Source organism: Niveispirillum sp. GW835-FHT14G11, from assembly GCF_058793615.1.
This window is the reverse complement of record NZ_JBXAFZ010000001.1, coordinates 221,166-278,836: the sequence shown is the minus strand read 5'-3', so window position 1 is coordinate 278,836 and position 57,671 is coordinate 221,166. Positions and strand designations below refer to the sequence as shown.

Annotated in this window: 38 protein-coding genes (2 of these 38 cut by a window edge); 17 read left to right on the top strand and 21 right to left on the bottom strand. The window is 66.0% G+C overall.

Translation table 11 applies throughout. From position 1 onward, the window contains the following. From AC1Q7F_RS01325 to secA, 3 genes are all read right to left on the bottom strand, one after another. Positions 1–72, bottom strand: partial view of a MarC family protein gene (locus tag AC1Q7F_RS01325; protein WP_492503010.1) — the 5' portion only. 564 nt of this gene lie to the left of the window's left edge; 72 of the gene's 636 nt are visible here — the first part of the coding sequence; its start codon is at positions 70–72; the stop codon falls past the left edge of the window. 172 nt (positions 73–244) lie between these two features. Continuing rightward, positions 245–946 carry a hypothetical protein gene (locus tag AC1Q7F_RS01320; RefSeq protein ID WP_492503008.1) on the bottom strand — a complete coding sequence of 234 codons (702 nt, stop codon included), beginning with the start codon at positions 944–946 and terminating at the stop codon, positions 245–247. 419 nt (positions 947–1,365) lie between these two features. Next, on the bottom strand, positions 1,366–4,113 hold the full coding sequence (secA, locus tag AC1Q7F_RS01315) for a preprotein translocase subunit SecA (protein WP_492503006.1): 2,748 nt from the start codon (positions 4,111–4,113) through the stop codon (positions 1,366–1,368). A 352-nt stretch (positions 4,114–4,465) separates the two neighbouring features. On the opposite strand from secA, the gene AC1Q7F_RS01310 reads away from it, so the two are divergent. Both AC1Q7F_RS01310 and AC1Q7F_RS01305 read left to right on the top strand, forming a co-directional pair. Then, positions 4,466–5,392 (top strand): peptidylprolyl isomerase, encoded by a 927-nt coding sequence (locus tag AC1Q7F_RS01310; RefSeq protein ID WP_492503004.1) that lies wholly within the window; start codon positions 4,466–4,468, stop codon positions 5,390–5,392. 222 nt (positions 5,393–5,614) lie between these two features. After that, positions 5,615–7,999 carry a Calx-beta domain-containing protein gene (locus AC1Q7F_RS01305; protein ID WP_492503002.1) on the top strand — a complete coding sequence of 795 codons (2,385 nt, stop codon included), beginning with the start codon at positions 5,615–5,617 and terminating at the stop codon, positions 7,997–7,999. Between the two features lie 15 nt (positions 8,000–8,014). On the opposite strand, the gene AC1Q7F_RS01300 is transcribed toward AC1Q7F_RS01305, so the two are convergent. Further along, complete coding sequence (locus tag AC1Q7F_RS01300; protein ID WP_492503000.1) at positions 8,015–9,439, bottom strand: hypothetical protein; 1,425 nt, start codon at positions 9,437–9,439, stop codon at positions 8,015–8,017. A 182-nt stretch (positions 9,440–9,621) separates the two neighbouring features. Here AC1Q7F_RS01300 and AC1Q7F_RS01295 point away from each other — a divergent pair, with 182 nt between their 5' ends. The 5 genes from AC1Q7F_RS01295 (at position 9,622) to AC1Q7F_RS01275 (ending at position 22,903) form a co-directional block, all read left to right on the top strand. Further along, the gene (locus AC1Q7F_RS01295) at positions 9,622–14,520 is read left to right on the top strand and encodes an alpha-2-macroglobulin family protein (protein WP_492502998.1); all 4,899 of its coding nucleotides are present in this window, start codon (positions 9,622–9,624) and stop codon (positions 14,518–14,520) included. 138 nt (positions 14,521–14,658) lie between these two features. Continuing rightward, positions 14,659–15,192, top strand: coding sequence for an inorganic diphosphatase (ppa, locus tag AC1Q7F_RS01290; protein WP_416571305.1), 534 nt, complete (start codon positions 14,659–14,661; stop codon positions 15,190–15,192). A gap of 162 nt (positions 15,193–15,354) precedes the next feature. Then, a complete protein-coding gene (locus tag AC1Q7F_RS01285) occupies positions 15,355–18,549 on the top strand; it encodes a calcium-binding protein (RefSeq protein WP_492502996.1) in 3,195 nt (1,064 codons plus the stop codon). Between the two features lie 76 nt (positions 18,550–18,625). Continuing rightward, on the top strand, positions 18,626–18,967 hold the full coding sequence (locus tag AC1Q7F_RS01280; RefSeq protein ID WP_492502994.1) for a DUF4870 family protein: 342 nt from the start codon (positions 18,626–18,628) through the stop codon (positions 18,965–18,967). Between the two features lie 345 nt (positions 18,968–19,312). Further along, positions 19,313–22,903 (top strand): beta strand repeat-containing protein, encoded by a 3,591-nt coding sequence (locus AC1Q7F_RS01275; protein WP_492502992.1) that lies wholly within the window; start codon positions 19,313–19,315, stop codon positions 22,901–22,903. A gap of 27 nt (positions 22,904–22,930) precedes the next feature. Here AC1Q7F_RS01275 and AC1Q7F_RS01270 read toward each other — a convergent pair whose 3' ends face one another. Further along, on the bottom strand, positions 22,931–23,953 hold the full coding sequence (locus tag AC1Q7F_RS01270; RefSeq protein WP_492502990.1) for a hypothetical protein: 1,023 nt from the start codon (positions 23,951–23,953) through the stop codon (positions 22,931–22,933). A 226-nt stretch (positions 23,954–24,179) separates the two neighbouring features. Between AC1Q7F_RS01270 and AC1Q7F_RS01265 the strand changes: the two genes are divergently transcribed. After that, positions 24,180–26,897 carry a bifunctional acetate--CoA ligase family protein/GNAT family N-acetyltransferase gene (locus AC1Q7F_RS01265; RefSeq protein WP_492503886.1) on the top strand — a complete coding sequence of 906 codons (2,718 nt, stop codon included), beginning with the start codon at positions 24,180–24,182 and terminating at the stop codon, positions 26,895–26,897. Here the strand turns inward: AC1Q7F_RS01265 and murI are convergent, their stop codons facing one another. After that, a complete protein-coding gene (murI, locus tag AC1Q7F_RS01260) occupies positions 26,898–27,734 on the bottom strand; it encodes a glutamate racemase (protein ID WP_492502988.1) in 837 nt (278 codons plus the stop codon). It lies immediately after the preceding gene. Between the two features lie 144 nt (positions 27,735–27,878). Between murI and AC1Q7F_RS01255 the strand changes: the two genes are divergently transcribed. Next, positions 27,879–28,424 (top strand): hypothetical protein, encoded by a 546-nt coding sequence (locus AC1Q7F_RS01255; RefSeq protein WP_492502986.1) that lies wholly within the window; start codon positions 27,879–27,881, stop codon positions 28,422–28,424. A 60-nt stretch (positions 28,425–28,484) separates the two neighbouring features. Further along, positions 28,485–29,456, top strand: a complete 972-nt coding sequence (locus AC1Q7F_RS01250) for an ABC transporter substrate-binding protein (protein WP_492502984.1) — start codon at positions 28,485–28,487, stop codon at positions 29,454–29,456. A gap of 314 nt (positions 29,457–29,770) precedes the next feature. Here the strand turns inward: AC1Q7F_RS01250 and ahcY are convergent, their stop codons facing one another. Continuing rightward, on the bottom strand, positions 29,771–31,066 hold the full coding sequence (gene ahcY / locus AC1Q7F_RS01245; protein ID WP_492502982.1) for an adenosylhomocysteinase: 1,296 nt from the start codon (positions 31,064–31,066) through the stop codon (positions 29,771–29,773). A 291-nt stretch (positions 31,067–31,357) separates the two neighbouring features. On the opposite strand from ahcY, the gene AC1Q7F_RS01240 reads away from it, so the two are divergent. After that, a complete protein-coding gene (locus AC1Q7F_RS01240) occupies positions 31,358–31,519 on the top strand; it encodes a hypothetical protein (protein ID WP_492502980.1) in 162 nt (53 codons plus the stop codon). A gap of 9 nt (positions 31,520–31,528) precedes the next feature. Here the strand turns inward: AC1Q7F_RS01240 and AC1Q7F_RS01235 are convergent, their stop codons facing one another. The 5 genes from AC1Q7F_RS01235 to AC1Q7F_RS01215 form a co-directional block, all read right to left on the bottom strand. Further along, positions 31,529–34,399: an ATP-dependent DNA helicase gene (locus tag AC1Q7F_RS01235; protein ID WP_492502978.1), complete on the bottom strand. Its 2,871-nt coding sequence runs from the start codon at positions 34,397–34,399 to the stop codon at positions 31,529–31,531. 63 nt (positions 34,400–34,462) lie between these two features. Then, positions 34,463–35,302: an SGNH/GDSL hydrolase family protein gene (locus tag AC1Q7F_RS01230; RefSeq protein WP_492502976.1), complete on the bottom strand. Its 840-nt coding sequence runs from the start codon at positions 35,300–35,302 to the stop codon at positions 34,463–34,465. 91 nt (positions 35,303–35,393) lie between these two features. Continuing rightward, positions 35,394–37,082 (bottom strand): methyl-accepting chemotaxis protein, encoded by a 1,689-nt coding sequence (locus tag AC1Q7F_RS01225; RefSeq protein ID WP_492502974.1) that lies wholly within the window; start codon positions 37,080–37,082, stop codon positions 35,394–35,396. 347 nt (positions 37,083–37,429) lie between these two features. Next, on the bottom strand, positions 37,430–38,545 hold the full coding sequence (locus AC1Q7F_RS01220) for an FIST signal transduction protein (protein ID WP_492502972.1): 1,116 nt from the start codon (positions 38,543–38,545) through the stop codon (positions 37,430–37,432). Then, positions 38,542–39,171: an arylesterase gene (locus tag AC1Q7F_RS01215; protein ID WP_492502970.1), complete on the bottom strand. Its 630-nt coding sequence runs from the start codon at positions 39,169–39,171 to the stop codon at positions 38,542–38,544. Before AC1Q7F_RS01215 ends, AC1Q7F_RS01220 begins: the two co-directional genes overlap by 4 nt. 73 nt (positions 39,172–39,244) lie before the next feature. Here AC1Q7F_RS01215 and AC1Q7F_RS01210 point away from each other — a divergent pair, with 73 nt between their 5' ends. The 3 genes from AC1Q7F_RS01210 to AC1Q7F_RS01200 all read left to right on the top strand — a co-directional run bounded on the left by AC1Q7F_RS01210 (position 39,245) and on the right by AC1Q7F_RS01200 (position 43,124). Next, on the top strand, positions 39,245–39,973 hold the full coding sequence (locus AC1Q7F_RS01210; protein WP_492502968.1) for an ABC transporter ATP-binding protein: 729 nt from the start codon (positions 39,245–39,247) through the stop codon (positions 39,971–39,973). Further along, positions 39,973–42,576, top strand: a complete 2,604-nt coding sequence (locus tag AC1Q7F_RS01205) for an ABC transporter permease (RefSeq protein ID WP_492502966.1) — start codon at positions 39,973–39,975, stop codon at positions 42,574–42,576. The genes AC1Q7F_RS01210 and AC1Q7F_RS01205 overlap by 1 nt, the downstream gene beginning before the upstream one ends. 95 nt (positions 42,577–42,671) lie before the next feature. After that, positions 42,672–43,124 carry a PilZ domain-containing protein gene (locus AC1Q7F_RS01200; RefSeq protein ID WP_492502964.1) on the top strand — a complete coding sequence of 151 codons (453 nt, stop codon included), beginning with the start codon at positions 42,672–42,674 and terminating at the stop codon, positions 43,122–43,124. 88 nt (positions 43,125–43,212) lie between these two features. Here AC1Q7F_RS01200 and AC1Q7F_RS01195 read toward each other — a convergent pair whose 3' ends face one another. The 6 genes from AC1Q7F_RS01195 to AC1Q7F_RS01170 all read right to left on the bottom strand — a co-directional run bounded on the left by AC1Q7F_RS01195 (position 43,213) and on the right by AC1Q7F_RS01170 (position 49,453). Beyond that, complete coding sequence (locus AC1Q7F_RS01195; RefSeq protein WP_492502962.1) at positions 43,213–43,782, bottom strand: DJ-1/PfpI family protein; 570 nt, start codon at positions 43,780–43,782, stop codon at positions 43,213–43,215. 406 nt (positions 43,783–44,188) lie between these two features. After that, the gene (locus AC1Q7F_RS01190; protein ID WP_492502960.1) at positions 44,189–44,713 is read right to left on the bottom strand and encodes a GNAT family N-acetyltransferase; all 525 of its coding nucleotides are present in this window, start codon (positions 44,711–44,713) and stop codon (positions 44,189–44,191) included. Positions 44,714–44,838: 125 nt separating this feature from the next. Continuing rightward, positions 44,839–46,494 carry a long-chain-fatty-acid--CoA ligase gene (locus AC1Q7F_RS01185; protein ID WP_492502958.1) on the bottom strand — a complete coding sequence of 552 codons (1,656 nt, stop codon included), beginning with the start codon at positions 46,492–46,494 and terminating at the stop codon, positions 44,839–44,841. Between the two features lie 289 nt (positions 46,495–46,783). Beyond that, a complete protein-coding gene (gene motA, locus AC1Q7F_RS01180) occupies positions 46,784–47,644 on the bottom strand; it encodes a flagellar motor stator protein MotA (protein WP_492502956.1) in 861 nt (286 codons plus the stop codon). A gap of 101 nt (positions 47,645–47,745) precedes the next feature. Next, on the bottom strand, positions 47,746–48,867 hold the full coding sequence (gene aroB / locus AC1Q7F_RS01175) for a 3-dehydroquinate synthase (RefSeq protein WP_492502954.1): 1,122 nt from the start codon (positions 48,865–48,867) through the stop codon (positions 47,746–47,748). Between the two features lie 28 nt (positions 48,868–48,895). After that, complete coding sequence (locus AC1Q7F_RS01170; RefSeq protein ID WP_492502952.1) at positions 48,896–49,453, bottom strand: shikimate kinase; 558 nt, start codon at positions 49,451–49,453, stop codon at positions 48,896–48,898. A 236-nt stretch (positions 49,454–49,689) separates the two neighbouring features. On the opposite strand from AC1Q7F_RS01170, the gene AC1Q7F_RS01165 reads away from it, so the two are divergent. The 3 genes from AC1Q7F_RS01165 to xerD are packed head-to-tail and all read left to right on the top strand — an operon-like array spanning position 49,690 to position 52,602. Continuing rightward, on the top strand, positions 49,690–49,827 hold the full coding sequence (locus tag AC1Q7F_RS01165) for a hypothetical protein (protein ID WP_416571282.1): 138 nt from the start codon (positions 49,690–49,692) through the stop codon (positions 49,825–49,827). After that, positions 49,811–51,589: a hypothetical protein gene (locus AC1Q7F_RS01160; protein WP_492502950.1), complete on the top strand. Its 1,779-nt coding sequence runs from the start codon at positions 49,811–49,813 to the stop codon at positions 51,587–51,589. Before AC1Q7F_RS01165 ends, AC1Q7F_RS01160 begins: the two co-directional genes overlap by 17 nt. Positions 51,590–51,594: 5 nt before the next feature. After that, positions 51,595–52,602 (top strand): site-specific tyrosine recombinase XerD, encoded by a 1,008-nt coding sequence (gene xerD, locus AC1Q7F_RS01155; protein ID WP_492503885.1) that lies wholly within the window; start codon positions 51,595–51,597, stop codon positions 52,600–52,602. On the opposite strand, the gene AC1Q7F_RS01150 is transcribed toward xerD, so the two are convergent. The 3 genes in view from AC1Q7F_RS01150 to AC1Q7F_RS01140 are tightly spaced (at most 4 nt apart) and all read right to left on the bottom strand, a layout consistent with a single transcriptional unit that may run on beyond the window. Continuing rightward, positions 52,603–54,681 (bottom strand): hypothetical protein, encoded by a 2,079-nt coding sequence (locus tag AC1Q7F_RS01150; RefSeq protein ID WP_492502948.1) that lies wholly within the window; start codon positions 54,679–54,681, stop codon positions 52,603–52,605. Further along, positions 54,678–57,407, bottom strand: coding sequence for a DUF4159 domain-containing protein (locus tag AC1Q7F_RS01145; protein WP_492502946.1), 2,730 nt, complete (start codon positions 57,405–57,407; stop codon positions 54,678–54,680). The genes AC1Q7F_RS01150 and AC1Q7F_RS01145 overlap by 4 nt, the downstream gene beginning before the upstream one ends. Positions 57,408–57,411: 4 nt before the next feature. Continuing rightward, a protein-coding gene (locus AC1Q7F_RS01140) for a DUF58 domain-containing protein (protein ID WP_492502944.1) crosses the window boundary here: on the bottom strand, positions 57,412–57,671 show its 3' portion. The gene runs 637 nt beyond the window's last position; the window shows 260 of its 897 coding nt (coding positions 638–897); its start codon lies off the right edge, out of view; the stop codon is at positions 57,412–57,414.

Sequence of the window (57,671 nt, the reverse complement as noted above, 5' to 3'; positions counted from 1 at the left end):
GATGGCCGCAAAGGGTGTCAGGATGGCGAACAGCGCGATGAGGAACCGCGAATACTCGGACCAGGCTTCCATGGAGATGTCCGGCAGGGCACGTGTGTCAGGGAGCGGAACCATAGCATGGAAGCGGGGGCCGATTGGAAGGGACCTACCGGGCGATGGTGCGGCATCGGCCGGTCTGCGGCCGGGACGCGATACCGGACGATGGTGCGGCATCGGCCGGTCTGCGGCCGGGACGCGATATATGTCAGGAATGCCGAAGTTTGCGGGAGAGCCGGCCCAGCAGTTCACGCGGCGTCGCAGCGCGTTCTTTGCCCATACGGGGTGCCCGCTTCTGGGTATGGCGCCCCTTTTCAAAGACCACGATGCTGTCATAGAGGTGGATGGACAGGGTCGAGCGGGTGAATTCGTCGGGCTCAATGGCGCCGCGGGCGTGATCGGCATTCAGGGAATCGATCAGACCCTTGGTCCGTTCGATAAAACTGCCTTCCTGCCGATACCCTCCCTCGAACTCCGGCCAATAGGCGGTGTGCATATCCTCCACCATATAGACCCCGTTCTTGGATACCTGCGGATAGAGATATCGAAAGGTGTCGTTGACGTGGGACATGACGTGACTACCATCGTCCAGCACCACGTCCGGCACCCCGAACTCGGCCAGAACATCCTTCAGGAACCCCTCATCCTGCTGCGGACCGATGCGGATGGCGATCTGGTCATCCGCGTAGTCCCGGCATTCGGGATTGATGTCGATACCGATGATCGTGGCATGGGGACCAAAGAACCGCTTCCACATCTGCAGCGAACCACCGCTGCCGCAGCCGATTTCAATGAAGGTGACGGTTTTGTTGATCCAGGGACTGAAGTGACGTTCATAGGCTGGAAAGTAATGTTTCCACTTATGAATGATCCGGCCGGTATTATTGTAGAAATCCGTGTGAAGATTCATGATTTCATCTCCCCATCATGGACGCTGGACCCGTCGCCTGTGCGATGGCCCGGTGCGTGACCCGTGATCTTTGCCGGTGCTGTAGTTGCAGGTACCCCCGCCCAACAGTCGGAACGGCCACAGCGCGACAACGCCTTCACACCCGGAAGCATGCACGGCTTCATATGTTGCGAAGGACGGCTTTCTGTCAATTTATCTAACGGTTAATACTTTCGGTTAGCAACTATATGGTTTATTTTAATCGATAACAACTCGTAGTTTTTCACGAATATTAATGTCATGCGGAAAGTATATTGATCCATTTATCGGTAAACTATACCAAGCCAGCGCGGGCATCACAAACGCAAAGGCCCGTCATCGTCCCCCGAAGGGGTAATGACGGGCCTTTACAGTCGCGGATAAAAAGGGACCGGTACGCGTCAGCCGGCCGCTCCATGGCAATGCTTGAACTTCTTACCACTGCCGCAAGGACAGGGCGCGTTGCGGGGCGTGTTCACCCAGGCCTCACCATCGGTCAGATCCGTCTCCTGCGCCACGGGCAAGGCAGCGGCCCCCATGCCGAAATGCGGCAGGCTGGCACGGCGCATGCCATCGGGCAGCGGGGCATCAGCCGGGGGCGTGCCACCGGCGAACGCCGGGTCGAAACGTGTCTCCTCCCCGAAGGTCGGCATGGGCAGGGGCTCCGGCTCCGTCACGCGGACCTGGATCAGCATCAGCATCTGGGTCACCTGCTCGCGCAGATTATCCAGCAGGCCGGAAAACAGCTCGAACGCTTCCTTTTTATATTCGTTCAGCGGGTCGCGCTGCGCATAGGCGCGCAAGTTGATGCCCTGACGCAGATGGTCGAGCGAGAGCAGATGGTCCTTCCAGACCTGGTCCAGGATCTGGAGCAGCAGGCTCTTCTCGATATTGCGCAAGAGGCCGGCACCATAGGCGGCTTCCTTCTCCGCCATCTTGTCCTCGGCATACTTCAGCAGCCGCTCGGTGATCTCCTCGTCGGCGATGCCCTCTTCCTTGGCCCAGTCGCGGACCGGCAGGTCGGCACCCAGCAGGCGTAGGCATTCCTCGTGCAGTAGATTGACGTTCCACTGCTCGGCATAGGCGTTTTCCGGGATGGCACGGCGCACCATGTCGGTGATCACCTCATGGCGCATGGAGCCGACCATCTCCTGGACGTCCTCGGCCTCCATGATCTCCTTACGCTGCTCATAAATGACCTTGCGCTGGTCATTCATGACATTGTCGTACTTCAGCAGGTTCTTGCGGATTTCGAAGTTATGGGCTTCGACGCGCTGCTGGGCCTTTTCCAGGGCCTTGTTGATCCAGGGATGGATGATGGCCTCACCCTCCTGCAGGCCCAGCTTCTGGAGCATGCCGTCCAGGCGCTGGCTGCCGAAGATGCGCATCAGGTCGTCATCCAGCGACAGGAAGAACTTGGACGCACCCGGATCGCCCTGACGGCCTGAACGGCCGCGCAACTGGTTGTCGATACGCCGGCTCTCATGGCGCTCGGTACCCACGACATACAGGCCGCCGGCCTTGATCACGATCTCCTTGGCGACGGCGATTTCGGCCTTGATCTCGGCGATGCGGCGTTGGCGCTCCTCACCCTCCGGCACGTCCGCCAGTTCGAACTCGACCCGCATGTCGAAATTGCCGCCCAGCTGGATATCGGTACCGCGGCCGGCCATGTTGGTGGCGATCGTTACGGCACCGGGACGACCCGCCTGCGAAACGATATAGGCTTCCTGTTCATGATAACGGGCGTTCAACACCTTGTGCGGAATGCCCTTCTTCTTCATGAGGGTCGAGAGCGTCTCCGACTTCTCGATCGATACGGTACCGACCAGAACCGGCTGCTGCCGTTCACGGCATTCCTCGACCAGCTTGACGATGGCCTCGTACTTCTCCGCGGCCGACCGATAGACCTCGTCATCATTGTCGATACGGGCGACGGGCAGGTTGGTGGGAATGTCCACCACCTCCAGGCCATAGATCTCGGCAAATTCCGACGCTTCGGTCATGGCCGTGCCGGTCATGCCCGCCAGCTTGGGATAGAGGCGGAAATAGTTCTGGAAGGTGATGCTGGCCAGCGTCTGGTTCTCGCGCTGGATCGCGACACCTTCCTTGGCCTCCAGCGCCTGATGCAAGCCCTCGGAGTAGCGCCGTCCCTCCATCATGCGGCCCGTGAACTCGTCGATGATGATGACCTTGTCATCCTTGACGATGTAATCCACGTCGCGGGTGAAAAGCTGGTGGGCCTTCAGCGCCTGGTTCATGTGGTGGACCAGGGAGATGTTCTGGATGTCGTACAGATCGCCGGTCTTCAGCAGTTCCATCTTTGTCAGGATCTGCGCCACCTTCTCCGTGCCCGATTCGGTCATGGAGACGGCCTTGGCCTTCTCGTCCTTCTCGAAATCGCCCTCGCCGATCTGGTCCATCACCTTGTTAATGGCGATGTACAGTTCAGACCCGTCGGTGGAGGGGCCGGAGATGATCAGCGGCGTGCGCGCCTCATCCACCAGGATGCTGTCCACCTCATCGACGATGGCGTAATTGAAGGGCCGCTGCACCATATCGGTCAGGCGGTACTTCATATTGTCGCGCAGATAATCGAAGCCGAACTCGTTGTTGGTGCCATAGGTGATGTCGCAGGCATAGGCGGCGCGACGCTCATCATCATCCAGGCCATGGACGATGACGCCCGTGGTCAGTCCCAGAAAGCCGTAGAGCTTGCCCATATGCGTGGCATCGCGGCTGGCCAGATAGTCGTTCACCGTGACGACATGCACGCCCTTGCCCTGCAGCGCATTCAGATAGACCGCAAGGGTACCGACCAGGGTCTTGCCCTCGCCCGTGCGCATTTCGGCGATCTTGCCGGAATGCAGCACCATGCCGCCGATCATCTGCACGTCGAAATGGCGCATGCCCATGACGCGCCTGGATGCCTCGCGCACCGTAGCGAAGGCGTCGGGCAGGATATCCGCCAGCGTCTCGCCCTTTTCCAGCCGGTCGCGCAGCCAGTCGGTGCGCATCTGCAACTCGGCATCCGACAGGCCGGCCAGCTTCGGCTCCAGCGCGTTGATGGCTTCCACCTGCTTGCGCAGACCCTTGACCACCCGCTCATTGGCGCTGCCGAACAGCTTGCGGGCGATGGAACCGAACATAGAGGCACTCCGACTAGGAACAGGCGCGATTGAGGACACCGGGCACGACGAATCCCCGGTAACGGCCGGGCCGGCCGCCGGGAAGGTTTTCGCACCGAAACAGGCTCCGCCCATTCCAGCGCCCGTCACAGATAAGACCGCGCATCGCTTCGGTCAATGCGGCATGCCACCCCGGGGCGGGTTTTCCCGGGCGTTGCAGCCATGAAATGGCCATGAACGGGCCCTTTTCATTGACCTTATGGCCATATCCAAGGCCCCTTGCCTGTCTATGGCCTGTCATGCTTTATGCCGATGCGGTCCGGAGGGGATGTTCCCGCCGGCCAACCGGATTGTTTGCAGGGAACCTCCACAGATGTCGTTCAAGACCATGCGTGCCGCCCTGGTTGCCGCCGCCCTCGGGTCGGTCGCCGCCGCAGCATTGACCCCGGCCATGGCACAGGACGCGGCCAAGCCGGCCGCGGCCCCGGCCGCCAAGCCCGCCGCCGGCACGCTGGCTGACGATCCGGTCGTCGCCCGCGCCAATGGCAAGGAATTCAAGCGCTCCGACGTGCTGGCGCTGTTGCAGCAGCTGGATCCGCAGGTCCAGCAGATGCCCTTGCAGATGATCTTCCCGCAGCTGGTCGAACAGCTGGTCCAGGCCCAGCTGGTGACCGAGGCCGGTTACAAGGCCAAGCTGCAGGACAGTGCGGAGGTCAAGCGCCGCCTGAAGCAGGCGGAAGAGCAGTTTGTCCAGCAGGCCTGGCTGAAGGCCGAGATCGACAAGAAGCTGACCGCCGACAAGCTGAAGGCCGCCTATGACAAGTGGATCAAGGAGAACCCGCCGCAGGACGAGGTGAAGGCCAGCCACATCCTGGTGAAGACCAAGGAAGAGGCCGATGCCATCATCAAGCAGCTGAAGGGCGGGGCCGACTTCGCCAAGCTGGCGGCCGAGAAGGGCACCGACGGCACGAAGGAGACGGGTGGCGACCTGGGCTATTTCGTGAAGGACCAGATGGTGAAGCCCTTCGCCGACGCCGCCTTCGCCATGAAGGTGGGTGAGGTCAGTGCTGCCCCGGTGCAGACCGATTTCGGTTTCCACGTCATCAAGGTCGCCGACAAGCGCAAGCAGACCCCGCCGACCTTCGACCAGGCCACCCCGCAGCTGCGCCAGATGGTGGCCCAGGAGATCGCCGAGGAAGTGGTGAAGGGCCTGGAAAAGACCGCCAAGGTCGAGAAGTTCAACATCGACGGCTCGCCGATGGTGGCTGCCCCGGCAGCACCGGCGCCGCAGAAGAAGTGATCATGCCGGTGGGTTGGCCACGGGCCCGCCCGCCGTCTGGACTGGAAACCCCGTCGCATCGCGGCGGGGTTTTTTGTCGTGCCGTCCCCACCGATCACCGGCCCCCGGATGGTCTAAGTGTTCGCGAAAAAGCCGATCTGTTTTCATGTTGTATTTTATGTGAGAGCGACATTGCGTTAATAGGTTGTGGGCAAACGAACAGATTGTCATGCGGGGCAAATGATGGCTGATGATTATCTAGCGACCACGCTGACCACGGGAAAGTTGACGATCGGCGGCCAATCGTCGGGTCGTATTGAACAAGTCGGGGACGCGGACTGGTTCGCCGTGGACCTCACGGCGGGCACTGCCTACAAATTCTACGGCTATGATGCGCTCAGCCGCGGCGGCACGCTGCTCGGGGTCGGTATTTCACTCTACAGCCCGTCGGGTTCCATCCTGGCCAGCGCGGGCGAAACTGACACCATCGGCTATACGCCCAGCCTGTCCGGCCGCTATTTCTTGTCGGCGAAAAGCCTTTATGCTGTCGGCACATACAGCAGCACCGGCATGGGCAGCTATAAGCTGCGGGCGGTTGTTGCAACAGATGACGATTACCTGGCAAGCGCGCAGACAGCGGGCATGCTGACGATCGGTGGCGAGGTGAGGGGCACGATCGAAACCGTCGGTGACAGGGACTGGCTTGCCATGGATCTGGTGGCGGGCACAACCTACCGGTTCGCCGGCTATGACGCGTCGAGCTATGCTGGCACGCTGCCGGGCCTGTTTCTGTCGCTTCGCTCCCCCTCTGGTTCGTCGACCGCCAGCAGTTCAACCGACGACATGATCACCTACACACCGACTGTCTCCGGGCGTTACTTCCTGGATGTGGCCGGCTATTCCGGGCGGACTGGCACCTATTCGCTGCAGGCTCTGGTGTTGGCGGGGGCTGATGATTATGCGGACAACAGCAGAACAACGGGCGTTTTGGCGATCGGCGGGCAGGTGCAGGGCGTGATCGGGCTGCCGGAGGACAGGGATTGGTTCGGCGTCGACCTGGTGGCGGGCAAGACCTATCAGTTCGACGGGTTCGATGCGTATACTGGCGGCGGCACGCTGCCCGAAATCGCATTCAGATTCTACTCATCCCAGGGGACCTTGCCCTTAGCCGCCGGGCAAAAGATCAACATCACGCCCACCGCTTCCGGCCGCTACTACTTGGCGGCGGAGAGCGCCACCTTGAACGAGAGGGGATCATACACGGTGACCGCAACCGAGGTGTTGGCGGATGAGTATTCCGCCAATACACAGACGGCCGGCCTCCTGCCCGTCGGAGGTCGGGTGACAGGCGTGATCGGTGTGGCCGGCGATGTGGATTGGATTGCCGTTGATCTGGTGGCGGGCACAACCTACCGGTTCGGTGGCCGTGGTTCGGGTGATGGCGGCGGCACACTGTCCAATGTCGTCCTTGCCCTTCAGAATCCTTCGGGCACGGCTGTGACCGGCGTCAGCCTGACGGACGGCGCTGGCTATACGCCTACGATTTCCGGACGCTATTTCCTGGCGACCAGCGGCGGCGGCGATACGGGCACCTATACGCTGACGGCATCGGCATATACGCCCCCAACACTGACCGTCAGCAATCCCGTCATGGCGGAGGCAGGGGGCCACCTGATCTATACTGTCGCCCTGTCGGACACATCGACCACGCCCGTCACTTTCATAGCCAGAACCGAAGGCGGAACGGCCGCTGTCGGCAGCGATTACGTGACCGTCAACCGGACTGTCACCATCGCCGCCGGTGACACCAGCGCCACCATCGAGGTGAGCGTGAAGGACGATGACAGGGTGGAGGCGAATGAAACTGTCGGCTTGACGCTATTGCAGGCCACCGGGGCCATCCTAGCCAGCAATGCTGCCAGCATAACGGGCACCGGGGTGATCGTGGATGACGACCTGCCCACCGCCGCTTTCACCCTGGATGCCTATCGCGCGCTGAACCCCGATCTGGTGTCGGCCTTTGGTAATAATGACAGCGCCTACGTCAGTCACTACGTGACCAACGGCAAAGCTGAGGGCCGGGCCAGCGCCGGGTTCGATGCCGAGGCCTATGCGGCGCTGAACCCCGACCTGTTCAACGCCTTCGGCTTGAACGAGGATGCCCTGGCCAGCCATTACCGCAATAACGGCAAGACGGAAGGACGGCTGGCTGAAGGGTTCGATGCGGAAGCCTATGCGGCGCTGAACCCCGACCTGTTCGGGGTGTTCGGCACCAGCCATGCCGCCCTGGTCACCCATTATGTCAATAATGGCAAGGCGGAAGGCCGCCTGGCCACCGGCTTCGATGCCGAGGCCTATGCGGCCTTGAACCCCGACCTGTTCAGCGCCTTCGGCCTCAACGCCACCAGCCTGATCACCCATTACATTCAGAGCGGTCGGGCGGAGGGACGGGTGGCCACGGGCTTCGACGCGGAGGCCTATGCGGCCTTGAACCCCGACCTGTTCAACGCCTTCGGCCTGGACCATGTCGCCCTGGTCAACCACTACATCAGTAACGGCCGCGCAGAAGGTCGCCCGGCCTTTACGGTGGAGTTGACCCTGCTCGGCGTGATGGATGGGACCCTCTGAGGCCGGGACAGCAGGCTACGACCTGGGTTGGGCGGATGGTGGCTTCAGCCTCTTCCGCCCCATCCAGGCCAGCCCCGCCACCCCCACCACCAGGGTGGCCAACCAGACGATGCGGCTCTGGTATCGGTCATGCGGGTTGGACAAGGCGCCACTGATGAAGGCGTTGCCGATCAGGGCGATGGCGGTGAACAGGGCCAGTGCGGCCAGGTCGCGCCGACCAGTGCGAAAGCCCCAGACCGCCACCAGGATCAGGCCCAGGCCCGACAAATGCGCCACCGGCACATGCACCAAGTTCAACGCGTCGAACAGGCGCTGCGTCGTCTCCTCCCGCTGCTGGCGGGCAGACATGAAGTCCAGATAGCGCCGGCCTGGCAGTTGGGACGAAAAGATCCAGCGCGTCACCTCCTGCCATTCATCCAGCCCGTCACCAGTCTGCACCATGACCAACTGGTCCCAGGTCGCCAACAGGGCGGTTGCCAAGAACGCGCCGGGATATGTCGCGACGATCCCCCCCACCAACCTGGACAGTTCCGCATCCGCCGCCCCCCAGCCGCCGATGGCGCGGAAGGGGCTGTCGACATGCCAGATGAAATCATCGGCGGTCGTCGGCAACTGGTCCTTATAGGCACAGAGCTTGATAGTCGGGTCCGGGCAATGGTCGGTCAGATAACGCTGGGCCAACCCATCCTGCACCAGCCGGCCGAAGATGAAGACCGGCCCGCCCGGCGTGAAGCCCGGCTTGCCGATAAGGGCCATGTGCAAGGTCGGCATGGCCACCAGCGACAAGGCCAGCAACCCCGCCGCCGGTGCGATGCGCGGCGCCAGACCCCAGCCGCGCCAGCGGTCCAGCCCCTTGGCCAGGGCGATGGTGACCACCAGCCCCATGGCCAGCGCCATGCCCGACATGTGCGACAGGAGCGCCAGCAGCCCGATGGCGGCCACCCCCACCCGTTCCCGCATGTCCAGATGGTCCCAGCGGAAGGACAGCAGCCACAAGCAGAGAACCAGCAGCGGCAGCAGGATGTCGGGCATCAGTTGGCCCACATACCAGGAGATGCCGGTCAGGGCCGACAGCGCGATGGCCACCACGCCCGTCACTTGTCGCGGTGGCCAGTCGCGGAAGCCCGCCCCATGCACGCGCAGCAGCAGGTGGATCAGCCACAGCGTGGCCGCCGCCTGCGCTAGGACCGGTCCCCAGAAACTGAACCAGCGCAGGGACGTGAAATAGAGGAACAGGCCATAGAAGAAGGACCGGCCGGGCTCCAGCCCCCAGTCAAGCACCCGCTTGATATAGCCGCCCGTGTCGAAGAACACGATGGGGAAGCCGTTCCACAGGGCCGCCCCCAGCAGCGCGATTCCGCCCATCCACAGTGCCAGCCGGGGCGCATCCAGGCGGGGCTGGCGGCGGCGTGGATGGGAACTGTCGTCGGCATCGGTCATGCAAGGCCTCTGGCGCGCAAGATGAAGGGCGGGAACCAGCATGGCGCTACCATGATGGCGGGGATCGGGCAATGAAAGGGCGTCATCGGTGGGGGCCAAACCAACGACCCTGTTGCAAACCGCCGTAAAACAATTTCATCTGGCCGTTGTGACGCCATATTCCTGGCGTTCCATGCTATGCCATGTCCCGTCCCTTCCCCCGCATTCCGATCCAGATGCCGCGCATTTCCGCCCTGCTGTTCGCCACGGGAATTCTCCTGGCGCCCGCCGCCCTTGCCGCGCAGGAAGGGGCCTCGCCCCCTGCCGCCCCGCCGGGACCGGCGGATCGACCGGAGACGCGCCCGTTCGAACTGACGGGCGTGGAGATTTCGGCCGAGCGCGACAAGCCCCAGGCCTGCTTCGCCTTCTCCCGCCCCCTACCGCGCCCGCGGGGTCGGGTGAGCGAGCTGGCGCGCTTCGTGACGATCGAGCCGGGCCAGGGTGTGACCATCGCTACCCGCGATCAGAGCCTGTGCCTGGATGGCTTGAAGCATGGCCAGCGCTATGCCGTCACCATCAATGCCGGCCTGCCCGCGGCGGGTGCGAAGGAAAAGCTGGCCGACGCCATCACCCGTGATCTGGCTGTGCCTGACCGCAAGCCCAGCCTGTCCTTCCGCGGCCAGGGCTATATCCTGCCCCGTGTCGGCGGCGATGGCTTGCCGCTGCGCAGCGTCAATGTCGCCCGCGCCCGCCTGACCGTGCTGCGCCTGAACGACCGCGCGCTGGTGGAACAGATCTATTACGGCCGCTCCAACCAGAGCATGACCGATTTCGAGATCGGCGACGTGCTGGACCAGAAGGGCGAACGCGTCTGGAAGGGCGAAATGGCCATCGGGGGGGAGCGCAACAAGACCGCCTCCATCCCCTTCCCCATCGACGCCGTGATCGGCACCCTGCCGCCCGGCGTCTATGTCGCCGTGGCGGAGGATGCGGCCCTGTCCTTCCAGGCCTGGGACAAGCGCGCCACGCAATGGTTCGTCGTGTCCGACCTGGGCCTGACCAGCTTCAAGGCTGGCAACGGCCTGTATGTCTTCGCCCGCGGCCTGTCCACGGCCCGGCCGCAGGCCGGTGTGGAACTGCGGCTGGTGGCCCGCGACAAGCGTGAACTGGGCCGCGCCGTCACCGGCCCCGACGGGCTGGCCCGATTCGAGGCCGCACAGATGGGCGGGGTGAACGAAGCCGCCCCCCAGGCGCTGTTCGCGTCCAGCCCCGAAGGCGGCTTTTCGCTGCTGGATTTCGGGGCGCCGGCCGTGGAACTGGCCGGCAAGGGCGATGGCGGCCGCGCCGTGCCCGGCATTGCCGATGCCTATATGTTCCCCGAACGCGGCGCCTATCGCCCCGGTGACCCCGTCTGGCTGACCGCCCTGTTGCGCGATGTGGATGCCCAGGCGCTGTCCGGCCAGAAGCTGACCTTCAAGGTGGTCCGCCCCGACGGGCTGGAGGTGGAACGCCGCCTTGTCGATGATGCCGGCGGCGGCGCGCATGTGCTGCGGGCTGAACTGCCGGCCAATGCCCCGCCCGGCCGCTGGACGGCCACGGCGCATCTGGACCCGGGCGGTCCGGCCGTGGGCCAGACGAAGTTCAATGTCGGGGAGGTGGCGCCGGCCCGCGTGGAATTCACGCTGACCGCCGACCGCGCCCGCATCGGGGCCGATGGCAAGCTTTCCTTGTCGGTCGATGCCCGCTACTTGAATGGTGGGGCCGCCGGCCTGCTGCCGGGTGAGATGACCGTGATCCTGCGCCCGACCGACCGGTCCTGGCCAGGGCTGGAAGGCTATCGCTTCGGGCTGGCGCAGCAGGGGCTGGCGCCGGAGAAACGCAGCCTGCCCGGCTTCACCACGGGGGCCGACGGCAAGGTACAGGTCACGGCCGACCTGGGCAAACTGCCGGAGACCAGCCGCCGGATGGAGGCGGTGCTGCGCGCCACCCTGCATGATGTCGGCGGCCGGTCGGTGGACAAGGAACTGCTCCTGCCGGTGGCGCACCAGCCCTTCGCCCTGGGCCTGAAACCGAATTTCGGCGGCGACGCGGTGCCGGAAGGGGCCACCGTGTCGGTCGATGTGGCTGCCGTCTCGCCCGACGGACGGAAGATCGCCCGCAACGGCCTGTCCTGGGACCTGTTCGAGGAAGAGTACGATTACGAATGGTACGCGGCCGATGGACGCTGGGAATACCGCACCATCGTCAAGGACCGCCGCCTGACGGGCGGCAGCATCAATATCGACGCCGGCAAGCCAGCCAGCATTGAGGAACAAGTCCGCGCCGGCCGCTATCGGCTGGAAGTATTCGACCCGGTCACGGGCATTGCCTCATCCCTGCGCTTCTCCGCCGGCTGGTGGGTATCGGCCAAGCTGGGCGACACGCCCGACGCGGTGGAGGTGAAGGTCCAGGACCCGCTGCACAAGCCGGGCGAAAAGGTCCGCGTCTTCGTGCGCCCGCCCTATGCCGGCACCGTGGTCCTGGCGCTGGCCGACCGGTCCATCCGCCACACGCTGGTCAGCGAGATCGGGACGGAGGGCGCCTTTGTCGAGTTACCGCTGCCCGCCGACCTGACGGCCGGAGCCTATGTGCTGGCCACCGCCTTCGCGCCCGCCGATGCCGGCAGCCGCACGCCGCCGCGCCGCGCCCTGGGCATGGGCTGGGTCGCTGTCGATCCGGCCGACCGGTCGCTGTCCGTCGCCATCGACGAACAGTCGGCCGTGCATCCGCGGGGGTCAGCCCACCTGCCGGTCACCGTGACGGGGGCCGAGCCGGGATCGACCGTGCGCCTGCTGGTCACTGCCGTGGATGAGGGCGTGGCCCGCCTACCGGAGACCCAGGCCGTCGATCCCGTCGGCTGGTTCCTGGGCAAGCGCCGGCTGGCCGTGGAATTGCGCGATGTGTATGGCCGTCTGGTCGGCACGAATGAAGGTGGTGTGGCACCAGCGTCGGTCAGCGCCGACAATGGCAAGGGTGCGCGCATCACCACCGCGCCCCGTTCCGGACCGGTGACGGCGCTGCATTCCGGCGTGGTCACGGTGGGCGCCGACGGCAAGGCCGATGTCGTGCTGATCCTGCCCGACATGGCCGGCCGCCTGTCCCTGACCGCGATGGCCTGGACCGACGCTAAGGTTGGCGTGGGCAAGGGGTCGCTGGAGGTGCGCGACGACATCGCCACCGACATGACCCTGCCGGGCTTCCTGGCGCCGGGCGATAAGGCGCGCATCACGCTGTCGCTGGAGAACCTGTCCGGCCCGGTGCGCGGCACCTACAAGGTGTCGCTTGCGGCCGAAGGGCCGGTGAAGCTGGAAGGCGGCAAGGCCGAGACCAGCTTCCAGGGGTTGGCGCGGACCCGCAAGGTCACGCTGGACCGCACGCTGGTGGCGGGCGACCCCGGCTATGGCGTGCTGGTGGTCAATGTCGCCGGGCCGGAAGGCTACAGCCTGACCCGGCGCTTCCCCATCAATATCCGCCCGGCCCATGCCGTGGCGGCCACCCAGGCGCGGGGCACCATCGCGCCCGGCCAGACGGTAAGCCTGACGGCGCCCAAGCCCGAGGGCGCCATCGCCGGCACCTCATGGAAGCTGGCCATGGCCGGCACGCGCGATCCGCTGGACGCGCTGTCGCACCTGCTGCTGATCGATGCGCGGCCCTTCGGGTCCGCCGACCAGATCGCCGCCCGTCTGCTGCCGCTGGCCGGTGCCAATGATTGGGTGAAGGGTCTGGGCCTGCCCGCCGATGATAAACTGAAGGCCAAGGCCGACGATCTGGTGGAACGGCTGATCGGGCGCCAACGGGCGGACGGCGCCTTCTCGCTCTGGGCCCATGATGGCGTGGCCGACCCGTGGTTGACTGCCTTCGCCCTGGACGTGCTGACCCGCTCGCGCGAAGCCGGGTTCACCGTGCCCGAGGATGGCTATCGCCGGGGCATGGACTGGCTGGTCCGATCCATCGGCAATAGCTGGGTGGAGGATGCGGAGCTGCCGGCCCGCGCCTATGCCCTGTATGTGGCGGCACGCGCCCGGGCCATCGACGCCACCCCGCTGCGCTTCTTCCAGGAGACGTTCCAGGCCAGGGTGCCCGCCCGTCTGGCCCGCGCCCAGATCGCCGCCGCCTTCGCCATCCTGGGCGATGGGCAGCGGGCCGGGGACATTCTGTCCCACCTGGACGATCCCCTGCCGGGCGTGGCCGGCATCCGCGATTTCGGGTCCCCCCTGCGTGACCGCGCCGCGACCCTTGCGCTGCTGATCGCCGCCAATGCCGATCCCGCCCGTATCCAGGCGGAAGAAGCGGCCCTGTCCGCCATGCTGCGCGACCCGGCGCTGGTGGCCACGCAGGAACGTGCCTGGTTGCTGCTGGCGTCACAGGCGCTGGCCACCCGCGGCACCGCCTTGAATCTGATGGTCGATGGCCAGCCGGTGACGGGCGACAAGCCGCTGCTGCGTCCCCTGGCCGACGGTGTGGCCCTGTCCGTCGCCAATCGCGGTGAACAGCCGGTACGCACCCTGGCCACCACGGCCGGCATCCTGTCCACACCGGATAAGGCGGAAGCGGCCGGCGGCCTGACGCTGACCCGGCAGTTCAAGGATGGCAAGGGCCGGCCCGCCAATCTGAAGAGCATCCGCGCCGGCGACCTGCTGGTGGTGGTGCTGGAGGGCAAGGCCGACCAGCCGCTGACCGGCCCGCTGCTGCTGATCGATCCGCTGCCCGCCGGCCTGGTGGTGGAGAATGTGCGTCTGGCCGGCAGTGCGCAGTTGGGCGACCTGTCCTGGCTGGGGACCCTGTCGGAGGCGGCGTTGGTGGAGTTCCGCGACGACCGGTTCGTGGCAGCCCTGGACGGCATGCCGGACAGCGGCAGCTTCCGTCTGGTCTATCTGGCGCGCGCCGTGACCCAGGGCAGCTTCACCCTGCCATCCGCCCGGCTGGACGACCTGAACGATGGCGGCCGCTTCGCCCGCACGGCGGCCGGCAGCCTGACCGTCCTGCCCCCGGCGCCGGTGGCACCGCCGCCACCGCCGGTTCCGGTTCCGGTTCCGGAAGTGGCGCCAACCCCGGCGCCGTAACCCGAATCCGGCCTACGACCTTGGTAGATGCGGCGGAAATGCACAGGGGGCCATCCTTCCGGAACCTTCATTTCGCACCTGCACTCGGCTAGGATCGCGCCGGTTTACCACTGTTCAGTTGCCAAGAAGGCCCGTGCCATGGACATCACCAAGATCCCCGTCGGCAAGAACCCGCCCTGGGACATCAACGTCGTCATCGAGATCCCGCAGGGCGGCCAGCCCGTGAAGTACGAGCTGGACAAGGACAGCGGCGCGCTCTACGTCGACCGTTTCCTGCACACTGCCATGTTCTATCCGGCCAATTACGGCTTCGTGCCGCACAGCCTGGCCCTGGATGGCGACCCGATCGACGTGATGGTGGTCGGCACCACCCCCGTGGTCCCCGGCGTCGTCCTGCGCTCCCGCCCCATCGGCGTGCTGATCATGGAAGATGATGCCGGCATGGATGAGAAGATCCTGGCCGTGCCGGTGGACAAGCTGCACCCGTTCTACAAGGACATCACCAGCTACCGTCAGCTGCCGCAGATCCTGGTCGAGCAGATCGCCCACTTCTTCGAGCATTACAAGGACCTGGAGCACGGGAAATGGGTCCGCATCGTCCGCTGGGACGAGGCCGACGTCGCCGCCAAGCTGATCGAGGAAAGCGTGGAGCGCTTCCAGAAGGAAGGGTGAGCCCACGCCTTCAAGGCATGCGGATTTGCAAAGGCCGGGCGGCGACGCCCGGCCTTTTTGCTGCCCGCTCGGCCGTTGTCACGGCTTTGACCTGCCCCCGTCCGCCATAATCCCGTTTACAGGATGACGCCCGACCGGCGTCCAGCAGACGGGGAGGCGGCATTGGCCAGCATCATCGGCGGAAGCAATCCCGAAGCCCTGACGGGGGACGCCGCGCATGACAGCATCAATGGTGGCGGTGGCAACGACACGCTGCGCGGCGGGGCCGGCAATGACACGCTGGTGGGTGGCGAAGGTTGGGACCAGCTGTTCGGGGAGGCGGGCGACGATGTGCTGGTCGGCGGGTCGTTCGACACGCTGACCGGCGGGGCGGGCCGCGACCTGTTCGTGCCGCGCGCCGAGGGACCCTATTACTTCGCCGCTGCGTCGGTGATCACCGATTTCGCCCAGGGCGAGGACCGGATTGACCTGTCGGTCACCGGCATCACCAACTGGGCCACCGCCCGCCTGTTCCTGCGCGAAGAGGATGCGGGCAATACGCGGTTCGAGTTGCGCGCCACCAACGGGCATGCAACGCTGATCATCAACCGGCCGCTCTCCAGCCTGACCGAAGCCGATTTCGTGTTCGCCACCGACAGCGGTGCCCGCAATCTGCTGGGCGGCACCGGACCGGATGATCTGGTGGGCGGGTCGGGGAACGACACGCTGGATGGCAGCCTGGGCGATGACAGCCTGATCGGCGGGGCCAGCAATGACCGGCTGGTGCTGCGCGGCGGCTTCGACGATGCGCTGAGCGGCGGCGGCCAGGATGTGTTCGTCCCGGTGCCGGCCGGCGGGTTCAGCACCCATCGTATCCTGGATTTCACGCCGGGCACCGACAAGATCGACCTGACCGCCTATGGCATCGGCAGTTGGAACGCCGTCAGCTTCCTGTTCAATGCCGACTATAACGGCACCGACAGTTCGGCCATCAACCTGATGCGCGGCGGCCAGACCATCCTGCTGTTCGATGGTGTGGAACGGTCGCGGGTAGTGCCCGCCGATTTCATTTTCGCCACGATCACCACACCGCTGGAGCTTTATGGCGGGTTCCAGACCGACCTGTTCGGCGGGCGGGCCCATGACCGGCTGCATGGCGGCACCTTCGCCGAGCGCATGTTCGGGGAGATGGGCGACGACATCCTCTATTCCGGCGGCGGGCAGGAGACGATGTCGGGCGGGCTGGGCCGCGATACGTTCGTGCTGGCCGATCTCAATTCGCCGGCCACCACCACCATCGTGGATTTCCAGCAGGGGCTGGATCGGATCGACATGTCCGCCATGGGCATCGCCAGCGTTGACATGCTGCGTTCCATCATGGCGCTGACGCCGGGGAGCAATGGCACCTTTCAGGTCGGCAATACCTTGCTCAGCCTCAACATCGCCCGCGACCGGCTGCGCGCCGATGATTTCATCTATGCCGCCGACCAGCCGGGGCGGCAGCTGGTCTCCAGCGGCGGCAATGGCGGGCTGATCGGGGCATCGGGCAATGACACCCTGATCGGCGGGGCCGTGTCGGAACGGCTGCTGGGCGGGGACGGCGACGATGTGCTGATGGACCAGGGCAGCCCCATCTATACCGGCAACAGCGACACGATGGTCGGCGGGGCGGGGCGCGACAGTTTCATCATCACCGATATGGACGGGCGCGACGTCATTACCGACTTCACGCCGGGCAGCGACCGGCTGGACCTGTCCGCCTTGGGCATCGGCAGTGTCGAGACCTTCCTGCTGCTGGCCGAATCGGCACGGGTCAGTGGGACGGCCACGACCTTCATCCGGGGGGCCCTGCCCTGGGATGGGGGCGGCGGGGTGGCGTTGCGCACCGACCGCGGCCTGATCAATCCCGCCGATATCGTGCTGGCCACGCAGACCAGCGCAGTGACGCGCCAGGCCGACGGCAGCACCGCTTCCGACCTGTTCGGCGGATTGGCGGGCGACGCCCTGACCGGTAATGGGGCCATCAACCGCCTGTTCGGCGAGGGCGGGGATGACACGCTGTCGGGTGGGGGCGGCAATGACCGGCTTTATGGCGGGGCCGGCATCGACACGGCCTTGTTCGCTGGCAATGCCGCCACCTACAGCTTCACCACCATCAACGGCATCACCACTGTCCGCCATGGCGGCGGAGTCGATGGGACCGACATTCTGATGGGGGTGGAGCGGCTGCACTTCGCCGACCGGGTGGTTACGGTCACCACAACCAATGTCCCCACCCTGACCATCGGCGGCTTCTATGCGCCGGAGGGTAACCGCGGCGACAACCCGATCGTGGTCGATGGGCGGGTGATCGGCTTTCCAGCGACCGCGGCCGCACCGCTGACCCTTCTCTATGAAGTGAATCTGTCCACCGTGGCGGCGGAGCCGGTGCGCTTCACCTTCACCGCCCAAGCGGAGGATGCCTCTACACCGCTATTCACCGCCAGCTACACCATCGCCGCCGGGGCGACCAGCATCGTGATCAGCCTGCCTTACGAGGTGGGGGACACGGTGCGGGGCACCGACACGCGCATCATCGGCACGGTCAGTGCGGTGCAGGGTGCCTTGTTGACCACGGGCGGGGACAGCGCCCGCAACGCCTTCACGGTTTTGAACGATGATTTCCAGGCGGATTTCAGCCTGTCGGCCTATCGCGCCATGAATGGCGACCTGGACCGGTTCTTCGGCGGCGATGATGGAAGGTTGCTGTCCCACTACATCACCAATGGCCGGGCGGAAGGGCGCCTCGCCCAGGGGTTCGATGCCGAGGCCTATGCGGCCCAGAACCCCGATCTCTACCGCCTGTTCGGGCTGGATGAACCGGCGCTGCGCCAGCATTATCTCAGCAGCGGGGTCTATGAGGGGCGGCCGGCGGAAGGATTCGACGCCGTCGCCTATGCCGCCCTCAACCCCGACCTCTTCACCGCCTTCGGGTTGAACCGACAGGTTCTGATGGACCATTACATCGTCCATGGCAGTGGCGAGGGGCGCTTGGCGTCCGGCTTCGATGCGCAGGCCTATGCCGCCATGAACCCCGACCTGTTCGCCGCCTTCGGGTTGGATGAGACGGCGCTGGTGGCGCATTTCATCAATCATGGCAGGGGGGAGGGGCGGGCCACCCTGGGCTTCAGCGCGCAGGCCTATGCCGCGCTGAACGGCGACCTGTTCGCCGCCTTCGGCCTGGATCCTGCCGCCCTGGTCCGGCACTTCATCAGCAATGGCCGGGCGGAAGGGCGGCTGGCCTACAGCCTGGATGGTACCGTGCCGGCGGCGGCCACAGACTTGGACATCCTGGGGACCGCCAGCAACTGGGGGCCGGACAATGGCGGCTACTGGTGACGGCGAACCGTGCTTGCATCGCGGGACGCAAAAGGTTTCCATGGCGGATTGAAACCGGAATGATCGGGGACGCGCGGTGGTTTACTCGGACGAGGGGCGGCACAGGGGCCTGCGCACACTGGTGGTGATCATCAATCTGCTGACCATCGTGGGCTTCGGCCTGATCGGCGTGATCATCGCCTATCTGAAGCGGGACGAGGCACGTGGGACGCTGTGGGAAACCCACTTCACCTATTATATCCGCGGCTTCTGGCTGGGCGTGCTGGGCCTGTGCATCGGCTTCGTCACCACCTTTATCTTCATCGGTGTGCTGGTGATATTCGCGGTCAGCATCTGGTGGCTGATCCGGTCGATCAACAGCCTGCTGAAGGCCATCGATGACCGGCCGATCCCCAATCCGGAAACGTGGCTGTTCTGATCGGTCGCGCCATCTGCAACCGGGGGGAGCGGATAAGAAGAACACATCACCAAAAATCCACCACCGATTGACGAACAATACGATCTTAATTCAATCGGTTTTATTGGTTGCGTTTTAAGTATTTGCTCGTCTACTAACAAATAATACTTAACTAGGAAAATATTTGGCGAGTTTTGGTTATTTTAGTTATTAAAGCAATAAACATAGCTATCTGAATATAATTATATTCATTTCTGCAACCTTTAAAATTTCACAAAACCTGTATATCGTCCGAAAATGCGACGAAAGCGATCGACATACACTTGAATCGCCTTCGCCATTTGATGCATTTTCAGGGTGGGCAGAATGGCAAATATTCCCGGAACGGGCGGCAATGATTCTCTGACCGGTACCTCTTCCGACGATTTCATCAATGGCAGCGGTGGGGACGACACGCTGGTCGGTGGCGGCGGCGATGACAGCCTGTCGGGCGAGGCCGGGAATGACCGCATGGCCGGCGGCACCGGCAACGACACGATGACGGGTGGGGACGGCAACGATATTTTCGTCCTGGAACGCCAGAACTATTGGTATGCCAACGACACCGTCACCGATTTCGCTCAAGGCCAGGACCGGATCGACGTGTCAGGCCTAGGCATCGTCAGCCTGTCGACGTTGCTGCTGCTGACCAGCGCCCGGCAGGCCACCGACGGCAGTCAGGTGACACGCGTGGTCACCAACTATACCGGCTATGCCAACACCCTGGATTTCGGGGCCAACCAGTCGCTGCTGACCAGCGCCGACTTCATCTTCGCCACCAACGCCAATGCCCAGAGCCTGACTGGCACGTCCGATCATGACGACCTGTTCGGCGGCAGTGGCACCGACACGCTGGCCGGCGGGGGTGGCAACGACCGTCTGTTCGGCGATGCCGGCAATGACCGGCTGGTCGGTGGCACCGGCAATGACACACTTTACGGTGGCCTGGGCAACGACGTATTCGTGCTGGAACGCCAGAACTATTTCTATGCCACCGACACCATCATCGATTTCACCCAGGGCCAGGACCGGATCGATGTGTCCGGCCTGGGCATCGTCAGCCTGTCCACCCTGCTGGCGCTTACCAGCGCCCGGCAGGCCACCGACGGCAGTCAGGTGACACGCGTGGTCACCAACTATACCGGCTATACCAATATTCTGGATTTCGGCGTCAACCAGTCGCTGCTGACCAGTGGGGACTTCATCTTCGCCACCAACGCCAACGCCCAGACCCTGACCGGCACGACCGACCATGACGATCTGTTCGGCGGCAGCGGCAACGACACCCTGGGTGGCGGCACCGGCAATGACCGGCTGTTCGGTGATGCCGGCAATGACCGGCTGGTCGGTGGCACCGGCAATGACACGCTTTACGGTGGCCTGGGCAACGATGTGTTCGTGCTGGAACGCCAGAACTATTTCTATGCCACCGACACCATCGCCGATTTCACCCAGGGTCAGGACCGGATCGACGTGTCCGGTCTGGGCATCGTCAGCCTATCCACGCTGCTGGCCTTGACCAGCGCCCAGCAGGCCGCCGATGGCAGCCAGATCACGCGGCTGGCAACCAATTACAGTGGCTATGCCAATATTCTGGATTTCGGGGCGAACCAATCGCTGCTGACCAGCGGCGATTTCATCTTCGCCACCAGTTCCAATGCCCAGACCCTGACGGGCACCAGTGAGCATGATGACGTGTTCGGCGGTACCGGCAACGACACGCTGGGCGGCGGCACCGGCAATGACCGGCTGTTCGGCGATGCCGGCAACGATCGCCTGGTTGGCGGCACCGGCAACGACACGCTGTATGGCGGGGCCGGCAATGATATCTTCGTGCTGGAGCGCCAGAATTATTTCTACGCGACCGACACCATCATCGACTTCACCCAGGGTCAGGACCGGATCGACGTGTCCGGCCTGGGCATCAACAGCCTGTCGACCCTGCTGGCCCTGACCAGCGCCCAGCAGGCCGCTGATGGCAGCCAGCTCACGCGCCTGACCACCAATTACACCGGTTACGCCAACATCCTGTATTTCGGGGTGAATCGGTCGTTGCTGAACAGCGCCGACTTCATCTTCGCCAACAACATCACCGCCCAGACCCTGACGGGGACCAATGAACATGACGACCTGTTCGGTGGCAGCGGCAACGACACACTGGGCGGCGGCACCGGCAATGACCGGCTGTTCGGCGACAGCGGCGACGACCGGCTGATCGGCGGTACCGGCAACGACACGCTGGTGGGCGGGGCTGGCAATGATGTGTTCGTGCTGGAGCGTCAAACCTATTTCTATGCGACCGACATCATCGCCGACTTTACCCAGGGCCAGGACCGGATCGACGTGTCGGGCCTGGGCATCACCAGCCTGTCGACGGTGCTGTCGCTGATCAACACCCAGCCCACCAGTGACGGTTCGCAGCTGTCGGTGCTCTACACCGCCCATAACGGCTATGAGAACGAACTGGCTTTCGCCATCAACAAGGGACAGTTGACCGCCGCCGACTTCATCTTCGCCACCCAGTCGGCTGCCATCAGCCTGACCGGCAGCAGCAGCGAGGATGACCTGTTCGGTGGCAGCGGCAATGACACGCTGGCGGGGGCCAACAGCCACGACCGGCTGTTCGGCGACGCGGGCGACGACCGGCTGACCGGCGGGGCGGGCAATGACACGCTGGTGGGCGGCCTGGGCCAGGACACGGCCGTGTTCACCGGCATCCGCGCCAATTACCTGATCAGCACCGTCAATGGCCAGACCGTCGTCACCGACCAGTCGCGCACTGACGGCACCGATGTGCTGGTCGGGGTCGAGACGCTGGCCTTCAGTGATCAGAATGTAACGCTGGATGTGCCGTCCCTGCCCGTCCTGACCTTCAGCGGCGGCACCGTGCGGGAGGGACAGTCGGGCACGTCCAGCCTGGTCTTCACCGTCAGCCTGTCATCCGTCGCCACGGAAGCGGTGAGTTTCACGGTGACCCAGGCGACCGGCACCGCCACAGCCGGTGTGGACTTCACCGCCCTGGCAGGCGTCGGCGGCACCATCGCCGCCGGGTCGCGCACGGCCACCATCACCCTTTCCGTGACCGGCGATACGCGGGTGGAGGGGCATGAGACGGTGGTGCTAAACCTGGGGCAGGTCAGCGGCGCCACGCTGGCCGGCAACGCCACCAGCATCAGCGCCACGGGCCGGATCCTCAATGACGATTTCCAGTCATCCTTCTCGCTGGACGCCTACAAGGCGCTGAACCCCGATCTGGTCAAGGTGTTCGGCAATGACGATGCCGCCTATATCCGCCATTACATCACCAACGGCCGGGCCGAAGGCCGCCTCAGCAGCGGTTTCGACGCCGATGCCTATGCGGCACTGAATCCGGATCTGTTCCGCGCCTTCGGGCTGAACGCCGATGCACTGGCCAGCCATTATCTCAACAATGGCCGTTATGAGGGCCGGGCGGCCGAAGGTTTCGACGTCACCGCCTACATCGCCTTGAACCCAGATCTCCAGGCCGTCTTCGGCAGCAACGCCACCGCCCTGGTCAGCCATTACATCACCAATGGCCGGGCGGAGGGTCGGCTGGCCGATGGCTTCGATGTCGAAGCCTATGCGGCGCTGAATCCCGATCTGTTCCGCGCCTTCGGGCTGAACAGCACCTTGCTGCTGGATCACTATATCCACCATGGCAAGGCGGAGGGCCGGGCCGCAGTCGGCTTTGATGCGGAAACCTATGCCGCCCTCAATCCCGACCTGCTGAACGTCTTCGGGCTGAACCATTCCGCCCTGATCGGCCATTATATCAATAATGGCAGGGCGGAAGGACGGCTGGCCTTCAATACCGACGGCATCGCCGCCACCTCTCCCCTGGACCTGGTCGGTGTGAGCGGCGGCACGGCGGCACCGGTCCTGTCCGACCTGGAGTGACAGGCCGGTACGGCTTCACCCTCAACGTCAAGCGATGGGGGCGAAGCCGATCAGGCCGGCGGCATAGTCATACATGTAGATATGGTTGCGCAGCGGGTGGATGCCGACATTCACCTTGTAGGGATCGGCTGCGTTGGTCGACTGGCCCAGATAAACGACATCCGCCGGTGTTTCCGGCGGCACGTTGGCCGGCGGGCTGTCCACGGTGAATGTATAGGACAGCAGCTGCGCGCCACCCTGCCCCACCAGTTCGATGCCGATCTGGGTGCCGATATTGGGCAGGAACTGCCGTTGCCCGGTGCCGCTTTCCAGCACGCCGGCAGGGATGAAACTGTCAGGCGCCACCATCAGCATCTGGTTGATGCCGGTATCCATCATGAAATTGGCGCTGGCGCTGGCCGGCTGCGCCTCCCCACTTCCCTTCAGGGTCAGCGTGGTCTGGGGCGGCGACCAGATCGGGCTGGATTGCCAGTTCATCGGGACCTGGTTTGTCTGGGCCGGGGCCAGCGGGAGTTCCGTTGGCGTCACCAGCTGCACATAGTCGAAGCCCGGAAAGCCAGGATCGGTATGGTCGGCACCGATGATGGCTGCCTGTTGCGTCAGCACGAAGCTTTGCGTCAGCGGCTGCTTCTGATCCCCGGCCGTGACATAGGCGTTCAACAGCGCATTGTAGGCGGGGTAAGAGGCCTGGGCGGCCACGCCCATCATGCCGCCATCGAAATCGGCCGGGTCGTTGATGACCAACACCATGCAGTTGCTGGCGATCATGTTGCCCGACGGATTGTCGATCAGGGTAACGGGCAGGAAGTACCAGGTGCCCGACCGGATATTGTTCGACGGCAGGTAATGCATCTGGCCTGGCCCGAAGCAGGGATAGTCATTCAGATTCAAGTCCGTGGGCAGATAATTCTGCCCGATGATCATGCCGCAGGAGCCGCTGTCCAGCTGAAACGTATGCGGCGCACTGCCGGCCACGCTGGCCTGCACGAAGAAGCCGCCCTGATCTACATCGGAGCTCTTGTACCCGAAGGAGAATGTGGTGCCTCCCATGTCCCGTACTCCTGAAGCGCAAGGTGAATGATCATAAGCCAAATAACTCTCTCCACGGGTATTTGCACGGCATTTATTGGTTAATATACCCGCAAAAGATGTAAACCGTAAGTGAATGACGCAGGGATTGACCCATGTCATCGCCCGGCGATGGTCGCGGTTTATGGTGCCGCCACTTCCTGGCATGCTGCCGGGAGGCATGACCCCGATTGCCGAGGAATCCGCCATGACCATCCGCAACCTGAACAGCCTGTTCAAACCCGCGTCGGTCGCCCTGATCGGGGCCAGTCGGCGGGAGAAATCGGTGGGCCAGGTAGTGGCTCGCAACCTATTCAATGCCGGCTTCGACGGGCCGATCATGCCCGTGAACCCGCGCGAACGGTCGATCGAGGGGGTGCTGGCCTATCCGTCCGTCGCCGACCTGCCCGTCACGCCGGAGCTGGCCGTCATCGCCACCCCGCCGGCCACGGTGCCGGGCCTGATCGCCGAACTGGGGGCACGCGGCACCAAGGCCGCCGTGGTCATCACCGCCGGGTTCGGGGAGATGGGGGAAGAGGGCAGGAAATTGCAGCAGGCCGTGCTGGACGCGGCGCGTCCGCACCTGCTGCGCATCATCGGGCCCAACTGCCTGGGCATCATGGTGCCCGGCCACGGGTTGAATGCCAGCTTCTGCCATGTGCCGCCGCTGAAGGGCGACATCGCCCTGGTGGCGCAGTCGGGAGCTGTGGTCACCAGCATCGTCGACTGGGCCACGCCGCGCGGCATCGGCTTTTCCCACCTGATCTCGCTGGGGTCCAAGGCCGATGTCGATTTCGGCGACATGTTGGATTATCTGGCCCAGGATGCGTCGGTACGGGCCATCCTGCTCTATGTGGAGGCCATCACCAGTGCGCGCAAATTCATGTCCGCGGCCCGCACCGCCGCCCGGTCCAAACCCGTCATCGTCATCAAGGCCGGGCGCAGCGAGGAAGGGTCGCGCGCCGCCAGTTCGCACACCGGTGCCCTGGCCGGGGCCGATGCCGTCTATGACGCCGCCTTCCGCCGCGCCGGCATGCTGCGCGTGGGGGAATTGGACGAGTTGTTCGCGGCGGTGGAAACGCTGGCCACCGGCGTGCAGATCAGCGGCGACCGGCTGGCCATCGTCACCAATGGCGGCGGCGTGGGCGTGCTGGCCACCGACACGCTGATCGCCGGCGGCGGCAAGCTGGCGCAGCTGGCGCCGGAGACACTGCAGCAACTGGACAAGGTGCTGCCGCCGACCTGGAGCCATAACAACCCCGTGGACATTATCGGCGACGCCGATGGCAAGCGCTATGCCGAAGCGCTGCAGATCGTCATGGCCGACAAGAATATCGACGGCGTGCTGGTTCTGAACTGCCCCACGGCCGTGGCCGACGGGCGCGACGCGGCCCAGGCCGTGGCCGACCTGGTGCGCGACCAGAACAGCCGGACCGGCGGCGGCCGCAAGCTGCCCGTGCTGGCCAGCTGGCTGGGCGAGCAACAGGCGGCCCCGTCACGCAAGCTTCTGGACCAGGCCCGCATCCCGCATTACCAGACGCCCAATCAAGCGGTTCGTGCCTTCCTGCATCTGGTGCAGTACCGGCGCAACCAGGAACTGCTGATGGAAATGCCGGCCAGCGTACCGGAACAGTTCGACGTGGACATGGGGGCCGTCCGGCCGATCATCGATCTGGCCCTGTCGGAAGGCCGGGGCTGGCTGTCGGAGTTCGAGGCGAAGGAGGTCCTGCGCGCCTATGGCATCCCGTGTGTCCAGACCGTCATCGCCGCCACCCCGGCGGAGGCGGAGCGCGCGGCGAAACGGCTGGGCGGGCGCATCGCGCTGAAGATCCTGTCGCGCGACATCACCCACAAGTCGGATATGGGTGGCGTGTCGCTGAACCTGCTGCCGGCCCAGGTCTGGGCGGAGGCCGAGGCCATGCTGGAGCGCATCAGGACCGCCCTGCCCGAGGCCCGGATCGAGGGCTTCACGGTGCAGGAAATGGCCCACCGGCCCGGTGCCCAGGAACTGATCCTGGGCATGGCGGACGACGCGCTGTTCGGGCCCGTCATCCTGTTCGGGGCCGGCGGCGTGGCGGTGGAGGTGCTGGACGACAAGGCGCTGGCCCTGCCGCCCTTGAACATGAACCTGGCGCGCGAGGCCATGGCCCGCACCCGCATCTACAAGCTTCTGCAAGGCTACCGCCATATGGCGCCGGCCGACCTGGATGCCGTGGCGCTGGCCATGACCAAGGTCAGCCAGCTGATCATCGACTTCCCGGAAATCGCGGAACTGGACATCAACCCGCTCTATGCCGACGAGGCGGGGGTGCTGGCGCTGGACGGCCGCATCAAGGTGAAACCGCTGACCGAACGGTCGCTGAAACGGCTGGCCATCCGCGCCTACCCCAAGAAGCTGGAACATACGGTCAAGCTGCGTTCCGGCCGGGAATTCCTGGTCCGGCCCATCCGGCCGGAGGATGAGCCCGCCATCCACGACATGGTGGCCGCCACCAGCGTGGAGGATTTGCGTCTGCGCTTCTTCGCGCCGCTGCGCCGCCTGTCCCACCAGATGGCGGCACGCCTGACCCAGATCGACTATGACCGGGAAATGGCGCTGGTCGCCATCCCCCTGGACGCGATGGATGCGGACCAGCCCGGCCCCATCTTCGGCGTGGTCCGCATCACCGCCGACCCGGACAATGAACGGGCCGAATATGCCGTGCTGGTGCGCAGCGACATGAAGGGCAAGGGCCTGGGCTCCCGCCTGATGCGCGAAATCCTGGCCTATGCCGAGAGCCGTGGCATCCATGAGGTGTTCGGCGAGGTCCTGCGCGAGAATGCCGGGATGCTGGGCCTGTGCCGCGACCTGGGCTTCACCCTTCATGACAGCGCCGAGGATCACGGCATCATGGAGGTCAGCTATCGGTTCGCGAAGAAGGCGTGATCACACTTTCTCAAACCGCGCCGGCTTGCCGAAGAAGCGGGTGGCCAGGTCGGTGATCCGTGCCGCGTCACCGGTGGTGAGGAATGTCACCTCTCCCCGGCCCGGACAGTCGAATTCGGGATGCCGGTCCAGATATGCCGTCAGGCTCCGGGCCGTCAAATCGGGCTGTGACAGCACCTCCACCCCCACCGGCAGGTTGGCGGTGAACAGGTCCGACACCAGCGGGTAATGGGTGCAGCCCAGCATCACCGCCTGCGGCATCACCCCGTCCAGCTGGATCATCAGCCCATCGACATAGCGGCGGACCACATCCTCCAGATGCTGGCGGGACGCGTCCTGCTCGATCAGGGGAACAAGGTCGGGGCAGGCCTGCTGCACCACCCGCACCTCCGGTGCGCGAGCCGCGATCTCGCGCGGATAGGCGCCGCTGTCCACCGTGCGGCTGGTGGCGAAGATGCCGATGGTCCGCGCCGCACCCACCGGGCGGCTGGCGGCCAATGCCGCCATCCAGGGCACGCCCGTTACTGCCTCCACCATGGGCACCAGCACACCCAGCACGCGCCGGCCGGGCCAGGCCTGATCCAGCCAGGTCTGCTGCAAGCGGCGCAAGGCCACGGCCGAGGCCGTGTTGCAGGCCAGGATGACCAGTTGGGCGCCATGGTCGAACAGACGCGACACGCCCGCCAGGGTCAGGTGATAGATCTCTTCCGGCGGGCGGTCGCCATAGGGGGCGTCGGCATGGTCTCCCAGATACAGAAAATCATGGGAGGCCAAGCTTTGATGCAGGGTCCGCAGCACCGTCAGCCCGCCATGACCCGAATCGAACACGCCGATCATTCCAAAACCCATCCCTGGAACCCGTATCCGCTGTTTAGCACGGGTTTGGGGCGATGAAAGGGCATTTCCGCCGCTTGCAAGCGGGCGCGGCCTGTGCCTAACTCCGCGACCATCATTGGTCCCGCGCTGGAGCGTTTGCGTCCCATGTCCCTGCTGATCCGTTCCCTGTTCGCCGCTTCCCTGACGCTGACCACCCTGCCGGCAATGGCCGCCAACCAGGACACCACCCGTCCGGTGGGCCCCACCCTGGGTGAGATCGTGAGACAGGCCGACCAGCCGGCCCGCCCGGCCACGCAGGCCGCCCCGCCGGTGCAGCTGCCGTCGGCCGCCAACCTGCCGACCATGGGCGATGTGGTGAAGCAGCAGGACGAACGCGCCAAGGCCGCCGCGGCAGCCGCACCCGGCTGCACCCGTCCCAAGGCGCCGGGCAAGCTGCCCGATGGCAAGACCGCGACCGAGGCGGAGATGCGTGACGCGCAACTGGCGGTGAAGGCCTATGTCACGGAATCCGAAGCTTTCAATGTCTGCCTGGACAAGCTGGTGAAGGCCTCACTGAATCGCATTTCTGGACAGGAGTATCTGGCCCTGATCCAGCAGTACGACCTGACCGTGTCGGCCATGCAGATCTTCGCCGAGCGCTTCAACGTGCAGCTGCGCGCCTATCGCGCCAAGGCCGGCGGCGGGCAGTAACTTGCACCCTGGCCGGCCTCTCCCGTAGAAAGGGGGGATACATGGCCGGAGGGTTGGGGAATGCTGCGCCGTCAATTCGCACTGCTCTGTCTGGGCCTTGCCGCCCTGGCCCTGCCCGCCAAGGCGCAGGAGAAGCTGGTCTTCGCCACAGACTGGCGGGCCCAGGCCGAACATGGCGGCTTCTATCAGGCCCTGGCCGCCGGGCTCTACAAGGCACGCGGCCTGGATGTCACCCTGCGCCAGGGCGGCGTGGGCATGGACCCGCAGCAATTGCTGGCCGCCGGTGCCATCGACGCCGCCATGGGGTCCAACGGCTATTTCACCTTGAACCTGGTGGAGGCCGGAGCACCCGTGGTGACCGTGGCCGCCCTGTTCCAGAAGGACCCGGTCATCCTGATGTCGCATGACCGGCCGGACGTGAACAGCCTGGCCGATATGAAGGGCAAGCCCATTTCCATCGGCGATCCCACGGTCCACACGATCTGGCGCTATCTGAAATCCCGCTATGGATTCGAGGATGCGCAGATCCGCAAATATACCTTCAACATCGCCCCCTTCCTGGTGAACAAGCAGGCGATCCAGCAGGGCTATGCCACGTCGGAGCCGCTGACGGCGATGAAGGGCGGGGTCAAACCCAAGGTCTTCCTGCTGGCCGATGACGGGTACCTGTCCTATGCGTCCACCATCATGGTGCGCAAGGATCTGGCCGCCCGGAAACCGGAACTGGTCCGCGCCTTCGTGGAGGCGTCGATCGAGGGCTGGAAACAGTATCTGCAGGGCGACCCGTCCGCGGCCAACGCCCTGATCAAGCGCGACAATCCGGAAATGGACGATGAGACGCTGGCCTATGCACGCGCCAAGATGATCGAATATGGGCTGGTGGAAAGCGGCGATGCGCTCAAGCAGGGCATCGGCACCATGACCCCCGACCGCTGGGAGGCCTTCACCGGGCAGATGGTGGCGCTCGGTATCTACAAGCCCGGCATCGACTGGCGCCAGGGCGTGGATTTCAGCTTTTTGCCGAAGCCGTAATCAAATCGCACTAGCATTCCGGTAGTAGGCGCATGGACGCGGCGGCTCATTGGAACAATGGGCACATTCGGTGCCGCCCCCTCTACCGTCACCCCGGCGAAAGCCGGGACCCAGCGTAAGGCGCGGTCAGCGCCGACATGAGTCTTATCGCGGCAGACGCCGCTCTACACTGGGCCCCGGCTTTCGCCGGGGTGACGGTGGAGGAAGCTGAATTCTCGGGCACCCACTGTTTCGCGGGGAATAATTCCCAAAAACAAAACCCCCGCCGGTCGCCCGGCGGGGGTTCGCATATCCGTACCCGAAGGTGCCGGATATCAATAACGATAATGATCCGGCTTGAACGGACCGGCCACCGGCACGGCGATATAGTCGGCCTGGGCCTGGCTGAGGACGGTCAGTTTGGCGCCGATCTTGTCCAGGTGCAGGCGGGCCACCTTCTCGTCCAGGTGCTTGGGCAGCACATAGACCTTGTTCTCGTACTTGGCATGGTTCTGCCACAGCTCGATCTGGGCCAGCACCTGGTTGGTGAAGCTGGCGGACATCACGAAACTGGGGTGACCGGTGGCGCAGCCCAGATTGACCAGACGGCCCTTGGCCAGCACGATCAGGCGCTTGCCGTCGGGGAACACGACTTCATCGACCTGCGGCTTCACTTCGTCCCAGACATAGTTCTGCAGGGAAGCGATCTGAATTTCGCTGTCGAAATGGCCGATATTGCAGACGATGGCACGGTCCTTCATGGCGCGCATGTGATCCAGCGTGATCACATCGACATTGCCCGTGGCGGTCACGAAGATGTCGCCCAGCGGGGCGGCGTCTTCCATGGTGACGACCTGATAGCCTTCCATGGCGGCCTGCAGCGCGTTGATCGGATCGATCTCCGTCACCAGAACGCGGGCACCCTGGGTGCGCAGGCTGGCGGCGGAACCCTTGCCCACATCGCCATAGCCGGCGACGACGGCGACCTTGCCGGCGATCATCACGTCGGTGGCGCGCTTGATGCCGTCCACCAGCGATTCGCGGCAACCATACAGGTTGTCGAACTTCGACTTGGTGACGCTGTCATTGACGTTGATGGCGGGCACCTTCAGGGCGCCGACCTTGACCATCTCGTACAGGCGATGCACGCCGGTCGTGGTCTCTTCCGACAGGCCCTTCACCTCGGCCAGCATCTCGGGATACTTCTCATGCATGATCTGGGTGACGTCGCCGCCATCGTCCAGGATCATGTTCGGGGTCCAGCCATCGGGCCCGCGCAGCGTCTGCTCGATGCACCACCAGAATTCCTCTTCCGTCTCACCCTTCCAGGCGAAGACCGGGATGCCGGCGGCGGCAATGGCGGCGGCGGCCTGATCCTGGGTGGAGAAGATGTTGCACGATGACCAGCGCACGGTGGCGCCCAGCGCCGTCAGCGTCTCGATCAGCACGGCGGTCTGGATGGTCATGTGCAGGCAGCCGACGATGCGGGCACCGGCCAGCGGCTTGGCAGCGCCGAATTCCGCACGCAGGGCCATCAGGCCCGGCATCTCGGTCTCGGCGATGGTGATTTCCTTGCGGCCCCAGCCGGCCAGCGAGATGTCGGCGACCTTATAATCGGTAAAGGCGGTCATGATGGCTCCCTGTCGCGCGGTGGCGCGACCCCATTGGGTTTTACGAAAGACAGGTTTACGAAAACGCAACCAGCGGCAGGCCATGATGACCGCCGTATCTGGTGCTGGATGTATCAGGCGGAGCGCTGGCGGGCAAGCATAAAGATATCTTTATGTGTGCATCTGTTTATTGCCGTTTGGTGTCGGCTCCGCGACACTTTGACGCCAGCCATGTGCATTGGGCGGATTGCCACCCCCGGTGGGCTGGCGGACTATCGTATGCGATGGGGGCGTTTTCGGGTGGGACAGGACATGGATGATGGTGATCGGGAAGAGGGCGGCAGCCGGCGGATTGTGACGACCGAGGGTCAGTCGGACGAACAGCGGCGGCAGGCCCGGCAGGCCGAGCACATCCGGGAGATGGAGCGGCTGATGCGCGGTGCGGCCGCCTTCTCTCGCCGCAGTACGGATTGATTGTTCCGGTCAGGCCGGGGGTACGCCCCTGGCCAAGAATCCCTTCGTCACGCGCACAGCCTCCGCGAGGCCAACCTTGCGCACCTCTACCCCTTCCGGGAAGGCGCCGATCAGGCGGGACGGCATCATCGGGTCCAGCAGCACGAACACGCCCTGATCATCGGCGCGGCGGACCAGCCGGCCGAAGGCCTGGCGCAGACGCAGGCGGGTGATCATGTCATCGAAGCCGCGCCGGGCGGCGATCTTGTCGAAATAGTTGCGCCGCGCCTTGTGCAGGATATCCGGCCGCGGCCAGGGCACGCGGTCGAAGACGATCAGGCGCAAGGATCGGCCCGGCACGTCCACCCCGTCGCGCACCGCATCGGTGCCCAGCAGGCAGGCATCCTCCTCCCCGCGGAAAATATCCACCAAGGTGGGCACATCCATGCCGTCCAGATGCTGGGCCAGCAGCGGGATGCCCGCCGCCTCCAGCGGTTCGGCGATGCGTTCATGCACGCCGCGCAGCCGCTGGATGGCGGTGAACAGGCCCAGCCCGCCGCCGCCCGCTGCCAGGAACAGCTCCCGGTACGCCGCCGCCACCTGCCCCAGATCATCCTTGCGCACATCATTGACCACCAGCACCCGCGTCTGGCTGCCATAGTCGAAGGGGCTGGGCACGGCGGCGCGCAGGGCCGTGGCCCCCATATGCACGGTGCCGGTGCGCAGATGGGCCGCCTGCCAGTCCTGCTCCATGTCGCCCGTGCCGTCGGTCAAGGTGGCGCTGGTCAGGACCAGTCCATGGGCAGCGGTGCCCACCGTGTCAGCGAACGGAATGGTCGGGTCCACCCAATGCCGGTACATGCCCAGATCGAAATCACGGCCATCGACCCGTTCCACCCCGAACCAGTCCACGAATTTGCGCGGCGTCTCCCCCTTCAGGCTTTGCAGCATCAGGCGCCAGCCATTCACCTCGTTCTGCGCCCGGCGCTTGCAGGCCCGCGCCACGCTGTCCATGCGGCGACGGGTTTCCGTATCCAGTTCGTCGCTTTCCTCGTCCAGCATTTCGACCAGCCGGTCAGCCAGCTTTTCCAGCGGCGTGGCCAGCTTCAACAGGGCGATGTCCAGATCGTCGGCCAGGTCCAGCAGGCCCTCGACCACGGGCTTGCAGTCGGTCTCCAGGCTATAGGGATTGTCCACGCCCTGGGCGCGGGCATAGACCTGTCCACGCACCGCCGCCAGGAACGACTCCAGCGGCCCCTTGGTCTCCCCGCCATGGATGCGCTGCGACCAAGCTTCGCCCGGCAGGATCTGGGCCGCCTGCTGGATCTCCTGCAACAGGTCCAGGGCAGGCTTATCGCCACCGACCAGATCCTCCACCCGCCGGCGCAGACCGCGCGCCCGGCTGCGGCCCGATACCTCGGCCCCCAGCAACCAGCGGCGCAGTTCGGCGGCCTCGGCCGCCGTCAGGTGCCCGGCAAACGCATTGTCGGCGGCATCGAACACATGATGGCCCTCATCGAACACATACCGCGTGGGCACATAGGCATCGTCACCGCCGCCCAATGCTGCCTGCACCATGACCAGGGCATGGTTGGCCACCACGATGTCGGCCTTGCGCGCCCGCCTGACCGATTTCTCGATGAAGCAGCGGGAATAATGGGCACACGCATTATAGACGCACTCGCCGCGCCGGTCGGCCAGCCCCTGGGTGCGGCCCTTGCCCAGGATGTCGACCAGCCAGCCGGGGAAATCGCCGCCCGCCATGTCGCCATCGCGGGTCGCCGCCGCCCAGCGCGCCATCAGGCCGATGGCGGTGGCATAGGCCGGCTGGGTATGGGCGATGTTGGCCGCTTCCTCCAGGTTCAGCAGGCACAGGTAATTCTCCCGCCCCTTGCGCACCACCACCCGCTTGGCCTTCACCGCCGGGTCGGGATGCAGCCGGTCCAGTTCCTTGTCGATCTGCTGCTGAAGCTGTCTTGTGTAGGTCGATATCCAGACGGGACCGTTATTCTTCTCCGCCCAGACCGTGGCCGGCGCCAGATAGCCCAGGGTCTTGCCCACGCCCGTCCCCGCCTCCGCCAGAACCACGCGCGGCACGCCCTGTTCGTCGCGCGGGGTGAAGGCGGTGGACACCGCACTGGCATAATCGGCCTGCTGCGGCCTGGGTTCGGCCGCAGCCCCGCTGCCCACCAGTTCCGCCAGGCGCCAGCGCGCTTCGGCCGGTTCCACGGGGATATGGCCAGGTGGCGGTTCCGGTGCTTCCGCCTGCCATTCCTTCAACCCGTTCCAGACCATCAGCCCGCGTCGCGCCCGCCCGTCGCCCGGCCCGTGCGGCAGGCCCAGCGCCGCCATCACCGACGGTGCCCAGGACCAGCCGGCATTGCCCATGAACCAGCCGATGCCGGCGGCGTCCGACCGCTCGCGCGGCTGCCTGCGCTTCTCCCCGTCCGGTTCCGGCCGGTTATTCTCGGCCAGTTCCGACAGAAGCGCGCGGGCGCTGTCGATCAGGGACAGGGCCTCGGCCTCCGGATCGGCGGGGATGGGCTGTCCCGTCACCTCGGCCAGCCCCTTGGGCGTGGGCAGGCAGAACCGGGCCGGTCGCACAAAGGCGAACAGTTCCAGCACATCGAACGGATCGGCCATCCGCTCCGTCTTCAACCGTCGGCCAACGGCGCGGGCATGGGCCAGGATGACATTCTGGTGACGCAGGCGATAGGCCGCCTCGTCATGCGGGATCAGGTCCACCTCGCCATCCGGCGTCACCCAGGTGACGCCGCGCGCCCCCACCACGATGGCCGGCGCATCGGGCAGCAGCAGGCGCGGCGGTGCCGTGCGCAGCTTTGCCGGTGCGTCAGGCGCCGTGTCGGCACCGGGCCGGCGGAAGGGGACAATCTCGCTCATGGCGGCGGAGTATAGGGGAGTCCCGCCGTCATGCATCAACAAAACAGGAACATCACGAATCCGTCAGCGGGGCAGCAGTCGATCCAGCGCCGCCGCCACGGCCGTCATGCCGGCAAGGTTGGGATGGTAGGGGGCGCTCCCGGCGGGTACCGGGTAGCCATTCATCCAGGCTTCCGCCCCGCAGGCCCCATGGTCACGCGACAATTCTGATGCCTTCAGGATCAGGGCGCCGGCCTTGGCCGCCGCTTGTACCGTCAGGTCGCGCACTCGTTGGTCGATCCCGCGCAACCGGTCGGCATCCTCCTCGCGCAATGGCGTGGCCGTGCAGGTGCCGGTTGGCGGCAATATCGCGGGATAATCGACAAAGACCAGCAACGCCTTCGGCGCTTTCGCGCGAACAGCGGTCGCGATCCGGTCCAACGCCGCCGCCAGGCGGTTGAAGCCTTCCTCATCCGGCCAGGCAGGCGCCCGGCACTTGTCGGCCGCCGGGCCGGTACCGCCGGCAATGGCCCGACACGACAGCGACATCATCGTGCCGACATAGCCGACATCATTGCCCCCGATCGTCACGGTGACCAGCCGCGTGTCGGGGCCGATCGCCGCCGCCTGGGCCGGCAACTCGTTCCAGCCCTCCAGCACCGCCCCGGTCGTGGCCCCCGAACAACTGACATCCACCAGGGCGAGACCGCGACGGGCCGCCAGTTGATGCGCATAATTCCGGGTGGAGCGGGCACAGCGGGCCGGCGCGTCGGCGAGATAGGGCGGCAAGCCGGGGCCGGCGGCAAAGGAACTGCCCATGGCGACATAGGTCGCGCCCGGCGGCAGTACCGGCTCCCGCCCGGCACAGGCGGACAGGATCACGGCCATCAGAGCAAGCAGGGCGAAGCGCATTACGGACACCATCTGGTTCAACCGCGCGCATGCTAAAGGAAAATGACCCGGCCCCCAACAAAGGGGGGCCGGGTTGACCGCAGATCGGTTTCGGGGGGCGGGATCAGGCGGACCGGATGCCTGACAGGAAGCTCTCCACCCGATCCTTCATCACCTCCGCCTGCTCGCCCAGGCTGCGGGCCGCCCCCAGCACCTGGGTGGCCGATGCGCCGGTCTCGCCTGCCGCCTGGGTCACGGTGGCGATGTTGGCCGACACTTCACGCGTACCCAGGGCCGCCTGCTGCACATTGCGGCTGATTTCCAGCGTGGTGGCGTTCTGCTGTTCGACAGCGGATGCGATGGTGGCCATGGCCTCGTTGATCTGGCTGATGGTGCCGGTGATCGACTGGATGGCGCCCACGGCGTCGCCGGTCACCGCCTGCATCGACTGGATCTGCTGGCCGATCTCCTCCGTCGCCTTGGCGGTCTGGTTGGCCAGGCTCTTCACCTCCGACGCCACGACGGCGAAGCCCTTGCCGGCCTCTCCCGCCCGCGCCGCCTCGATCGTGGCGTTCAGCGCCAGCAGGTTGGTCTGGCTGGCGATTTCGGAGATCAGCTGGACCACGGTACCGATGCGCTGCGCCGCCTCGGCCAGGGTCCGCACCGTCTCGTTGGTGCGGGCAGCCTGATCGGTGGCACGGTCGGCCACCTGAGTGGAATGCACCACCTGGCGGGAGATTTCCTGGATGGAGCTGGCCATCTCCTCCGCCGCGGACGCCACCGTCTGCACATTGGCGGCCGTCTGGTCGGCGGCGCTGGCGGTGGCGGTGGCCTGGGCGCGGGTTTCCTCCGCGATGGCGGTCATGCCCTGGGCGGTCGCGTCCAGCTGGCTGGTGGCACCCGCCACCGATCCCAGCACGGCCGACACCTCGCCATCAAAACGGGCGATCAGCCCTTCCATCACCTGGGTGCGGCGCAGCTTGGCCTCCTGCTCGCGCGCCTGCTCGGCGGCCAGTTCATCGGCGCGAATGGCGTTCTGGCGGAACACCTCCAGCGCACGGGCCATGCCGCCCACCTCGTCCTTGCGGTCCAGCCCGTCGATATGGATCGTCTTGTCGCCGCCGGCCAACAGACCCATCTGGTCCGTCATGGCGCGGATGGGGCGGGCGATGGCCCCGGCCAGCGACAGGCCGGCCACGATGGCGATGACCAGCGAGCCGACGGCCCCCGCGATGGTGGCGGCATTGGCCATGCTGAACGCGTCTTCCAGGCCATCGCGCCGGCTTTCCAGCAGGGTGCGCTCGATATCCTGCACTTCCTGCACCTTGGCCCGGATGGCATCCATGCGATCCTTGCCGGCACCAGTGGCGGCATTGGCGCGGGTGGCCTCGCGGGTGGCAGGGTTCTTGATGCCCTCGATCACGGGCGCGGCCACTTCGACATTCCAGGCGTCCGACGCCGCCTTGATCTCACGCAGCCGGGCCTGTTGCGCCGGGTTGTCGGCGACCAGATCCATGACCTTGGCATAGTTGGCATCGAAGGTCTTCAGCCCCTGGTGATAGGGGGCAAGGAAATCAGCATCGGCCGTCAGCATATAGCCGCGCAGGCCGGTTTCCTGGTCGACCTTGGCCGTGGACAGCAGGCGCACCGTGCGCATCACCTCATAGGTGTGGATCGTCTCGGCATTACCATGCTCGATGAAGGCCAATTGTCCGCGATTGATGGTGCCGACCACGGCGGAGGTCAGCACCAGGGCGCCGAAAGCGATCAGCAATTTGCGGCCAATCGACAGATCGCGCAATCTTGCAAGCATGCTTGTCTCCAATTTACGCCCCATGGCAGTTTCTGCCGACGCAGGCAAAGAGGTGGCAACACCGCCCATGGAACAATGGGCGGAACGGGGATCATCAAGATTTCATTGTATGTCTGGTTAACAGCGATCCGGTAACCAGATAAAATCAAAAATAGCTGTAACGAATTTTATTTAATTTACCTCTACTTGCAGTCGTCACTTTCTCTTCCTTCATTTCAAAATTGATTGACCTTGCTAGAATTAAGGCGGGCGAGTTTATCTTCAAGCGGCCATAGCGCCAGAATCGTTGTAACTTTCGGGGTAATACGACAGCTAAGACCAACGTCGCCCAGGGCTACCCCGTCCCGTCACAGGAACAGGGCCAGCACCCCGGTATAGCCGTAAAGCTGGGCATTGGAGATTTCGCCGCCAGCGAAAAAGCCGGTCAGGGGGAAATCGCCCAGATGCCGGCGGATAAGCTGCGTCTCCACCCCTTCCCGGCCGAACAGCCGGGCACCGCGGGCCACGCAGGTGACATAGATGCCGGCCTTGGGCGCTTTGCCACCCAGGCGGCGTTTCAGCCCGTCCAGCATGCGCACCAGGTCAGCTTCCGCGGCCGCGGCGTCGCGGCGGCAGAACTGGATGGCCTGGCCGTCGGCGACATTCTCCCCGATGGCGATCCAGCCGCGTTCCAGGTCAATGGCCGTCAGGTCGCGGACCAGTCGGTCGCCGCGATCATCGCCGCGGATGGGCAGGCCCGCCATGACCAGCCCGCCGATGCGGCGCAGATCGCCGGCCAGTTCCGGGCCGATATCGGCCTTCAGCGCCGCCAGGGCCGGTGCCCCGTCGATCTCCATCACCACATGGGCGTCGGCCCTGGTGATGGTGCGGACGGGGCCGATGGGCGTGCAGCCCTGGGTCAGGCCGGTGGCGACGGCGATATCGGCATCGAACATCATCCCCGACAGGCCCGGCCCGGTATCATGCCCGCACAGCACCGCCTGTTCCCCGCGCGATGCGGTCAGGCCGCCGACGATGAACCCGCCCGTGCGCCCGGCCACATCGGTCAGCAGCGTCGGCAGGCGGGCATGGCGCGGATCGCCATGCATCAGCATCAGCAAGGGCGCATGGTCACGCAACCAGGGCTGGATCGCGTCCAGGGGCGCCACGCCGTCGGTCAGCGGGCGCAGCAACTGCATTCCCTCATCGGGCAACCGCCCGATCAGGACGGAGATGGCGGGCCGGTCGTAAAGTTCGATGCCGGTGCCGACCACGCCCAGACCGACCGTCCCCACCCAGTCGCGCACGCCGGTGACACCGCGCAGCAGGGTGGCAATGGAACCCACCTGATCGGCAAGGTGGTCGGTGACATAGAGCAGGCCGACATTGGCCCCCGGCACCGGCGAAAGATTGTCCAGGCAATGCTTGGCAGCACTGGCCCAGTCCGCACCCGTGCCGGTGGCGCTGGCGAACGCACCCGTCACTTCGCACCCGCCTTGATCTTGTCCAGTGCCGCCGTGACCGTGGGCAGGATGCGGGTGACGATCACCGCCACCCCTTCCGCCGTCGGGTGCATTCCATCCTCCAGATTCAGCTTCGGGTCCATCGCCACCCCGTCCAGGAAGAAGGGGTAGAGCGGCACGCCATGCTTCTTCGCCAGTTCCGGATAGATGGCATCGAAGACCTTGCCGTATTCGCTGCCCAGGTTGCGGGGTGCCAGCATGCCGGCCAGGACGACGGGCACGTTCTTTTCCTTCAGCCTGGTCAGGATCATATCCAGGTTTTCCCGCGTGCGGGCCGGGTCGATGCCGCGCAGGCCGTCATTGGCCCCCAGTTCCACGATCATCAGGCCCGGCTTGTCCGCCAGGATCCAGTCCAGCCGCGACAGGCCGCCCGATGTCGTCTCCCCCGACACGCCGGTATTGGGGACGCTGACATCATAGCCTTTGGCCTTCAGCGCCGCTTCCAGCTGGCTGGTGAAGGCGCCTTCGCGCGGCAGGCGATATCCCGCCGACAGGCTGTCGCCCAGCACGATGATCTTTATCGGCGCTGGTGTGACCTGCGCCACCGCAAGCGATGGTGCCAAAAGGCACAAAAGCATCAGGATCATTGTGCCGATTCGGTTGAAAGCGCCCCCCAAGGGGCCATATCGGTTCGGATCACCCTTGCTGCGAAGGTTTGTCATGGCGATGCCCATTGTTCCGGCCGATCCCGTTGTCCAGTTGCGCGATATCCGCCTTAAGCTGGAGAGCGAGGCGGGCAGCGTCAACATCCTGAAAGGCATCGACCTGCATGTCGGGCGCGGCGAAAAGGTGGGCGTGGTCGGTCCCAGCGGGTCGGGCAAGTCATCCATGATGATGATTCTGGGCGGTTTGCAGCCGCCCACGTCGGGCTCCGTACAGGTCAAGGGCCATGAGTTGACCCGGATGAGCGAGGATGAACTGGCGCGGTTCCGCCGGGACGAGGTGGGGATCGTCTTCCAGTCCTTCCACCTGATCCCCACCATGACCGCGCTGGAGAATGTCGCCATCCCGCTGGAATTTGCAGGATCCCCCGACGCGTTCGAGCGGGCGCAGAAGGGGCTGGAGGCAGTCGGCCTGGGCCATCGCCTGACCCATTATCCCGGACAGCTGTCGGGCGGGGAGCAGCAGCGCGTGGCGCTGGCCCGGGCCTTCGCACCCGAACCCTCCCTGCTGCTGGCGGACGAGCCGACGGGCAATCTGGATGGCGAGACTGGCAAGCGCATCATCGAGCTGATGTTCGCCATGGCCGACCGGGTGGGCACCACCATCGTCCTGATCACCCATGATCCCAGCCTGGCGCGGCAATGCGACCGGGTCATCCGGCTGGTCGACGGCCTGATCGTGGATGATACGCGCGGCGACGTGAAGCATCTGGCGGCGGGGCGGTGATGACGGCCACGACCCTTTCCCAAGGTACCAGCACCGGTGCGGCCCATGGCGGCACCTTGTCGCAATGGAAGCTGGCCTTCACCATCGCGCGGCGGGAGCTGCGCGGCGGCCTGTCGGGCTTCCGCATCTTCATCGCCTGCCTGGCCATCGGCGTCGGCGCGATTGCCACGGTGCAGTCCATCTCCAGCGGCATCGAAGATGCGATGCGCAGCGACGGGCGCGCCATCCTGGGCGGCGACGTGGCAGCCCGCATCCTCTACCGCCAGGCCACGCCGGAACAGATGGCGTTCCTGACGGCGCGCGGCGAGGTCATGATTTCGGCCGAAATGCGCGCCATGGCGCGTGATCCCGACGATGGCGGCACCAGTGCGCTGGTGGAGCTGAAATCGGTCGGTGCCAATTACCCGCTCTATGGGACCTTCGACATCCAGGGTCCGGACGGGCAGCCGCAGCCGGCCGACATCCAGGCCCTGCTGGCCGCGCGCGAGGGCCGATTCGGTACGGTGATCGAGGATACGCTGGCCGGCCGCCTGAACCTGACGGTCGGATCGCTGGTCAGCATCGGCGGCATCAATGTCGAAGTGCGCGGCCTGATCGCGCGCGAACCGGACAAGGCCGGCTCCGGCAGCTTCAGCCTCGGCCCCCGCCTGATGCTGTCCGACGCCGCCCTAGCCACGACCGAACTGGTGCAGCCCGGCAGCCTGATCACCTGGTCCTATCAGGTGAAGCTGAACCCCAGCGTCACCATCCAGGATTTCCGCGATCAGGCCAAGGCGGAGGTGGCGGACGCCCCCTGGCGCCTGCGTGATTACATGAACGCCGCCCCGCAGCTGGCCCGCTTCATCGACCGCATGACCCTGTTCCTGACCCTGGTGGGGCTGACGGCCCTGCTGGTCGGCGGGGTGGGCGTGGGCAATGCCGTGCGGGCCTATCTGGACACCAAGTCCAACACCATCGCCACGCTGAAATGCGTGGGCGCCCCCGGATCGCTGATCTTCAAGACCTACCTGATCCAGATCCTGGCTTTGGCCGCCGTCGGCATCGCCCTCGGGCTGGTGGTGGGCACGGTGGCGCCGCTGGCCACGGGCCAGACCCTGTCGCAAGTGCTGCCGATCACGGCGCGCATCGGCGTCTATCCCGGCGCGCTCGCCATCGCCGCCGGCTTCGGTTTTCTGACCGCACTCGCCTTCTCGCTCTGGCCGCTGGGCCATGCGCGGGAGGTGCCGGCCGTGGCCCTGTTCCGCGAACTGGTGCAGAAGACCAAGGGAAGGCCGCGTGCCGCCTATCTGGCGGGCATCGCCGTATCCGGTCTGGGGCTGGGGGCGCTGGCCGTCGCAACGGCGCAGGAAAAGGGCTTCGCCGCCGCCTTCGTCGTCGGGGCGCTGGCCGTGCTGGGCCTGTTCTGGCTGGCCGGCATCGGTGTCACCCGCGCCGCCAAGGCGGCGGGGCGGCCCCGCCTGCCCGTCCTGCGGCTGGCGCTGGCCAATATCCACCGGCCGGGCAGCCCGACCAGTGCGGTGGTCCTGTCGCTGGGTCTGGGCCTGACCGTGCTGGTCGCCATCGCCCTGATCGAGGGGAATTTCCAGAAGGAAGTGTCGGACCGGCTGCCCGCCAATGCGCCCGCCTTCTTCTTCGTCGATATCCAGCCCGACCAGGTGGAGGATTTTCGCCAGACCGTCCTGGCCGTGCCCGGCACATCCGACCTGAACCTGGTCCCCAACCTGCGCGCCCGCATCGTGGCCGTGAATGGGGAAGAGGCGGAGAAGGCGCTGAAGACCAAGGAATATTCCTGGGTCCTGAATGGCGATCGCGGCATCACCTATCAGGCGCAGGCACCGGAGGGCGACAAGGTGCTGGCCGGCCAGTGGTGGCCCGCCGATTACCAAGGCCCGCCAAAACTCGCGGTATCCAAGGAGATCGCGGAAAGCTTCGGCATCGGGCCGGGGGCGACGATCACCATCAATGTCCTGGGCCGCGACATCACGGGAGAGGTGGCTGTGGTCCGCGAGTTGGACTGGGACACGATCACCATCAACTTCACCCTGGTCTTCTCCCCCGGCGTGCTGGAGGCGGCACCGCAGACCTTCCTGGCCACGGTGCAGGCGCCGGAAGCGGCCGAAGCCGCGGTTCAGCGTAACGTGGCCGTGAAGTTCAGCAATATCAGCGCCGTGCGCGTCAAGGACGCCCTGGATACGGTGTCGGAGATCCTGGTCAATGTCGGGCTGGCCGTGCGTCTGACGGCGGCGGTGACGCTGCTGGCCGGTACGCTGGTGCTGGCCGGCGCGGTTGCGGCTGGTCATAAGCGGCGCGTCTATGACGCCGTCGTGCTGAAGGTGCTGGGCGCCACGCGCACCACCGTGCTGCGCGCCTTCCTGCTGGAATACGGGTTGCTGGGCCTGATCACGGCGGCCGTCGCGGGAATTCTGGGCACCATCGTCGCCTGGATCGTGGTCACGGAAGTGATGGATTTCGGCTTCGTCTTCATGCCCTGGGCCGTAATCAGCACGGCCTTACTTTGTACCGCGATCACGTTGACCTTGGGATTCATTGGCACGTGGCGGGCCCTTGGCCAGCCGGCCGCCCCTATCCTTCGGATTGATTGACGACAACTGCCGCTGTCTGTTGTAGATATGTATGTGATCGTTGCCCACGCGCGATAGGCGTGGGCAATAAACGGTATGTATCGGATGGGATTGCGATGCAGGTGGCGACGATGGAACCGGCGAAGACGGCCGACGGTACAGGCCCGATCCCGGACGAGGCGTTGAATGCCAAGCTGCTGGCCTGCTGGCAGGCGGCTCTCAACACCGATGATCCCGAGGAAAGCCAGCGCTGGGTCGACATGGCCGAATGGCTGGCCCATCGCGACGATGATCAACCTGCGCCCTCCAGCCGCAAGCGCTCGACCGCCGAACGCCGCCGCTTTCCCCGCGTGCCCGTGCGCAGCACCGCCCTGTTCGCTCTGGGTGATCGGGTGATCAGGGGGGAGACGGTGAACCTGTCCCGCATCGGCGCCTGCTTCGCCTGCACCGGACCGGAAGGGCTGGTGGTGGAGATGACGGGCATCTTCTCCGTCCGCGGCTGGGTGGAGGATCGCCCCGCCCGCATCGTGTCGCTGGAGCCGGGACAGATACGTTTACAGTTCGACTGAAGCGGGCGATGTCCGCTCAAGCAAAAAAACCCCGCCGTCCAAGCCGGACGGCGGGGTTTTTCTTGGGGCTGGCAAGCTGCCTGACGGATCAGGCGGCGGCCTTGCGCTGTTCGACGGCGGCAACGAAGTTGCGCAGCATGGCATCGACCAGCTCGCTCATGTCCTCATTGCTCTTGGCCGTCAGCAGGACGCGGTCCTGCACGATGGCCTCGTCCGACCACTGGGCACCGGCGGCCTCCAGGGCGGCCTTGGCGCTCTCCGCACCGGTGACGGTGCGGCCCTTGATGCGCTCCACCAGGGCCAGCAGCTCAACGCCCTTGCCGAAGGCGGCAATGCCCTTGCCGCTGTCAACGAAGCTGCCGATGATCCGGCGGGTATGCGGGTTGGTCGCCAGCTTGGCCACCGAACGGTCGCCGCCGGGCAGGACCAGAAAATCGAAATCGGCGGCCAGAACCTCACCGACATGGCGGTCGGTGGGGAAGTAATGACCCCAGGATGCACCATGCCAGCCATTCACCAGGCCCTGTTCGGGCGAAATCACCTTCGGCTTGGCACCGGCCTTCAAGAGGGCGCGCTGCGGATCCGTCATCTCCAGTTCCTCGAAGCCATTGGCAACGAGAATGGCGATGTTCTTTCCGGCAAGCAGTTGTTCGGTCAAAGTGTCGTCTCCTTCTGGGTGGGTCCACCGGGCCCGGCACCGATCCGGGATCGATGAAGCCATGGACGGTGATCATTCCGGCCGGGCCGGAATGTTCGAATTTTGCCATGCCGAAAGCGGCGTCCGATCCCGATCCCGTTCATCCGGCCCCAAAGGCACGGCTGGCCGGCATGGGAGCCGGCACAGGATAGATCCAGGTACGCCGTGAGCGTCCGCGCGAACCCGTTGAACAGGGTCGGTCGGTTCTCGGGCCCCCTTGGCATCCCATCTGGGGATAGGGGGCGGGTTACGTCTTTTCATGCATGGGCCGGTAATTGGCCCTTCGCGTGCGCAAGGTCAATCCGCATTTCCCTCAGACCAGCCATCACACGATGGTGGGCGGGATGATAAGGGGGATGTTAACCCTTCAGACGGCCTGAACCGGGCGCCGTTCCAGCATGATATCCGTGGCATCGTCGCCGGTCAGGGTGAATCCGGCCCGGCTCAGCAGCCGGCGGGCCGGATTGTCATAGAACAGGCTGGCACGCAGCGTGCGGCTGGCCTGATCGGCCACGGTACACAGGGCGGACAGCACCTTCGTCCCCCGCCCCTGGTCGCGCACACCGGGCAGCAGCGTCAGGTCCAGCAGGGTGGCGATACCGTGCGACGGCCAGTCCAGCATCAGCATGCCGATGGTCCGGCCACTTTCCCCCAGCAGCAGGGTCACGGCCCCCGGATGCTGCCGGCCCAAGCCGGACAGCCGCCCCTCCACCTGGGCGCCCACCAGGACGGAACGCGCCGATCCGGGAATGCCGGCCAGCATCTGCGCGGCATCGGCCCCGACGATCTGGCGCAGCAGGGCACGGTCGCCCTTCAGCGCGACGCGTGCCTGTATACCGTCCAATGAAGCGATCACGGCGGCGATCGGGTCGGTGAAGGGAACCTGTGTCATGGCGCAACGATCCTGGGTTGCATGAAGCACCCACGATAACCGCCCGCCTACCCGCTTCGCCTGTGAATTGCTTCACGCCGCGTACGGGGCGATAGGGCCCCGATGATATGTCGGGGCCAATCGGCTCATTCTGCCGCGGCCCCGGCGGTCGGCAACGGATAGGCTAGGAAGCGCTTGCGCAGCTCCGTCTTCAGCAGCTTACCCGTCGCTGAATGCGGTAGCTCGGGAACGAAGACGATGTCGTCGGGCAGCCACCATTTGGCCACCTCCGCTTCCAGGTGGCGCATCAGCGCCGCCTTGTCGGGCTCGTGCCCGGCGCGTGGCACGATGATCAGCAGCGGGCGTTCCACCCAGCGCGGGTGCGGCACACCGACCACCGCCGCCTCCTGCACCGACGGATGGCCCATGGCAGCGTTTTCCAGGTCGATGGAGCTGATCCATTCGCCGCCCGACTTGATCACGTCCTTGGCACGGTCGACGATGCTCATGGCGCCATCGGCGCTGATCACCGCCACGTCACCGGTCTTGAACCAGCCATCGGGGGTAAAGGCGCTCTCATTGGCCTTTTCGTCCTTGTAATAGCCGCGGGTGATCCAGGGTCCGCGCACGGCCAGCTCGCCATAGGAGGTGCCGTCGCGCGGCTGGTCGCCGCCATCGGGACCGATGACGCGCATCTCCACGCCATAGAGCGGGCGGCCGGCGCGCAGCTTGGCGTCATGCTGCTGTTCGATGGGCAAGGCGGCTTCGGCCTGCGACAGCGCCCCAACGGTGCCCACCGGCGACAGTTCCGTCATGCCCCAGCCCTGGACACAGGCCACGCCATGGGTCAGCTCGAACTCCTCCAGCATGGCGCGCGGCAGGGCGGAACCGCCGACCGTCACCGATTGCAGGCTGGTGAACTTGACCCCTGTGGCCCGCATATGGGCCAGCAGACCCAGCCAGACCGTGGGCACGCCCGACGAGACGGTGACCTTCTCCTGCTCCATCAACTCATACACGCTTTTGCCGTCCAGCCGGGGGCCCGGCAGCACCAGTTTGGCCCCGATAATGGCGGCGGCATAGGGATAGCCCCAGGCATTGGCATGGAACAGCGGCACCACCACCAGCACGCTGGCGGACGATCTGATCTCCAGCCCCGGCGCGGTCAGCACACCATAGGCATGCAGCACCGACGAGCGGTGGGAATAGAGCACGCCCTTGGGATTGCCCGTGGTGCCTGAGGTGTAGCAGAGACCGCAGGCCGTGTTCTCGTCGAATTCCGGCCAGTCATACTCGTCGCTCTGGGCGGCCAGCAGCGTCTCGTAACAAAGCAGATTGGGGATGACGGCACTGGTGGGCATCAGCTCCGGGCGGGTCAGGACGATGACGCCTTCCACCCCTTTGAAGGCGGGCCACAGCTTTTCCACCAACGGCACGAACATCGGATCGACGAACAGGAACCGGTCTTCGGCATGGTTGACGATATAGGTGATCTGGTCGGGGAACAGGCGCGGATTGACCGTGTGGCAGACGGCCCCGATCCCTGGTAGGGCGTAGTAAAGCTCCAGATGCCGATGGTCGTTCCAGGCCAGGGTACCCACCCGGTCGCCCGGCTTCACGCCCAGCGCGTCCAGCGAATGGGCCAGCCGCGCCGACCGGTGCCAGGCATCCTTCCACGTATAGCGATGCGGACCCTCCACAGCGAAGCGCGAGGTGATCTGCTGATCCCCGTAATTCAGCGCGGCATGCCGCAGCAGACCGGTGGTCAGCAGCGGCCGGTCCATCATCATTCCAGCAAGCATGTGGATCTTCCTCCCCAGGGTTTGTCGGCCAAGCCTTCTTGACATGGCTTGCATGCGTATAGCTTGGGGTTTTCCGCTGCCGGTTTCCAGAGGGATTTAAACGCTTGTTCCAGAAAATGCCGGCGATGGGGAGGGGGCACGGGCCATAAAAAACCCGGCCGCCGTTGCCGGGGCCGGGTTGCGATGGGAGCGGCTCTCATGCCGCGGCAGGCCGGCGACCGCCGGCCTGCCGCACGTGCGGCGTAAGCCAAGGGCGCGGATGCGCCCGCCCGGCGCTTGAGGGAACATGCTAATTGATCTGGGAGAGAAGCTCTTCCAACTCGTTGAAGTCGGGCATGTATTCGGTGGGCACCTTCTTGCGCGCCGCCTCGATCGAAACCTGGGGCGCGTATCCACCCAGATGGGCCACGATGGCCGTCTTGATCACGCCGAAGAACAGGCTGTCCTCCTCCGCGATGCCCTTCAGGCGCCCCGCGATGGGGGCGGCTAGGCAATAGGCCAGGAAGATGCCCAAGAAGGTGCCGACCAGCGCGCCGCCGATCAGCTTGCCCAGCACTTCCGGCGGCTCGGTGATCGACGCCATGGTCTTGATCACGCCCAGCACCGCCGCCACGATGCCCAAGGCCGGCAGCGCGTCGGCCAGACCCTGGATGGCGTGGGAGGAATGCTGGTCCTCATGCTTCATCTTGTCGATCTCCTGCTCCATGAGACTTTCCATCTCCATGGGGTTATCGACACCGATGGAAAACATGCGCAGGTAGTCGGAGATGAACTTCACCGTGAGATTGCTTTTCATCACGGCGGGATAGGCGTTGAAGATATTGCTTTCCATGGGCTTTTCGATGTGCTGCTCAATGGCCAGCACACCCTTGCTCTTCATGGTCTTCAGGATCTGGTAGAGCAGGGACAGCAGCTCGATATATTCCTTCTTATGGAATTTCGAGCCAGCGAAGATCTTCTTGATGTCGGCGCCCGACGCCTTGACCGTGTGGGCGGAATTGGTGATCAGGAACGAGGATACCCCCGATCCGCCGATGATCATCACCTCCTTGGGCAGCGCCTCCAGGATGATGGCCATCTTGCCGCCAAAGATAACGTAACCGCCGAACACGCAGAAAAACACACCGACTAGACCGATGATGGCGAACATGCGCTGCCCCGCTTGATTGGCCCCCACCTTGGACCGGTCGCCCAAAGTAAACCAACAGTTGGGCAAAACCAACCCGGCATAGGGTCAGGTGACGCGCAGTCTCAGCCCGCCAGCGATGCCGCCAGTACGATCTTCACATCCTCCAGCGCCACATCGGCACAACGGAAGGCCTTGCCGATGCCGCGGGCCAGGATGAAGGTGACGCGGCCATCCTTGACCTTCTTGTCCTTGGCCATGTGGGCGGCCAGCATGTCGGCCGTCCAGGTACCGCCACCCAGATGGGCGGCCGATACCGGCAGGCCCACGGTGGACAGATGCGCCTTCGCCCGTGCCAGGTCTTCGGCGGGGCACAGGCCCATGCGCACCGACAGGTCGAAGGCCATGACCATGCCGATGGCAACCGATTCGCCATGCAGCAGCGCCCCGCCATAGCCGGCTTCAGCCTCCAGCGCGTGGCCGAACGTATGGCCCAGATTGAGCAGTTCGCGCAGGCCGGATTCCTTTTCGTCCTGGCCCACGATGTCGGCCTTGGCGGCGCAGGAGACGCGGATGGCTTCCGTCAGCAGCGCGTCGTCGCCATCGACCAGGGCCTTGCCGTTCGCCTCCAGCCAGGTGAAGAAATCCGGACGGTCGATCAGCCCGTATTTCACCACCTCGGCATATCCGGCCAGCACCTCGCGCCGGGGCAGGGTCTTCAGGCTGTCCGTGTCGGCCAGCACCAGCCGCGGCTGGTGGAAAGCGCCGATCAGGTTCTTGCCATGGCGACTGTTGATGCCGGTCTTGCCGCCCACGGAGCTGTCCACCTGGGAGAGCAGCGTCGTCGGCACCTGGATGAAATCGATGCCGCGCAGCGCAATGGCGGCCGCGAAGCCGCCCAGATCGCCCACCACGCCGCCACCCAGCGCCACCAGCACCGTCTTGCGCTCGATCCCGCGGGCCAGCAGGGCGTCCATCACCTCTCCCAGCTTTTCCATATCCTTGCTGGCTTCACCCGACGGCACCACGATGGGGTCCAGCACCCGGAACCCGGCGGCGCGCAGACTGTACTGCAAAGGGGCCAGATGCAGGGCAGCCACGGCACTGTCGGTCAGCACCACCAGCGGACGGTTGCCCACCGCGTCACGGATCAGCGTGCCGGCATCGCGGATCAGGCCCGGCCCGATATGGATGTCATAGGAACGGTCGTCCAGGGCGACGGGAACGATGATGCGCGTGCGGCTCATGGCGGGCGGTTCCAGATAACGGATAAGGTCAGGCGGCGGAACTGTCGGCGTTGCCCAGCCATTGGCGCAGCGCCTCTATCACGCGGTCGGTGGTGACGTCGGGCGGGCTGTCGTCGCTGTCCACGGTCAGGTCGGCCTGGGCATAGACGGGGTAGCGCACCTCCATCAGCCGGCCCAGCACCATATACGGGTCGCCCTGGCGCAACAGCGGCCGATGGTCGCGCCGGGCCGTGCGGTGGACCAGCAGGTCCAGGTCGGCGCGCAGCCAGACGGAGATGCCGCGTTCACGGATCAACTGGCGCGTGCCTTCATCCATGAAGGCGCCGCCGCCGGTGGACAGGACCTGTACCGGCTGTTCCAGAAGGCGGGCGATGACGCGGCGTTCGCCATCGCGGAAGCCCGCCTCCCCGAACCGGTCGAAGATTTCCTGGATGGTGCAGCCGGCCGCACGTTCAATCTCATGGTCGGCATCGACGAAGGGCAGATGCAGCTTGGTGGCCAGCCGCTTGCCGATGCTGGTCTTGCCGGCGCCCATCAGGCCGATCAACACCAGGGTCTTGGGCACGGGCAGGGGCGTGGCGCACATGGGGATCGGGGTCCTGCTGACCGATGACGGATGGTGGCGCGATTGCCAGCCCCAGGCATGGACGCTATGGTTGCTGGCAAGGCCACCGGAACGGACGTTTCCATAGCACGAGGGGGTGGGGTCGCCCAACCCTGCGAGCCAAGGGAAAAGCGGAACCGGACCCGGTAGCCGACGCATGGCTGGCCCCTCCATCCATGCGGCACACCTGTCATTTCGCGTTCGGGAAGCCTTGTTCCATGAGCATGCTTGTGAAGATTCTGCTGCTGGTCGTCGTGCTTGTCGGTGTCGGCGGTTTCGCCGTGCTGGCCAGCGTCGACCTGCCCGCCCCCTCGCAGCCGGTGGAACGGGTGATCCCCAATGACCGTTTCAAGTAACCGGCTCTGCCGGCGGGGTTCAAGTGACCGCCGCCTGGGCACCCTGACGGCATTGGCCCTTGTGCTGCTGGCACCGGGGGTCCTGGCGCAGTCGGCGCCGGGGATGGTGTCGCAGCAGGCGGAGCCTGTGCCGTCCATTCCGTCCGGTGCCCCCTTGTCCTTGTTCCCGCCGTCACCTTCGGCAGAACCGGATGCGATGGGTGTTGAAACGGCACCGCTGGCCAACCCCGCCGACGCCCGCTCGCCCAAGGGCGTGATGGTGGAGGAATTGAAGGCCCAGGACCCGGAACTGGCCGGCACCATGGGCCCCGACAATGGCGGTCTGGCCCCCGACCTGTGGCAGGGGCTGCCCCGCGCCGATGTGGAGGCGCTGGTCGCCGGCATCCCGGCCGGATTGACCAGCCCCGCCCTGCGCACCGTGACCAGCAGCCTGCTGCTGACCAGTGCGGACGGGCTGGGGGCGGGGGAGAAGACCCGCGATCTGGCAGCATTGCGTGCCGAGGCCTTGCTGCGCATCGGCGATGCCGACGGGGCCGACGCGTTGCGCAATGTCGCACCGGCGGTGCTGGAGGATGAGGGTGCGGCACTGGCCTGGCTGGAGATGCGGTTTTTTGCCGGCGACCGCCAAGCGGCCTGCGACCAGGCGCCCGGCCTGTCCGCCCGGTTCCAGCATCCCGTCTGGCAGAAATGGCAGATCGTCTGCCAGGTGGCGGCCGGGCAGACCGATGCCATCTATCTCAGCCTCGACCTGATGCGCGAGCAGGGCGACAAGGACGACATCTTCTCCCGCCTGGCAGAAGGGGTGATGGCCGGCACCAAAACGCCCGTGAAGGGCGTGCTGGAGCCCACGGCCACGCAATTCGCCCTGATCCTGGCCAGCGGCCGCCCCTTCCCGCCGGAAACCAAGATCGCCGGCCCTGGCCCGCTGGCCGCCGTCGCCCGGCTGGCCAGCCTGCCCTTGGCCCAGCGTCTGGCCGCGGCGGAGCGGGCGGTGGCCCTGGGCGGGCTGGACGGTCCCGGCCTGTTGACCGTGTATGAGGCGGTCGCGGACGCCGATGCCAAAGGGCTGACCGTCGCCGGCGCCAGGAAGCCCACGGCTTTGTTCCGGGCCCAGGTGCTGAAGGCACTGCGGGCGGAGCCGATGGCCGCATCCAAGGCCGGCCTGTTCAAGATCGCCATGCTGGCCAGTTCCACCGAACAGCAGGCCGGTGCCTATGGCGCCTTGCTGCTGGAGGAGGTGCGGCAGTTCCGCCCGACCATCGGTTTCGCCTCCGTCGCCCCGTTGGTCGCCCGCCTGCATCTGCTGCAGGGCGAAAAGACCGCGGCATTGCCGTGGGTCAATCTGGCGCGCGACGATTTCAATGCAGCCAAGGATGAAGGCGCCTTTGCCCGGCTCTGGCCGCTGGCCGCCGCGCATGGGCTGGTGCGGGAAAGCGATTTCGAGCGGTCGCGCTGGATCAAGGATCTGGGTGGGGAAAGTGCGCGGGACACCGTCGACGGCGTGCTGATCCTGCTGACGGCCCTGCATGGCGGCAAGGATGCACCCCTGCCGCCCCTGGCCGATGGGTCGGCCCCACCGGGCCAGGTGAAGGGGGCCGTGCTGCTGGACGCCGTCACCGCTATGGGCAAGGACGGGCCAACGGGCACGCCGGCCTTCGATCTGGCGGAAATCCTGACCGGGCTGGCCCGCGCCGGGTTGAACGATCAGGCTCGTCTGATCGGGGCGGAGGCCATCGCCGGCCTGCTGCGGCCGGGGGCATAAGCGTGATGGAGGGGGCCGCACCCAAGCTGGCCAAGGCAAGGCCCGGCCGGCCACGCAAGGCCCCCGTCCCGCCGCCGCCCTGGGTTGATGCCTTCCTGGACATGATGGTGGCCGAACGCGGCGCCTCGGCCAACACACGCGAGGCCTATCGTCGCGATCTGACGGATGTGGCGAATTTCCTGCGGCAATCGGGACGGACCAGCCTGGACAATGCGTCGAGCGATGATCTGCGCGCCTATCTGGCGCATCTGGCCGCCGACAGGATCAAGGAGAAGTCGGCGGTCAAGACCGTGGCCCGCCGCCTGTCGGCGTTGCGCCAATATTACAAGTTCCTGGTGTCGGAGGGGCAACGGGCCGAAGACCCGGCCAGCGTACTGGATACGCCCAAGCAGGGAAGGTCGCTGCCCAAGATCCTGACCGAGGCGGATGTCGGTGCCCTGTTGGCGGCGGCGGCAAGGCTGGGCGCGCCGGAGGGACGGCGGCTGAATGCGCTGCTGGAGGTGCTGTATGCCACCGGCCTGCGCGTGTCGGAGCTGGTGGGTCTGCCCATGAATGCCCTGGGCCGGGATGGAAGGGCCCTGATCGTACGCGGCAAGGGCGGCAAGGAACGGCTGGTGCCCCTGTCGGCCCCGGCGCGCGCGGCGGTGGAAGCCTACTTGCCCGACCGGCCCTTCTTCATGACCAAGGGGCGGGAAGGTAAACAGCAGGCCTTCCTGTTCCCGTCGCGCGCCACATCCGGCGCCCTGACCCGCCAGCGCTTCGGGCAGTTGCTGAAGGATCTGGCGATCATGGCCGGGCTGGACCCGACCAAGGTCAGCCCCCATGTCCTGCGCCACTGTTTCGCCACCCATCTGCTGGACCACGGCGCCGACCTGCGGTCGGTGCAGAAGATGCTGGGCCACGCCGATATCGGCACCACCCAGATCTATACCCATGTCGTGGGGGAACGGCTGCGCAAGACGGTGGAGGAACATCACCCGCTGTCGGTGGCGAAGAAGGGCAAACGGGGATAATTACCCCCGTCCCTCGCGCCGCCAGGCCAGCAGCAGCATGCCCACTGCCAGCAGCAGCACCGGCAACGCCGGCAACAACGGCGTCTGGGTCACGCCCGTCACCACATGGTCGCCATTGCCGCGCAGGCCCAGCCAGCCGGCGCCGGCGGCATCGCGGTCGGGGCGCACGCGACGGATGGCGGGCACGCCCGACCCGTCGCCGCTCAGCCAGTAGGAACCGCCCCCCGTCGCCTTCAGCACGGGCGCCAGCGGGTCGGGCGTGGAACGCACGTCCGCCAGTTCCGGCGGGTTGACCGCCCCCACCACGGCCACGGCCGACTTCTCCCCATCCGTCACCCGCCAGATGCCGGGTTCCGATGCGATCAGCGTGCCGACCGCCTGGCCCGTACCGCTGTCGCGCATCTCCACCTGGGTCGCGACATCGGCGGGGGAGGTGACGTTGACGGGGCGCGTATCGGGTTCCAGCGACCGGCGGGTGATGGTGACGCGGCTGCCATCCACGGCGGTGCGCAGGTCGTTCTCCTCCAGCTCCGGTTCCTTCATCAGCCAGTGGGCCAGACGGCGCAGTAGTTCCGCCTGCGGCCCCCCACCTTCGAACCCCCGCGACCAGAGCCAGAAATGATCAGACGCCAGCTGCGCCACGCGCCCCTGGCCCACCCGGTCCAGGATCAGCAGGGGCCGGCCTTCCGCCCCCGACATCACCGTCGCACCCTTGTCCGCCGACACATCGATCTGCCGCATCCAGCGGCCCCAGGGGCCGACCCCGTCGGGCGCATCGGTCAGGCCGGCGGTGACCGGGTGGCGCCGGCCCAGTTCCGTCACGGTCGGCTTGAATGGTTCCTCCATGATCCGGCCCGTGGGTTCGGCCGGCAGCACGGTACCGATGGGCGTGCGGTAGAGCGACAGGGGCGTGGCGAAGGTCGGGCCGCTGGCCTCCAGGAAGGCGCCACCCTTTTCGACATATTCGGCGATATTGGCCAGGTACATGTTGTTGATGACGCCGCGCTTCTTGTAACGGTCGAAGATGATCAGGTCGAATTCCGACAGTTTCATCTCGAACAGCTCGCGGATCGGAAAGGCGATCAGCGACAGTTCGCGGATGGGCGTGCCGTCATTCTTCTCCGGCGGGCGCAGGATGGTGAAATGCACCAGATCGACGGCCGGATCGGCCTTCAGCAGGTTGCGCCAGGTCCGCTCCCCCGCGTGCGGTTCGCCCGACACCAGCAGCACGCGCAGCCGGTCGCGCACCCCGTTCACCACCACGGCGGCACGGTTGTTGGCCAGCGTCAGCTCGCGTGAGCCCGCCTCGGCCGTCAATTCCACGATGTTCAGGCCGCCATGCGACAGGGGAAGGGTGAAGGGCACCTCCTGCCCGACCGGCACGGACAGGATCATCGGGTCCTGCCCGTCCTGGCGCAGGGTGACGCTGGCCACCTCACCGCTCTCCCCACCCGGAAGGTCGTCCACGCGGATGGTGAAGCTGATTTCCTTGCCAACGATGCCGAAGCTGGGGGCCTGCACGATGGTCAGGCGGCGGTCGCCCTCGTCCTTCTCACCCGTCAGCAGGGCATGGACCGGGCCAAAATCCTGCAGGGAGGGCAGATTGGCCGCCACATCATGCACCTGCCCGTCGGTCACCAGGATCGCACCCGCCAGCCGCCCGCGCGGCACGTCGGAGACGGCGCGGGTCATGGCCTCCATCAGGCGGGTTTCCTCGACCTCGGCACCATCCCCCCCGCCGGCACGCACCACCCGCACCTCCAGGTCGGGGAAGCGGGACAGGCGCTCACGCAGCGCGGTCACGGCCTTTTCCGTGCGGGCGGCACGGTCGCCGATCTTCTGGCTGGGCGACTGGTCCACGACCAGCACGGCCACATCCTTGATCGGCTCCCGCTTCTCCGTCACCAGCGACGGGTTGGACAAAGCCAGGACCAGCACGGCCAGCCCCCCCAGCCGCCACCAGCCGCCGCGTGCCCGCCGGTACAACCCATACCCGGCGATCAGCAGCGCCAGCAGGCCCAGCGGCACCAGGGCAGCCCAGGGGATCAGCGGGGCGAAGGCGATGTCCTGGCCGGTCATTGGCCCAGCCTCTCCAGGATGGCGGGCACATGCACCTGGTCGGCCTTGTAATTGCCGGTCAGGGCGTACATCACGATGTTGACGCCGACACGATAGGCGATCTCCCGCTGCCGCTCCGGACCCGGCACCACGGGATAAAGCGGCCGGCCGCGTTCATCCATGGCCCAGGCGGCGGCCCAGTCGTTCGACCCGATGATCACCGACGACACGCCGTCATTGCTGGCATTGTCCTCCCGCGCCTCGGCCCACAGCTCCCCGCCGGCATAGCGGCCGGGAAAGTCGCCCAGCAGGTAGAAGGCCTTGGTCAGTACATGTTCGGCGCCCACCGGCGCCAGTGGCGGGATGTCCAGGCCGCGCAGCAGCGCCTCCAGCGCCGGGCCGCCCGGCCCCTCACCCGATGCCGCCGGCGTGCGCGTGTCGATCAACACCATGCCGCCCTGGCGCATGTAATTGTTCAGGCGGATGCGGGCGGCATCCGACAGGCTGGTCTGCCCCTCCGTCACCGGCCAATAAATCAGGGGAAAGAAGGACAGGTCGTCATTGTCCAGGTCCACGGGCATGGCGCCCGCCACCTCCACCGCCGTGCGGTCGGCCAGGACGCGGCCCAGCCCTTCCAGCCCGGCCTTGGCGATCGTGTCCACCGCCCCGTCGCCCGTGCGCACATAGGCCAGCCAGTTCTGGGCCGTCGCCTCGATGGACCGGGTATCGTCGGCCCGCGCGTCACCCGCCGCCAGGCCGGCGGCCAGCAACAGGGCCAGACCCGCCGCCGCGTTCCGGCCCGGCAGACGCGGCAGCAGCCCGCGCAGCGACAGCGCGATCGCCAGATCGATCAGGCCCAGGATCAATGCCATGGTCAGCAAGGTCGGCTTCAGCTCGGTTTCACCGCCCCCAGCGTACAGCCCCTTGGGCACACCCGCCAGCAGAGCATCGGGTGTGGTCATCGCCGGCACCGACGGCGCCAGATTGAGCGCACGCGGCGATTCGGCCGGTCCGTAATATCCGGGCGGATGGCGGGGAGAAACGGGGGTCGACAGGTCGGATGCCGCCAGGGGGAACACCGTACCCGCCGGGTCGGTCAGATGGCCGTACCCATCCATAATGGCGCGCGGCGCCAGGCTCCCCGTGGCCTCCCCGCCCTCCACCCCCGCCGATAGGGCCACCACCCGGCGCAGCATATCCACATAAAGTCCCGACAAGGCCAGGTTGGACCAGTCCGGCCCGGCACTGGTATGGACCAGGACCAGGGCCCCGCGCCCACGCCGTTCGGCGGTGACCAGCGGCGTACCATCGGCCAGCCGCGCCCAGGTGCGGGGCGCCAGATCGATGCCCGGCTCGGCCAGCACCTGCCGCTTTACCGTCACGTCGGCGGGCACGGTCAGGCCATGGAAGGGGCTGTCATCGGCAAAGGGCGACAGGCCTGCCGGATTGTCCCAGGACAGGGCCCCGCCCAGCGCCCGCCCGCCGGCGCGCAGCGGCACGGGGATCAGGCTGTCGGCATTCTGGGCCAGACGCGGGCCGGCAAAGCGCATCAGCACGCCGCCACCCTCGATCCAGGCGGCCAGCCGCGCCACCTCCACATCCGCCAGCGACCCGACATCGGCCAGGATCAGGACCGACAGGTTGCGGTCCAGCAGTTCCCCGATATTGCCCTTGCGCAGTTCCGCATAGGGCGCCAGGGCGCGTTCCAGGTAATAGAGGTCGGACAGCAGCGGCTGCTCCCCGCTAGCCCGGCCGGAGACCAGCCCCACGGGCCGGCGGCGCCAGCGCTCATCGGTCAGCAGCACGGCACCGGCACTGTCCTGACCCTCCAGGCGCAGGCTGGCCAGCTCGTTGCGCAGTTCGGTGGGCAGGTCCAGCGGCACTTCCACCCGCCCCTCCCCCGCCGCCAGGGTGACATTGGCGGCCCCCAACAGGCGGCCATCGGCCCCCTGCGCGCGCAGGGTGACGGGCAGCGGCAGACTGGGGTCGGAGCGTTCCACCGGCACGCGCAGCGACGTGCCCTCCAGCACAGGCTGGCGGATCAGCAGGGCCGGGCGTTCCGCCCCGTCGCCCCGCACCTCCAACGACCCCAGGCGGCGCAGCACGGTGACCAGTTCGGCCGCTGCCGGGTCGGAAATGCCGGTGGGGCCGGAAGCGGCCACCCCATCGGTCAGCCAGACCACATAGGGGGTGCCGTCGGGCCGGAAATTCCCCAGCGCCTTCACCACCCCCGCCCGGTCCACCGGCCAGGGCACGGGCGCCATGGTCTGCGCCTGCCGTTTGGCGGCATCGGCCGGCATCGGCCCGGCCAGCAGGGGCGCATCGCCATTGGCCGATGGGGCGGTGGCCAGCAGGGTGACGGTGCGCCCCTGCCGGTCCGCCTGGTCGATCAAACCGTCCATGGCGGCCAGCCGTGCCGGCCAGTCCCGCGCCGCCGCCCAGCCATTATCGACGACCAGCAGCAGCGGCCCCCCACCCGGCAGGCTGGCGGCCGGGTTCAGCAAGGGCCGCGACAAGGCCAGGATGACCAGCGCCGCCAGGACGATGCGCAGGATCAGGATCCAGAGCGGCGTGCGGTTGGGCGTCTCTTCCCGATGTACCAGATCGGCCAGCAGGCGGATGGCGGGGAAGCTGATGGTGCGCGGATTGGGTGGCGTGACCTTCAGCAGCCAGTACAGCACCGGCAGCACCGCCAGCCCCAGCAGCAGCCAGGGGGCAGCAAAGGCAATGGGACCCAGGTTCAGCATCGCCTCACCCTTCCCCCGACAAGGCGGCCCATAGCGACAGCAACGCGGTCTGCGGCGGCTTGTCCGTGCGGTGCAGGGTCAGGGTCCAGCCGGCGGCCCGCGCGATGGCGGCCAGCCCGTCACGCTGTGCGGCCAGCCGGTCCAGATAGGCGTCGCGCACGCCATCCACACGCGGCACCAGCAGCGACCCCTCCCCCTCCAGCCCCTTGAAGCGGACACGGCCCGCATAGGGCAGCGTCTCCTCACCGGGGTCCAGCACCTGCA

Bases quoted from the DNA above. Each gene is read 5' to 3' on its own strand.
- AC1Q7F_RS01235 (WP_492502978.1), bottom strand. From the start codon at position 34,399: ATGAGCGAGATTGTCCCCTTCCGCCGGCCCGGTGCCGACACGGCGCCT.
- AC1Q7F_RS01255 (WP_492502986.1), top strand. From the start codon at position 27,879: ATGTCCCTGCTGATCCGTTCCCTGTTCGCCGCTTCCCTGACGCTGACC.
- AC1Q7F_RS01320 (WP_492503008.1), bottom strand. From the start codon at position 946: ATGAATCTTCACACGGATTTCTACAATAATACCGGCCGGATCATTCAT.
- AC1Q7F_RS01170 (WP_492502952.1), bottom strand. From the start codon at position 49,453: ATGTGCGCCACGCCCCTGCCCGTGCCCAAGACCCTGGTGTTGATCGGC.
- AC1Q7F_RS01200 (WP_492502964.1), top strand. From the start codon at position 42,672: ATGCAGGTGGCGACGATGGAACCGGCGAAGACGGCCGACGGTACAGGC.
- AC1Q7F_RS01190 (WP_492502960.1), bottom strand. From the start codon at position 44,713: ATGACACAGGTTCCCTTCACCGACCCGATCGCCGCCGTGATCGCTTCA.
- xerD (WP_492503885.1), top strand. From the start codon at position 51,595: ATGGAGGGGGCCGCACCCAAGCTGGCCAAGGCAAGGCCCGGCCGGCCA.
- AC1Q7F_RS01250 (WP_492502984.1), top strand. From the start codon at position 28,485: ATGCTGCGCCGTCAATTCGCACTGCTCTGTCTGGGCCTTGCCGCCCTG.
- AC1Q7F_RS01270 (WP_492502990.1), bottom strand. From the start codon at position 23,953: ATGGGAGGCACCACATTCTCCTTCGGGTACAAGAGCTCCGATGTAGAT.
- AC1Q7F_RS01300 (WP_492503000.1), bottom strand. From the start codon at position 9,439: ATGACCGATGCCGACGACAGTTCCCATCCACGCCGCCGCCAGCCCCGC.
- AC1Q7F_RS01230 (WP_492502976.1), bottom strand. From the start codon at position 35,302: ATGGTGTCCGTAATGCGCTTCGCCCTGCTTGCTCTGATGGCCGTGATC.
- AC1Q7F_RS01240 (WP_492502980.1), top strand. From the start codon at position 31,358: ATGGATGATGGTGATCGGGAAGAGGGCGGCAGCCGGCGGATTGTGACG.
- murI (WP_492502988.1), bottom strand. From the start codon at position 27,734: ATGATCGGCGTGTTCGATTCGGGTCATGGCGGGCTGACGGTGCTGCGG.
- AC1Q7F_RS01185 (WP_492502958.1), bottom strand. From the start codon at position 46,494: ATGCTTGCTGGAATGATGATGGACCGGCCGCTGCTGACCACCGGTCTG.
- AC1Q7F_RS01310 (WP_492503004.1), top strand. From the start codon at position 4,466: ATGTCGTTCAAGACCATGCGTGCCGCCCTGGTTGCCGCCGCCCTCGGG.
- AC1Q7F_RS01305 (WP_492503002.1), top strand. From the start codon at position 5,615: ATGGCTGATGATTATCTAGCGACCACGCTGACCACGGGAAAGTTGACG.
- AC1Q7F_RS01165 (WP_416571282.1), top strand. From the start codon at position 49,690: ATGAGCATGCTTGTGAAGATTCTGCTGCTGGTCGTCGTGCTTGTCGGT.
- AC1Q7F_RS01215 (WP_492502970.1), bottom strand. From the start codon at position 39,171: ATGATCCTGATGCTTTTGTGCCTTTTGGCACCATCGCTTGCGGTGGCG.
- ppa (WP_416571305.1), top strand. From the start codon at position 14,659: ATGGACATCACCAAGATCCCCGTCGGCAAGAACCCGCCCTGGGACATC.
- AC1Q7F_RS01210 (WP_492502968.1), top strand. From the start codon at position 39,245: ATGGCGATGCCCATTGTTCCGGCCGATCCCGTTGTCCAGTTGCGCGAT.
- AC1Q7F_RS01225 (WP_492502974.1), bottom strand. From the start codon at position 37,082: ATGCTTGCAAGATTGCGCGATCTGTCGATTGGCCGCAAATTGCTGATC.
- motA (WP_492502956.1), bottom strand. From the start codon at position 47,644: ATGTTCGCCATCATCGGTCTAGTCGGTGTGTTTTTCTGCGTGTTCGGC.
- aroB (WP_492502954.1), bottom strand. From the start codon at position 48,867: ATGAGCCGCACGCGCATCATCGTTCCCGTCGCCCTGGACGACCGTTCC.
- AC1Q7F_RS01160 (WP_492502950.1), top strand. From the start codon at position 49,811: ATGACCGTTTCAAGTAACCGGCTCTGCCGGCGGGGTTCAAGTGACCGC.
- ahcY (WP_492502982.1), bottom strand. From the start codon at position 31,066: ATGACCGCCTTTACCGATTATAAGGTCGCCGACATCTCGCTGGCCGGC.
- AC1Q7F_RS01265 (WP_492503886.1), top strand. From the start codon at position 24,180: ATGACCATCCGCAACCTGAACAGCCTGTTCAAACCCGCGTCGGTCGCC.
- secA (WP_492503006.1), bottom strand. From the start codon at position 4,113: ATGTTCGGTTCCATCGCCCGCAAGCTGTTCGGCAGCGCCAATGAGCGG.
- AC1Q7F_RS01275 (WP_492502992.1), top strand. From the start codon at position 19,313: ATGGCAAATATTCCCGGAACGGGCGGCAATGATTCTCTGACCGGTACC.
- AC1Q7F_RS01150 (WP_492502948.1), bottom strand. From the start codon at position 54,681: ATGACCGGCCAGGACATCGCCTTCGCCCCGCTGATCCCCTGGGCTGCC.
- AC1Q7F_RS01145 (WP_492502946.1), bottom strand. From the start codon at position 57,407: ATGCTGAACCTGGGTCCCATTGCCTTTGCTGCCCCCTGGCTGCTGCTG.
- AC1Q7F_RS01205 (WP_492502966.1), top strand. From the start codon at position 39,973: ATGACGGCCACGACCCTTTCCCAAGGTACCAGCACCGGTGCGGCCCAT.
- AC1Q7F_RS01295 (WP_492502998.1), top strand. From the start codon at position 9,622: ATGTCCCGTCCCTTCCCCCGCATTCCGATCCAGATGCCGCGCATTTCC.